This is a genomic window from Burkholderia sp. Bp8986 (assembly GCF_003854225.1).
Classification (GTDB): domain Bacteria; phylum Pseudomonadota; class Gammaproteobacteria; order Burkholderiales; family Burkholderiaceae; genus Burkholderia.
In genome coordinates this window covers 1-43,115 of sequence record NZ_QTQM01000055.1, presented here as the reverse complement: position 1 = coordinate 43,115, position 43,115 = coordinate 1, and the positions used below count along the sequence as shown (strand labels likewise).

Genomic DNA, 43,115 nt, shown 5'->3' with positions numbered 1-43,115 from the left:
GAAAAGTTTGAGCGGACCAAGCCGCACGTCAACGTTGGTACGATTGGTCACGTTGACCACGGCAAGACGACGCTGACGGCAGCGATCACGACGGTGCTGACGAAGAAGTTCGGCGGCGAAGCGAAGGCTTACGACCAGATCGACGCGGCACCGGAAGAAAAGGCGCGCGGTATCACGATCAATACTGCACACGTCGAGTACGAAACGGCTAACCGCCACTACGCACACGTCGACTGCCCGGGCCACGCTGACTATGTGAAGAACATGATCACGGGCGCGGCACAGATGGACGGCGCGATCCTGGTTTGCTCGGCAGCAGACGGCCCGATGCCGCAGACGCGTGAGCACATCCTGCTGGCACGTCAGGTTGGCGTTCCGTACATCATCGTGTTCCTGAACAAGTGCGACATGGTGGACGACGCCGAACTGCTCGAGCTGGTCGAGATGGAAGTTCGCGAACTCCTGTCGAAGTACGACTTCCCGGGCGACGACACGCCGATCGTGAAGGGTTCGGCCAAGCTGGCGCTGGAAGGCGACACGGGCGAGCTGGGCGAAGTGGCGATCATGAGCCTGGCCGACGCGCTGGACACGTACATCCCGACGCCGGAGCGTGCAGTTGACGGCGCGTTCCTGATGCCGGTGGAAGACGTGTTCTCGATCTCGGGCCGTGGTACGGTGGTGACGGGTCGTGTCGAGCGCGGCATCGTGAAGGTCGGCGAAGAAATCGAAATCGTCGGTATCAAGCCGACGGTGAAGACGACCTGCACGGGCGTTGAAATGTTCCGCAAGCTGCTGGACCAAGGTCAGGCAGGCGACAACGTCGGTATCCTGCTGCGCGGCACGAAGCGTGAAGACGTGGAGCGTGGCCAGGTTCTGGCGAAGCCGGGTTCGATCACGCCGCACACGCACTTCACGGCTGAAGTGTACGTGCTGAGCAAGGACGAAGGCGGCCGCCACACGCCGTTCTTCAACAACTACCGTCCGCAGTTCTACTTCCGTACGACGGACGTGACGGGCTCGATCGAGCTGCCGAAGGACAAGGAAATGGTGATGCCGGGCGACAACGTGTCGATCACGGTGAAGCTGATCGCTCCGATCGCGATGGAAGAAGGTCTGCGCTTCGCAATCCGCGAAGGTGGCCGTACCGTCGGCGCCGGCGTCGTCGCCAAGATCATCGAGTAAGCCAGTTATTCGTTGATCGACAGTTTTGGGGCTGGCAACAGCCAGCCCCAGCATGGTTTAGGGGTATAGCTCAACTGGCAGAGCGTCGGTCTCCAAAACCGAAGGTTGGGGGTTCGATTCCCTCTGCCCCTGCCAAAAATCGCCACGTGTCCCACGTGGCATTTGTTTTAAGGTGTTATGGCGAATCCATCCGTCGAAACTGTAAATACCTCCGGCGATAAGCTGATGCTGGCCCTGGGCGTATTGCTGGTCTTGGCCGGATTCGTGGGCTTCTTCTGGCTGGCCAACCAGCAGTGGTATGTCCGCGGTGCCGCATTGGCGGTAGGTATCATCGCCGGCGTGGCCGTCGGCCTGATGTCCGCACCTGGCAAGAGCCTCATCGCGTTTGCCAAGGATTCGTACAAGGAAGTCCGCAAGGTCGTTTGGCCCACCCGCAAGGAAGCAACGCAAACCACACTCGTCGTGTTCGGTTTCGTGCTCGTGATGGCGATTTTCCTCTGGTTGAGTGACAAATCGATCGAATGGGTGATTTTCTCGGCGATTCTGGGTTGGAAATGATATGAGCGATACTCCGGCATCCCCGAGCGGAAAGCGTTGGTACGTCGTGCACGCCTACTCCGGTATGGAGAAGAGCGTGCAGCGTGCGCTTCAAGAGCGCATCGAACGTGCTGGCATGCAGGATAAATTCGGTCAGATCTTGGTTCCGACCGAAGAAGTGGTCGAAGTCAAAGGTGGCCACAAGGCAGTAACCGAGCGTCGTTTCTTCCCCGGCTACGTGCTGGTGGAAATGGAAATGACGGACGAAACGTGGCACCTCGTGAAGAACACGGCGAAGGTCACGGGTTTCGTCGGCGGTGCGCGTAACCGCCCGACTCCGATTTCCCCGAAGGAAGTCGAAAAGATCATGTCGCAGATGCAGGAAGGCGTCGAGAAGCCGCGCCCGAAGACCCTGTTCGAAGTTGGCGAGATGGTGCGTGTCAAGGAAGGCCCGTTCACGGACTTCAACGGCACGGTCGAAGAAGTCAACTACGAAAAATCGCGCGTGCGTGTGTCGGTCACGATCTTTGGCCGATCCACTCCAGTCGAACTCGAGTTCGGCCAGGTCGAAAAAGTTTGATCCCGATTCGGTGGGCAGCCTCGGCTGCCCACCTTCGCGCTTACGGTCCGCGTTATGGCCGTTGAGGAGCGTCAGTAGCCAGCGGCGAACGCGCGTTATCACTCACCGAACGCCGTCTGGCGTTCTAACGAGGTTTACAAATGGCAAAGAAGATTGTCGGCTTTATCAAGCTGCAGATTCCTGCAGGTAAAGCCAACCCGTCGCCGCCGGTCGGTCCGGCACTGGGCCAGCGCGGCCTGAACATCATGGAGTTCTGCAAGGCGTTCAACGCGCAGACTCAAGGCATGGAGCCGGGTCTGCCGGTGCCGGTGGTCATCACGGCATACGCTGACAAGAGCTTCACGTTCGTGATGAAGACGCCGCCGGCAACCGTCCTGATCAAGAAGGCGGCGAAGGTGGACAAGGGCTCGAGCAAGCCGCACACCGACAAGGTCGGTTCGATCACGCGCGCTCAAGCCGAAGAAATCGCGAAGACCAAGATGCCGGACCTTACGGCAGCTGATCTGGACGCAGCCGTTCGCACCATCGCTGGTAGCGCACGCTCGATGGGCATCACTGTGGAGGGCGTGTAAATGGCTAAGATCTCCAAGCGCCGTCAGGCATTTGCCGCCAAGGTCGACCGTCAGAAGCTGTACGCGATCGAAGATGCACTGGCACTCGTGAAGGAATGCGCGAGCGCGAAGTTCAACGAATCGATCGACGTCGCAGTCCAGCTCGGCATCGATGCGAAGAAGTCGGACCAGGTCGTTCGTGGTTCGGTCGTTCTGCCGGCAGGTACGGGCAAGTCGGTTCGCGTTGCCGTGTTCGCGCAAGGCGAGAAGGCCGAGCAGGCTCGTGCAGCAGGCGCGGAAATCGTCGGTATGGAAGACCTGGCTGAGCAGATCAAGGCTGGCCAGATGGACTTCGACATCGTGATCGCTTCGCCGGACACGATGCGTATCGTCGGTACGCTCGGTCAGATCCTCGGCCCGCGCGGCCTGATGCCGAACCCGAAGGTTGGTACGGTCACGCCGGACGTCGCAACCGCCGTCAAGAACGCGAAGGCTGGTCAGGTGCAATTCCGTGTCGACAAGGCCGGTATCATCCACGCGACCATCGGCCGTGCATCGTTCGAATCGACTGCACTGCGTTCGAACCTGTCGGCGCTGATCGAAGCGCTGCAGAAGGCGAAGCCGGCAACGAGCAAGGGCGTCTACCTGCGCAAGATCGCACTGTCGAGCACGATGGGCGTCGGCGTGCGTGTCGACCAGGCTACGCTGGCAGCGTAAGAAAGTATTCGGGCCGCTTCGTTCGCGAAGCGGTCTACATGGGCTTTGGGCGGTTGTTCGTGCAGTTGGGCGGGCAACCGGTTATCAAAGACCGTTGGTGGGACGCAGCAGGCAGGCGTTCCCTTAATTCAAGCCAACGCAGATGGCGAACCCGAAAAAGTTTTGAAGTGGTGAAGCCGCAGGTCGTGAAGCGATTCACGGCGTGAGGTGGAAATACTCCTAACGAGGTCGGACGCCGTTGTTGAACGAGGTACGTGAGGTTTCGGCCATGCCGGCCGCGCCGAACGTATCGTTTCTGGAGGCTAACCGTGCCGCTTAATAGAGAAGACAAGCAAGCCGTCGTCGCTGAGGTTTCCGCGCAAGTCGCGAAGGCCCAGACCGTTGTGCTGGCTGAGTATCGTGGAATTGCGGTTGGCGATCTGACCAAGCTGCGCGCGAAAGCGCGTGAGCAACAGGTTTACCTGCGCGTGTTGAAGAACACGCTGGCGCGTCGCGCTGTTGAAGGTACCCCTTTTGCTCCGCTGGCAGAGCAGATGACTGGTCCGCTGATCTACGGCATCTCGGAAGATGCAATTGCCGCTGCTAAGGTCGTCAACGACTTCAGCAAGAGCAATGACAAGTTGGTCATCAAGGCTGGTTCGTTCGATGGCAAGGTGATGGACAAGGCTGGCGTGCAAGCGCTGGCAAGCATCCCGAGCCGTGAAGAACTGCTCTCGAAGCTGCTGTTCGTTATGCAATCGCCTGTTTCGGGCTTCGCGCGTGCTCTGGCCGCGCTCGCCGAGAAGAAGCAAGCGGAAGCTGCGTAAGCGAACGTGCATCAGCGTTACTGATCGCTGGCTGTATCCGAATTCAATTTAGGAGTATTTCAAATGGCAATCGCAAAAGAAGACATCCTGGCAGCAGTCGAAGGGATGACCGTTCTGGAACTGAACGAACTGGTCAAGGCGTTCGAAGAGAAGTTTGGCGTGTCGGCAGCTGCAGTGGCAGTCGCTGGCCCGGCAGGCGGCGGCGCTGCTGCTGCTGCAGAAGAAAAGACCGAATTCACGGTCGTTCTGGCTGAAGCAGGCAGCAACAAGGTTGCAGTCATCAAGGCAGTTCGCGAACTGACGGGCCTGGGCCTGAAGGAAGCGAAGGACGTCGTTGACGGCGCACCGAAGGCTGTCAAGGAAGGCGTCGACAAGGCTGCTGCTGAAGAAGCCAAGAAGAAGCTGGAAGAAGCTGGCGCGAAGGTCGAAGTCAAGTAAGTTTCGACGCGCTGTGCGAAGGCTGGCGGTATTTTCACCGCCGGCCTTTTTGTGCTTTGTGGGGACGTTATTCTGGCACTCATTCGGGAGCCCGAATAATCGGCCCCAGAAGCCAAAGAAAACCGCCGAATCGTTGTCAATGCATCGATTGGCGTTTCTCTTTGTCTTCTGAAGCGACTGCAGAAGGCAAGTTTGGTCGGGTAGCGGGCAACACAGGCATCCGCTGCCGTCAGCCAGCGGTTGGTAGCGGCCAACCACCAAGCTTCTCGGCTCGTTCAAGCCATCGGGCGGCCATCGGGTCTCAGTCGGTGAACACTCGGGTTTGAAACGTCCAGGTATCCCGCCTCGACAGCACCCGCCGTGATTCGGAGATCGTATGCAATATTCCTTCACCGAGAAGAAGCGCATTCGCAAGAGTTTCGCGAAGCGCCCCATCGTTCACCAAGTTCCGTTCTTGCTGGCCACCCAGCTTGAATCATTCAGCACGTTTCTGCAAGCCGATGTGCCTGGCGCGCAACGCAAGCCTGAAGGTTTGCAGGCCGCCTTCACATCGGTATTTCCCATTGTTTCGCACAACGGCTTCGCGCGCCTCGAGTTCGTGAGCTATGCGTTGTCCGCGCCGGCATTCAACATCAAGGAATGCCAGCAGCGTGGCCTGACGTACTGCTCCGCGCTGCGCGCGAAGGTCCGCCTCGTCATCCTCGACAAGGAATCGCCGAACAAGCCGGTCGTCAAGGAAGTGAAGGAGCAGGAAGTGTACATGGGCGAAATTCCGCTCATGACGCCGACGGGCTCGTTCGTCATCAACGGCACCGAGCGTGTCATCGTCTCGCAGCTGCACCGTTCGCCGGGCGTGTTCTTCGAACACGACAAGGGCAAGACGCACAGCTCGGGCAAGCTGCTGTTCTCGGCACGGATCATTCCGTACCGCGGCTCGTGGCTCGACTTCGAATTCGATCCGAAGGACATCCTGTACTTCCGCGTCGACCGTCGCCGCAAGATGCCGGTCACGATCCTGCTGAAGGCCATCGGCCTGACGCCGGAACAGATCCTCGCGAACTTCTTCGTGTTCGACAACTTCACGCTGATGGGCGAAGGCGCGCAACTCGAGTTCGTGCCCGAGCGCCTGCGTGGTGAAGTCGCGCGCTTCGACATCACGGATCGTGATGGCAAGGTCATCGTCCAGAAGGACAAGCGGATCAACGCGAAGCACATTCGCGATCTCGAAGCCGCGAAGACCAAGTTCATCTCGGTGCCGGAAGACTATCTGCTCGGCCGCGTGCTGGCGAAGAACGTCGTCGACGGCGACACCGGCGAAGTGATCGCGAGCGCGAACGACGAAGTCACGGAAAGCGTGCTCGAGAAGCTGCGCGAAGCGGACATCAAGGACATCCAGACGCTCTACACGAACGATCTGGACCAGGGTCCGTACATCTCGTCGACGCTGCGTGTCGACGAAACGACCGACAAGACGGCCGCGCGCATCGCGATCTACCGCATGATGCGTCCGGGCGAGCCGCCGACCGAAGAAGCGGTCGAGGCGCTGTTCAACCGTCTGTTCTACAGCGAAGAAGCGTACGACCTGTCGAAGGTCGGCCGCATGAAGTTCAACCGCCGCGTCGGCCGTGACGAGATCGTCGGCCCGATGACGCTGCAGGACGACGACATCCTCGCGACGATCAAGATCCTCGTCGAGCTGCGCAACGGCAAGGGCGAAGTGGACGACATCGACCACCTCGGCAACCGTCGCGTGCGTTGCGTCGGCGAACTGGCGGAGAACCAGTTCCGCGCGGGTCTCGTGCGTGTCGAGCGCGCGGTCAAGGAACGCCTCGGCCAGGCCGAAAGCGAAAACCTGATGCCGCACGACCTGATCAACTCGAAGCCGATTTCGTCGGCGATCCGCGAGTTCTTCGGTTCGTCGCAGCTGTCGCAGTTCATGGACCAGACCAACCCGCTGTCGGAAATCACGCACAAGCGCCGTGTTTCCGCACTGGGCCCGGGCGGTCTGACGCGCGAACGCGCAGGCTTCGAAGTGCGTGACGTGCACCCGACCCACTATGGCCGCGTGTGCCCGATCGAAACGCCGGAAGGTCCGAACATCGGTCTGATCAACTCGCTCGCACTGTACGCGCACCTGAACGAGTACGGCTTCCTCGAGACGCCGTACCGCAAGGTCGTGGACAGCAAGGTGACCGACCAGATCGACTACCTGTCGGCGATCGAGGAAGGCCGCTACATGATCGCGCAGGCGAACGCCGCGATCGACGAAAACGGCACGCTGATCGACGAACTCGTGTCGTCGCGTGAAGCCGGCGAAACGATGATGGTCACGCCGGACCGTATCCAGTACATGGACGTCGCGCCGTCGCAGATCGTGTCGGTTGCAGCTTCGCTGATCCCGTTCCTCGAGCACGACGATGCGAACCGTGCACTGATGGGTTCGAACATGCAGCGTCAGGCCGTGCCGTGTCTGCGTCCGGAAAAGCCGGTCGTCGGTACGGGCATCGAGCGCACCTGCGCGGTCGACTCGGGCACGACGGTCCAGGCGTTCCGCGGCGGCGTGGTCGACTACGTCGACGCAGGCCGTATCGTGATTCGCGTGAACGACGACGAAGCGGTCGCGGGTGAAGTCGGTGTCGACATCTACAACCTGATCAAGTACACGCGTTCGAACCAGAACACGAACATCAACCAGCGTCCGATCGTGAAGATGGGCGACAAGGTCTCGCGCGGCGACGTGCTGGCCGACGGCGCCTCGACGGACCTGGGCGAGCTCGCGCTCGGCCAGAACATGCTGATCGCGTTCATGCCGTGGAACGGCTACAACTTCGAAGACTCGATCCTGATCTCGGAGAAGGTCGTTGCGGACGATCGCTACACGTCGATCCACATCGAAGAGCTGAACGTCGTTGCACGCGACACGAAGCTCGGGCCGGAAGAAATCACGCGCGACATCTCGAACCTGGCGGAAGTCCAGCTCGGCCGTCTCGACGAATCGGGCATCGTGTACATCGGTGCTGAAGTCGAAGCCGGCGACGTGCTGGTCGGCAAGGTCACGCCGAAGGGCGAGACCCAGCTGACGCCGGAAGAGAAGCTGCTGCGCGCGATCTTCGGCGAGAAGGCTTCGGACGTGAAGGACACGTCGCTGCGCGTGCCGTCGGGCATGAGCGGCACCGTGATCGACGTCCAGGTGTTCACGCGTGAAGGCATCCAGCGCGACAAGCGCGCCCAACAGATCATCGACGACGAACTGAAGCGCTACCGTCTCGACCTGAACGACCAGCTGCGCATCGTGGAAGGCGACGCGTTCCAGCGTCTCGCACGCATGCTGGTGGGCAAGGTCGCGAACGGCGGTCCGAAGAAGCTCGCGAAGGGCACGAAGATCGACCAGGCTTACCTGGAAGACCTCGACCACTACCACTGGTTCGACATCCGCCTCGCGGACGACGAAGCAGCGGCATCGCTCGAAGCGATCAAGAACTCGATCGAAGAGAAGCGTCACCAGTTCGACCTCGCGTTCGAAGAGAAGCGCAAGAAGCTCACGCAAGGCGACGAACTGCCGCCGGGCGTGCTGAAGATGGTCAAGGTGTACCTCGCGGTCAAGCGTCGCCTGCAGCCTGGCGACAAGATGGCGGGCCGTCACGGTAACAAGGGTGTCGTGTCGAAGATCGTCCCGATCGAAGACATGCCGTACATGGCCGACGGCCGTCCGGCAGACGTCGTGCTGAACCCGCTGGGCGTTCCGTCGCGGATGAACGTGGGTCAGGTTCTGGAAGTGCACCTCGGCTGGGCCGCGAAGGGCCTCGGCTGGCGTATCGGCGAAATGCTGCAGCGTCAGGCGAAGATCGAGGAACTGCGCGTGTTCCTGACGAAGATCTACAACGAGTCGGGCCGCCAGGAAGACCTGGAAAGCTTCACCGACGACGAGATCCTCGAACTCGCGAAGAACCTGCGCGAAGGCGTGCCGTTTGCAACGCCGGTGTTCGACGGTGCGACCGAGGAAGAAATGGGCAAGATGCTCGACCTCGCGTTCCCGGACGACATCGCGGAACAGCTCGGCATGAACCCGTCGAAGAACCAGGTCCGCCTGTACGACGGCCGCACGGGTGAAATGTTCGAACGTCGCGTGACGCTCGGCTACATGCACTACCTGAAGCTGCACCACTTGGTCGACGACAAGATGCACGCACGTTCGACCGGCCCGTACTCGCTCGTCACGCAGCAGCCGCTGGGTGGTAAGGCGCAGTTCGGTGGCCAGCGTTTCGGTGAAATGGAAGTGTGGGCACTCGAAGCGTACGGCGCGTCCTACGTGCTGCAGGAAATGCTGACGGTGAAGTCGGACGACGTGACCGGCCGGACGAAGGTTTACGAGAACCTCGTCAAGGGCGATCACGTGATCGATGCAGGCATGCCGGAATCCTTCAACGTGCTCGTGAAGGAAATCCGCTCGCTCGGTATCGACATCGATCTCGACCGCAATTAATCGGACTACGGAGAGAAGGCAATGAAAGCTCTGCTCGATCTATTCAAGCAAGTCCAACAGGAAGAAGTTTTCGACGCGATCAAGATCGGTCTGGCCTCGCCGGACAAGATCCGTTCGTGGTCGTTCGGCGAAGTGAAGAAGCCGGAGACCATCAACTACCGTACGTTCAAGCCGGAACGCGATGGTCTGTTCTGCGCGAAGATCTTCGGGCCGATCAAGGACTACGAGTGCCTGTGCGGCAAGTACAAGCGCCTGAAGCACCGCGGCGTGATCTGCGAGAAGTGCGGCGTCGAAGTGACGCTGGCGAAGGTGCGTCGCGAACGGATGGGCCACATCGAGCTGGCCTCGCCGGTCGCGCACATCTGGTTCCTGAAGTCGCTGCCGTCGCGTCTGGGCATGGTGCTCGACATGACGCTGCGCGACATCGAACGCGTGCTGTACTTCGAAGCATACGTGGTGATCGAACCGGGCATGACGCCGCTGAAGGCGCGGCAGATCATGACCGAAGAGGATTACTACAACAAGGTCGAGGAATACGGCGACGAATTCCGTGCCGAGATGGGCGCGGAAGGCGTGCGTGAACTGCTGCGTGCGATCAACATCGACGAGCAGGTCGAGACGCTGCGCACCGAGCTGAAGAACACCGGCTCGGAAGCGAAGATCAAGAAGTACGCGAAGCGCCTGAAGGTCCTCGAGGCATTCCAGCGCTCGGGCATCAAGCCTGAGTGGATGATCCTCGAAGTGCTGCCGGTGCTGCCGCCGGAACTGCGTCCGCTCGTGCCGCTGGACGGCGGCCGTTTCGCGACGTCGGACCTGAACGACCTGTATCGCCGCGTGATCAACCGTAACAACCGGTTGAAGCGTCTGCTCGAGCTGAAGGCACCTGAAATCATCGTCCGCAACGAAAAGCGGATGCTGCAGGAAGCCGTCGACTCGCTGCTCGACAACGGTCGTCGCGGCAAGGCGATGACGGGCGCGAACAAGCGTCCGCTGAAGTCGCTCGCCGACATGATCAAGGGCAAGGGCGGTCGTTTCCGTCAGAACCTGCTGGGCAAGCGCGTCGACTACTCGGGCCGTTCGGTCATCGTGGTCGGCCCGACGCTGAAGCTGCACCAGTGCGGTCTGCCGAAGCTGATGGCGCTCGAGCTGTTCAAGCCGTTCATCTTCAACAAGCTGGAAGTGATGGGCGTCGCGACGACCATCAAGGCTGCGAAGAAGGAAGTCGAGAACCAGACGCCGGTGGTGTGGGACATCCTCGAAGAGGTGATCCGCGAGCACCCGGTGATGCTGAACCGTGCGCCGACGCTGCACCGTCTCGGTATCCAGGCGTTCGAGCCGGTGCTGATCGAAGGCAAGGCGATTCAGCTGCACCCGCTCGTCTGCGCGGCGTTCAACGCCGACTTCGACGGTGACCAGATGGCCGTTCACGTGCCGCTGTCGCTCGAAGCGCAGATGGAAGCGCGTACGCTGATGCTGGCGTCGAACAACGTGCTGTTCCCGGCCAACGGCGATCCGTCGATCGTGCCGTCGCAGGATATCGTGCTGGGTCTGTACTACGCGACCCGCGAAGCGATCAACGGCAAGGGCGAAGGCCTGTCGTTCACCGGCGTGTCGGAAGTGATCCGCGCGTACGAGAACAAGGAAGTCGAGCTGGCCTCGCGCGTCAACGTGCGGATCACCGAAATGGTCCGCAACGAGGACACGTCGGAAGGCGCGCCGGAATTCGTGCCGAAGATCTCGCTGTACGCGACGACCGTCGGTCGCGCGATCCTGTCGGAGATCCTGCCGCACGGCCTGCCGTTCTCGGTGCTGAACAAGCCGCTGAAGAAGAAGGAAATCTCGCGCCTGATCAACACTGCATTCCGCAAGTGCGGTCTGCGTGCGACGGTCGTGTTCGCCGACCAGCTGATGCAGTCGGGTTTCCGCCTCGCGACGCGTGCCGGCATTTCGATCTGCGTGGACGACATGCTCGTGCCGCCGCAGAAGGAAACGATCGTCGGCGACGCTGCGAAGAAGGTGAAGGAGTACGACCGCCAGTACATGTCGGGTCTCGTCACCGCGCAGGAACGCTACAACAACGTGGTCGACATCTGGTCGGCAACGTCGGAAGCGGTCGGCAAGGCGATGATGGAGCAGCTGTCGACGGAGCCGGTGACGGACCGCGACGGCAACGAGACGCGCCAGGAGTCGTTCAACTCGATCTACATGATGGCCGACTCGGGCGCCCGGGGTTCGGCGGTGCAGATTCGTCAGCTGGCCGGTATGCGAGGCCTGATGGCGAAGCCGGACGGCTCGATTATCGAGACGCCGATTACCGCGAACTTCCGCGAAGGCCTGAACGTGTTGCAGTACTTCATCTCGACCCACGGCGCACGTAAGGGTCTGGCTGATACGGCACTGAAGACCGCGAACTCGGGTTACCTGACGCGTCGTCTCGTCGACGTCACGCAGGATCTGGTGGTGGTCGAGGACGATTGCGGCACGTCGAACGGCGTCGCGATGAAGGCGCTGGTCGAAGGCGGTGAAGTCGTCGAGGCGCTGCGCGACCGTATCCTCGGCCGCGTCGCGGTCGCGGACGTCGTGAACCCGGAAACGCAGGAAACGCTGTACGAATCGGGCACGCTGCTCGACGAAACGGCGGTCGAGGAAATCGAACGCCTCGGCATCGACGAAGTGCGCGTGCGCACGCCGCTGACCTGCGAAACGCGTTACGGTCTGTGCGCGGCCTGCTACGGCCGTGACCTCGGCCGCGGCTCGCTCGTGAACGTCGGCGAAGCAGTCGGCGTGATCGCGGCACAGTCGATCGGTGAGCCGGGCACGCAGCTGACGATGCGTACGTTCCACATCGGTGGTGCGGCATCGCGTGCGGCAGTGGCGTCGTCGGTCGAAGCGAAGAGCAACGGTATCGTGCGTTTCACGGCGACGATGCGTTACGTCACCAACGCGAAGGGCGAGCAGATCGTCATTTCGCGTTCGGGCGAGGCGCTGATCACCGACGATTTCGGTCGCGAGCGCGAGCGTCACAAAGTGCCGTACGGCGCGACGCTGCTGCAACTCGACGGCGCGACGATCAAGGCCGGCACGCAGCTGGCGACGTGGGACCCGATGACGCGTCCGATCATCACCGAGTACGGTGGTACGGTGAAGTTCGAGAACGTCGAGGAAGGCGTGACCGTCGCGAAGCAGATCGACGACGTGACCGGCCTGTCGACGCTGGTCGTGATCGACGTGAAGCGTCGTGGTTCGCAAGCTTCGAAGAGCGTGCGTCCGCAGGTGAAACTGCTCGACGCGAACGGCGACGAAGTGAAGATCCCGGGCACGGAGCACGCAGTGCAGATCGGCTTCCAGGTCGGCGCACTGATCACCGTGAAGGACGGCCAGCAAGTGCAGGTGGGTGAAGTGCTTGCACGTATCCCGACCGAAGCGCAGAAGACGCGTGACATTACCGGCGGTCTGCCGCGGGTGGCGGAACTGTTCGAAGCGCGTTCGCCGAAGGACGCCGGCATTCTCGCGGAAGTCACCGGTACGACGTCGTTCGGCAAGGACACGAAGGGCAAGCAGCGTCTCGTCATCACGGACCTCGAAGGCAATCAGCACGAGTTCCTGATCGCGAAGGAAAAGCAGGTCCTGGTCCACGATGCTCAGGTCGTCAACAAGGGCGAAATGATCGTGGACGGCCCGGCCGATCCGCACGACATCCTGCGTCTGCAGGGTATCGAGGCGCTGTCGCGCTACATCGTCGACGAAGTGCAGGACGTGTATCGTCTGCAGGGCGTGAAGATCAACGACAAGCACATCGAGGTGATCGTTCGCCAGATGCTGCGTCGTGTGCAGATCACCGACAACGGTGATACGCGCTTCATTCCGGGCGAACAGGTCGAGCGTTCCGACATGCTGGACGAGAACGATCGCATGATCGCCGAGGGCAAGCGCCCGGCTTCGTACGACAACGTGCTCCTCGGTATCACGAAGGCGTCGCTGTCGACCGACTCGTTCATCTCCGCGGCATCGTTCCAGGAAACGACCCGCGTGCTGACCGAAGCGGCGATCATGGGCAAGCGCGACGATCTGCGCGGCCTGAAGGAAAACGTGATCGTCGGCCGTCTGATCCCGGCCGGTACGGGTCTCGCGTTCCACAAGGCACGCAAGGCGAAGGAGATGTCCGACCGCGAGCGTTTCGACCAGATCGCAGCGGAAGAGGCATTCGACTTCGGTACGCCGAGCGCGCCGGCGGAAGAGCCGCAACACCCGGCAGCCGAATAAGCGCGGGCGGCGCGAGCCGCCTCACGCTGCCGTATTCGCTGTCATCGAAACCGCCCGGTCCGCCGGGCGGTTTTTTTTATCCGTCGTTCACGTGCATGACGGGCTTGCCGCACGGTCGCGCAGGCCCGTCATGCGCGCGCTCGAACCCTGTCCGATCGGCCAACGTTGCACGATTCGCCGCGCGCTGCGCGAGCGGGTTGTTAAAATTGCGGTCATCCTTCCGCCGTCCTCGTTCTCACTCATGTCCCGCGCCCTCGAAATCCTCGACGAAGTTTTTGGTTATTCCGCCTTTCGCGGCCAGCAGGGCGAGATCGTCGAACACGTCGCCGGCGGCGGTGATTGCCTCGTGCTGATGCCGACGGGCGGCGGCAAGTCGCTGTGCTACCAGATCCCGGCGCTGCTGCGCCGCGAGGCCGGGCAGGGCGCGGGCATCGTGGTGTCGCCGCTGATCGCGCTGATGCAGGACCAGGTCGCCGCGCTGAGCGAAGTCGGCGTGCGCGCGGCCTACCTGAACTCGACACTGTCGGGCGCCGAGGCCGCGGCGACCGAGCGCGCGCTGCGCGAGGGCGAGATCGACCTGCTGTACGTCGCGCCCGAGCGGCTGATGACGGGCCGCTTCCTCGACCTGCTCGAGCGCGCGAAGATCGGCCTGTTCGCGATCGACGAGGCGCACTGCGTGTCGCAGTGGGGGCATGACTTCCGTCCCGAATACATCCAGCTGTCGGTGCTGCACGAACGCTTCCCGTCGGTGCCGCGCATCGCGCTGACCGCCACTGCCGACGCGATCACGCGCGACGAGATCATCCATCGCCTCGCGCTCGACGACGCGCGCGTGTTCGTGTCGAGCTTCGATCGTCCGAACATCCGTTACCGTATCGTCGAGAAGGACAACGCGCGTTCGCAGCTGCTCGACTTCATCCGCGCGGAACACACGAACGCGGACGGCACGACCGACGCGGGCGTCGTCTACTGCCTGTCGCGCCGCAAGGTCGAGGAAACGGCCGAATGGCTGAAGGCTCAGGGTGTGCGCGCGCTGCCGTATCACGCGGGGATGGAGTTCGAGGTACGGCAGAAGCACCAGGAAATGTTCCAGCGCGAGGAAGGCATCGTGATGTGCGCGACGATCGCGTTCGGCATGGGCATCGACAAGCCGGATGTGCGCTTTGTCGCGCACCTCGATTTGCCGAAGAGCGTCGAGGGCTACTACCAGGAAACCGGCCGTGCGGGCCGCGACGGGATGCCGGCGAATGCGTGGATGGCGTACGGGCTCGGCGACGTCGTCCAGCAGCGCAAGATGATCGACGAGTCCGATGCGGACGACGCGCACAAGCGCGTGCAGACGTCGAAGCTCGACGCGTTGCTCGGGTTGTGCGAGACGATCTCGTGCCGGCGCGTGCGGCTCCTGAACTACTTCGGCGAGGCGAGCCAGCCGTGCGGCAACTGCGACACGTGCCTCGAACCGCCCGATTCATGGGACGCGACGCGCGAGGCGCAGATGGCGCTGTCATGCGTATTCCGCGCGCAGCGCGCGAGCGGCTTCAATTTCGGCTCGAGCCATCTGATCGAGATCCTGCGCGGCGGCCGCACGGAGAAAGTGTTGCAGCGCGGCCACGATCAGCTCAGCACGTTCGGGATCGGCGCATCGCTGTCCGAACCCGAGTGGCGCGCGATTTTCCGGCAACTCGTCGCGTACGGCTATCTCGCGGTCGACCATGGCGGCTTCGGCGCGCTGATGCTGACCGAGGCCGCGAAGCCGGTGCTGAAGAACGAGGAGAAGGTCACGCTGCGCCGCTACGTGAAGCCGCAGCGCACGCGCCAGTCGTCGAGCCGCAGCGGCACGCGCGTCGACCCGACGGCCGGCATGGGCACGCGCGAGCGCGCACGCTGGGACGCGCTGCGCGCGTGGCGCGCGGAAACCGCGAAGTCGGACGGCGTGCCGGCCTACGTGATCTTCCACGATGCGACGCTGGCCGAAATCGCGCGCAACGCGCCAGAGACGATCGACGACCTGCGCCATATCCCCGGCATGGGCGTGCGCAAGCTCGAACGCTTCGGCGACGAGATCATCGACGTCGTCGAATCGGCGTGACACAGGTGTTCCGACCCTTCCGGTAAACCGCCCGCGCGGCTGGCAAATCACGCAAGCCGTTGACTTAGTTGGCATTTCCGGAATATCATGCTGGGTTCCGGTATTCGGTGGGCCGTGTCGCGTTCGAAAGCTCGCACCCGATTCGCCGGTTCGGAAGTCAACTGTGCGTCGATTCTCGCTTTGCCCGAAATCGATGTGCAGATTTTGTTCAATTTCAGGAATAAACAATGCCAACCATCAACCAACTGGTTCGCAAAGGCCGTCAGTCGGAAACGACGAAGAGCAAGAGCCCGGCCCTGCAGGACTGCCCCCAGCGTCGCGGCGTGTGCACCCGTGTGTACACGACGACGCCGAAGAAGCCGAACTCGGCACTCCGTAAGGTCGCCAAGGTTCGTCTGACGAACGGCTTCGAAGTGATTTCGTACATCGGCGGTGAAGGCCACAACCTGCAGGAACACTCGGTTGTGCTGATCCGCGGCGGCCGTGTGAAGGACTTGCCGGGTGTGCGTTACCACATGGTTCGCGGCTCGCTGGATACCCAGGGCGTCAAGGACCGTAAGCAAGCGCGCTCGAAGTACGGCGCGAAGCGTGCAAAGGCTGCCAAGTAAGCAGTTTTTGATCAGGGATCGCCGCAGGGCGGTCAAGGCGGGAGTGCCGGATTGCCGGTGCTGTCGAGTAAGTGGTCACCCGGCCAAGCTGGTTAGTCGTGAAGATGTGATCGGGTTTGTTGGTGGCCGCGGAGCTGGAACCAGCTCCAACTGAACAAGTAAAGGAAGAATCATGCCGCGTCGTCGCGAAGTCCCCAAGCGGGAAGTGTTGCCGGATCCGAAGTTCGGCAACGTTGATGTTGCCAAGTTCATGAACATGCTGATGCTGTCCGGCAAGAAGTCGGTTGCAGAGCGCATCGTTTATGGCGCATTCGAACAAATCCAGACCAAGGGTGGCAAGGACCCGCTGGAAGTGTTCACGGTTGCGCTCAACAACGTGAAGCCGGTGGTCGAAGTGAAGAGCCGCCGCGTTGGTGGTGCCAACTATCAAGTTCCGGTCGAAGTGCGCCCGTCGCGTCGTATGGCATTGGCGATGCGCTGGCTGCGTGAGGCTGCGAAGAAGCGCAGCGAGAAGTCGATGGCTCTGCGCCTGGCAGGTGAACTCTCCGAAGCGGCCGAAGGCCGTGGCGGCGCGATGAAGAAGCGCGATGAAGTTCACCGCATGGCAGAAGCCAACCGCGCGTTCTCGCATTTCCGTTTCTAAGCGCCTGGCTGGGCTGTTTGCGGAAATAAATTCCGGGCGGGTGCGCTTTTCAGGCGCCTCGCCCGTTTGTGTTGAAGCATGATGCAGCTGGGCTGCATCATGTCATCCCAGTAGAGGATCAAAGTGGCTCGCAAGACTCCTATCGAGCGCTACCGCAATATCGGTATTAGCGCTCACATCGACGCCGGCAAAACGACGACGACCGAGCGCATTCTGTTTTACACCGGTGTGAACCACAAGATCGGTGAAGTCCACGACGGCGCAGCAACGATGGACTGGATGGAGCAGGAACAAGAGCGTGGCATCACGATCACGTCCGCTGCTACCACGGCCTTCTGGAAGGGCATGGGCGGCAACTATCCGGAACACCGCATCAACATCATCGACACCCCGGGCCACGTCGACTTCACGATCGAAGTGGAGCGTTCGATGCGCGTGCTCGACGGCGCGTGCATGGTGTACTGCGCAGTGGGCGGCGTGCAGCCGCAGTCGGAAACGGTGTGGCGCCAGGCTAACAAGTACAAGGTGCCCCGTCTCGCGTTCGTCAACAAGATGGACCGTACCGGCGCGAACTTCTTCAAGGTCTACGACCAGCTCCGTCTGCGCCTGAAGGCGAACCCGGTTCCGGTCGTGGTGCCGATCGGCTCGGAAGAAAACTTCAAGGGCGTGGTCGACCTGATCAAGATGAAGGCGATCATTTGGGACGAAGCGTCGCAAGGCACGAAGTTCGACTACGTCGACATCCCGGCCGAGCTCGCCGAGACCTGCAAGGAATGGCGCGAAAAGATGGTCGAAGTGGCTGCTGAAGCCAGCGAAGACCTGATGAACAAGTACCTGGAAGAAGGCGATCTGCCGGAAGCCGACATCGTCAAGGCGCTGCGCGACCGTACGATCGCGTGCGAAATCCAGCCGATGCTGTGCGGTACCGCGTTCAAGAACAAGGGCGTGCAGCGTATGCTCGACGCCGTGATCGACTTCCTGCCGTCGCCGGTCGACATCCCGCCGGTCAAGGGCGAACTCGAAAACGGTGAAGAAGCAGAGCGCAAGGCGTCGGACGAAGAGAAGTTCTCGTCGCTCGCGTTCAAGATCATGACCGACCCGTTCGTCGGCCAGCTGATCTTCTTCCGTGTGTACTCGGGCGTCGTCAATTCGGGCGACACGCTGCTGAACTCGACCAAGGGCAAGAAGGAACGCCTCGGCCGGATTCTGCAGATGCACGCGAACCAGCGTGAAGAAATCAAGGAAGTCCGTGCGGGCGACATCGCTGCTGCGGTCGGCCTGAAGGAAGCGACCACGGGCGACACGCTGTGCGACCCGGCGAACCCGATCGTTCTCGAACGCATGGTGTTCCCGGAGCCGGTGATTTCGCAGGCTGTCGAGCCGAAGACCAAGGCTGACCAGGAAAAGATGGGCCTCGCGCTGAACCGTCTGGCGCAGGAAGATCCGTCGTTCCGCGTGCAGACCGACGAAGAGTCGGGTCAGACCATCATTTCGGGCATGGGCGAGCTCCACCTCGAAATTCTGGTCGACCGGATGAAGCGTGAATTCGGCGTGGAAGCGACCGTCGGCAAGCCGCAGGTTGCATACCGCGAAACGATCCGTTCGACGGCGAAGGATGTCGACGGCAAGTTCGTCAAGCAGTCGGGTGGTCGCGGCCAGTACGGTCACGCGGTCATCACGCTCGAGCCGAACGAACAAGGCAAGGGCTACGAGTTCTTCGACGAGATCAAGGGTGGTGTGATTCCGCGTGAATACATCCCGGCGGTCGACAAGGGTATCCAGGACACGCTGAAGTCGGGCGTGCTGGCTGGCTTCCCGGTCGTCGACGTCAAGGTTCACCTGACGTTCGGTTCGTACCACGACGTTGACTCGAACGAAAACGCGTTCCGCATGGCCGGTTCGATGGCGTTCAAGGAAGCGATGCGCAAGGCGAACCCGGTCGTCCTCGAGCCGATGATGGCTGTCGAAGTCGAGACGCCGGAAGACTACATGGGCAACGTGATGGGCGACCTGTCGGGCCGTCGCGGCATCGTCCAGGGCATGGAAGACATGGTTGGCGGCGGCAAGATCGTTCGCGCCGAAGTGCCGCTGTCGGAAATGTTCGGTTACTCGACGTCGCTGCGTTCGCTGACGCAAGGTCGTGCAACGTACACGATGGAGTTCAAGCACTACGCTGAAGCTCCGCGCAACGTTGCTGAAGCGATCATCAGCGCGAAGTCGAAGTAAATCTGCAGCTACCAACCGATATTTTTTGAAAGAAGAGAATCATGGCAAAAGAAAAGTTTGAGCGGACCAAGCCGCACGTCAACGTTGGTACGATTGGTCACGTTGACCACGGCAAGACGACGCTGACGGCAGCGATCACGACGGTGCTGACGAAGAAGTTCGGCGGCGAAGCGAAGGCTTACGACCAGATCGACGCGGCACCGGAAGAAAAGGCGCGCGGTATCACGATCAACACGGCACACGTCGAGTACGAAACGGCTAACCGCCACTACGCACACGTCGACTGCCCGGGCCACGCTGACTATGTGAAGAACATGATCACGGGCGCGGCACAGATGGACGGCGCGATCCTGGTTTGCTCGGCAGCAGACGGCCCGATGCCGCAGACGCGTGAGCACATCCTGCTGGCACGTCAGGTTGGCGTTCCGTACATCATCGTGTTCCTGAACAAGTGCGACATGGTGGACGACGCCGAACTGCTCGAGCTGGTCGAGATGGAAGTTCGCGAACTCCTGTCGAAGTACGACTTCCCGGGCGACGACACGCCGATCGTGAAGGGTTCGGCCAAGCTGGCGCTGGAAGGCGACACGGGCGAGCTGGGCGAAGTGGCGATCATGAGCCTGGCCGACGCGCTGGACACGTACATCCCGACGCCGGAGCGTGCAGTTGACGGCGCGTTCCTGATGCCGGTGGAAGACGTGTTCTCGATCTCGGGCCGTGGTACGGTGGTGACGGGTCGTGTCGAGCGCGGCATCGTGAAGGTCGGCGAAGAAATCGAAATCGTCGGTATCAAGCCGACGGTGAAGACGACCTGCACGGGCGTTGAAATGTTCCGCAAGCTGCTGGACCAAGGTCAGGCAGGCGACAACGTCGGTATCCTGCTGCGCGGCACGAAGCGTGAAGACGTGGAGCGTGGCCAGGTTCTGGCGAAGCCGGGTTCGATCACGCCGCACACGCACTTCACGGCTGAAGTGTACGTGCTGAGCAAGGACGAAGGCGGCCGCCACACGCCGTTCTTCAACAACTACCGTCCGCAGTTCTACTTCCGTACGACGGACGTGACGGGCTCGATCGAGCTGCCGAAGGACAAGGAAATGGTGATGCCGGGCGACAACGTGTCGATCACGGTGAAGCTGATCGCTCCGATCGCGATGGAAGAAGGTCTGCGCTTCGCAATCCGCGAAGGCGGCCGTACCGTCGGCGCCGGCGTCGTCGCCAAGATCATCGAGTAATATCGACGATCCGCGGATCCCTCCGGGGTCCGCGATTCCACGGTAGGCAGTCGTACCGTCGAAACCGGGTGTCCAGTTCGATCTGGCACCCGGTTTTTCTTTGTGGCGTGCGCGTTGCCATATTGACAAACGCACACCACCGCTTCGATTTTTCGTGTAGAATCGCGGGCTTAGCAGTGGAAGTACCGTTCGGGACCGGGCGCCTCGCTCCCCGCAGGCAACAGGTTTCGCGTTCTTTTAGTGTCCGGCGATGCAACATCGCCTCGCTCTTTTCAAGGAATCGTCATGCAGCAACAGAAAATCCGCATTCGCCTGAAGGCTTTCGACTATCGTCTGATCGATCAATCGGCTGCCGAGATCGTCGATACCGCGAAGCGGACTGGCGCAATCGTCCGTGGCCCGGTGCCGCTGCCGACGCGCATCCAGCGTTTTGACATCCTGCGTTCGCCGCACGTCAACAAGACGTCGCGCGATCAGCTCGAAATCCGTACCCACCAGCGCCTGATGGACATCGTCGATCCGACCGACAAGACGGTTGACGCGCTGATGAAGCTCGACCTGCCGGCTGGCGTCGACGTGGAAATCAAGCTGCAGTAAGGCTTTCGGCGCCTCCCGGCGTGTCGGGTGGTGCTAAGTCTTTGTATTGCTTGCGGAAATCGAGAAGTCGGGCTATACTGCTTGGCTTTTCGCGTATTCGCGTAAAAAAGTTGGGCCTTGCGTGCCCGGCATTTTGTAAATCAGCCCCGACCAATCGCAGTCGGGAATGGAGAAAATGATGAGCCTTGGACTCGTAGGTCGCAAGGTTGGCATGACCCGTATCTTCACGGCTGAAGGGGATTCGATTCCCGTCACCGTGCTGGACGTGTCGGACAACCGCGTGACGCAGATCAAGACTGTTGAAACCGACGGCTACACGGCCGTGCAGGTTGCATTCGGCTCCCGCCGCGCATCGCGCGTGACGAAGCCGCTGGCAGGTCATCTCGCCAAAGCCGGTGTCGAAGCCGGTGAAATCCTCAAGGAATTCCGCATTGACGCGGCCAAGGCAGCTGAGCTGTCGAATGGCGCCGTGGTCGGTGCTGATCTTTTCGAAGTAGGCCAGAAGGTCGACGTGCAAGGCGTGTCGATCGGTAAGGGCTACGCCGGTACGATCAAGCGTTACAACTTCTCCTCCGGCCGTGCTACCCACGGTAACTCGCGCTCGCACAACGTGCCGGGCTCGATCGGTATGGCGCAGGATCCGGGTCGCGTTTTCCCGGGTAAGCGCATGACGGGTCACCTCGGTGACGTTACGGTGACGGTGCAGAACCTCGAAATCGCTCGTATCGACGCAGAGCGCAAGCTGCTGCTCGTCAAGGGCGCGATTCCGGGCGCGAAGGGCGGCAAGGTTTTCGTGACGCCGGCCGTCAAGACCAAGGGGGCGAAATAATGGAACTCAAGCTCCTGAACGAAAATGGTCAGGAAGGTGCAGTGGTCAACGCGTCGGACGTCGTGTTCGGTCGTGACTACAACGAAGCGCTGATCCACCAGGTCGTCGTCGCGTACCAGGCGAATGCTCGCCAGGGTAACCGCGCACAGAAGGACCGCGAGCAAGTCAAGCACACCACCAAGAAGCCGTGGCGTCAGAAGGGTACGGGCCGCGCTCGTGCCGGTATGTCGTCGAGCCCGTTGTGGCGTGGCGGTGGTCGCATCTTCCCGAACTCGCCGGAAGAAAACTTCTCGCACAAGGTCAACAAGAAGATGCATCGCGCAGGTCTCTGCTCGATCTTCTCGCAGCTGGCCCGCGAAGGCCGTCTGTCGGTCGTCGAGGACATCATCCTCGAAGCGCCGAAGACCAAGCTGCTGGCTGACAAATTCAAGACCATGGGTCTCGACTCCGTTCTGATCATCACGGACACGGTCGACGAGAACCTGTACCTGGCTTCGCGCAACCTGCCGCACGTGGCGATTGTCGAGCCGCGCTACGCTGACCCGCTGTCGCTGATCTACTTCAAGAAAGTGCTGGTCACGAAGGCTGCGGTCGCCCAGATCGAGGAGTTGCTGTCATGAGCGAGATTCGCAAGAACGATCATCGTTTGATGCAGGTCCTGCTCGCACCGGTGATCTCGGAAAAGGCGACGCTGGTTGCCGACAAGAACGAGCAAGTCGTGTTCGAAGTCGCACCGGATGCCACGAAGCAGGAAGTGAAGGCGGCTGTCGAGCTGCTGTTCAAGGTTGAAGTTGATTCGGTCAACGTGCTGGTTCAGAAGGGCAAGCAAAAGCGCTTCGGCCGTTCGATGGGCCGCCGCAAGGACGTGAAGAAGGCGTACGTTTGCCTGAAGCCCGGCCAGGAAATCAACTTTGAAGCGGAGGCCAAGTAATCATGGCAATCGTGAAAGTTAAGCCGACATCGCCGGGTCGCCGCGCGATGGTCAAGGTGGTCAACAAGAACCTGCACCAGGGCAAGCCGTTCGCGGCACTGCTCGACTCGCAGAGCTCGACCGCCGGCCGTAACAACAACGGCCGTATCACCACGCGTCACAAGGGTGGTGGTCACAAGCAGCACTATCGTATCGTCGATTTCCGTCGCACGAAGGATGGCATTCCGGCAAAGGTCGAGCGTCTCGAGTACGACCCGAACCGTAGCGCGAACATCGCGCTGGTGCTCTACGCAGACGGCGAGCGTCGCTACATCATCGCCCCGAAGGGCCTGACCGTCGGCCAACAGCTGATGTCGGGTTCGGAAGCGCCGATCCGTGCAGGCAACACGCTGCCGATCCGCAACATTCCGGTCGGTACGACGATCCACTGCATCGAGATGCTGCCGGGCAAGGGCGCGCAAATGGCGCGTTCGGCTGGCACGTCGGCCATGCTGCTGGCACGTGAAGGCGTCTACGCGCAGGTTCGTCTGCGTTCGGGCGAAATCCGCCGCGTGCACATCGAGTGCCGTGCAACGATCGGTGAAGTCGGTAACGAAGAGCATAGCCTGCGCCAGATCGGCAAGGCTGGCGCGAACCGCTGGCGCGGTATCCGCCCGACGGTGCGTGGCGTTGCGATGAACCCGGTTGATCACCCGCACGGTGGTGGTGAGGGCAAGACGGCTGCAGGTCGCGACCCGGTGAGCCCGTGGGGTACGCCGGCTAAGGGTTACCGCACCCGCAGCAACAAGCGCACGACGACGATGATCGTCCAGCGCCGTCACAAGCGTTAAGGAGTAGGCAATGGCACGTTCTGTAAAAAAAGGTCCGTTCTGCGACGCCCATTTGCTGAAGAAAGTTGAGGCGGCTGCAGCTTCGCGCGACAAAAAGCCGATCAAGACCTGGTCGCGTCGCTCGACGATTCTGCCGGATTTCATCGGCCTGACGATCGCTGTTCACAACGGCCGTCAACACGTTCCGGTGTACATCTCGGAAAACATGGTCGGCCACAAGCTTGGCGAGTTCGCACTGACCCGTACGTTCAAGGGTCACGCGGCCGACAAGAAGGCCAAGAAATAAGGGGCAATCAAGATGGAAGTGAAAGCAATTCATCGCGGTGCCCGCATCTCGGCGCAAAAAACGCGCCTTGTGGCTGACCAGATCCGCGGTTTGCCGGTCGACAAGGCGCTGAACGTTCTGACGTTCTCGCCGAAGAAGGCGGCTGGCATCGTGAAGAAGGTTGTGCTGTCGGCAATCGCGAATGCGGAGCACAACGAAGGCGCTGATATCGACGAGCTCAAGATCAAGAGCATCTACGTCGACAAGGCGGCATCGCTCAAGCGTTTCACCGCGCGCGCCAAGGGCCGCGGTAACCGCATCGAGAAGCAATCCTGTCACATCACTGTGACGGTCGGGAATTAAGGAGCCATACGATGGGACAGAAAATTCATCCGACTGGCTTCCGCCTGGCTGTCAGCCGCAATTGGGCTTCGCGTTGGTACGCGAACAACAACAATTTCGCGGCGATGCTGCAGGAAGACATCGGTGTTCGTGAATACCTGAAGAAGAAGCTGAAGAACGCTTCGGTCGGTCGGGTGGTCATCGAGCGTCCGGCGAAGAACGCGCGCATCACGATTTACAGCTCGCGTCCGGGCGTCGTCATCGGCAAGAAGGGCGAGGATATCGAACAGCTGAAGACGGAACTGCAACGCCGCATGGGCGTGCCGGTTCACGTCAACATCGAAGAAATCCGCAAGCCGGAAACCGATGCGCAACTGATCGCTGACTCGATCACGCAACAGCTCGAGCGCCGGATCATGTTCCGTCGCGCGATGAAGCGTGCGATGCAGAACGCGATGCGTCTGGGTGCCCAAGGCATCAAGATCATGAGCGCAGGCCGTCTGAACGGTATCGAAATCGCTCGTACGGAGTGGTATCGCGAAGGTCGCGTGCCCCTTCACACGCTGCGTGCCGACATCGACTACGCGACCTCGGAAGCGAAGACGACCTACGGGATCATCGGCGTCAAGGTGTGGGTGTACAAGGGCGACACGCTCGGCCGTAATGACGCGCCGGTGGTCGAAGAAGTAGCCGAAGACAAGCGTCCGCGTCGCAATGCGCGTCCGGGCGACCGTCGTCCGCGCCGTGACGGCGAAGGCGGCGCTCCGGGTGCTCGTCGTGGCGCACCGCGCCGTGGCGCCGGCAAGCCCGAAGACGGCAAGACTGGAGAATAACGATGCTGCAACCGAAACGCAGAAAGTATCGTAAAGAGCAGAAGGGTCGTAACACCGGCAAGGCGACGCGCGGCAACGCAGTGTCGTTCGGTGAATTCGGTCTGAAGGCGATCGGTCGCGGTCGTTTGACCGCACGTCAGATTGAAGCGGCGCGTCGTGCAATGACGCGTCACATCAAGCGTGGCGGCCGCATCTGGATCCGGATCTTCCCGGACAAGCCGATTTCGCAAAAGCCGGCAGAAGTGCGTATGGGTAACGGTAAGGGTAACCCGGAGTACTACGTCGCCGAGATCCAGCCGGGCAAGATGCTCTATGAAATGGACGGCGTAACCGAAGAACTGGCACGCGAAGCGTTCCGTCTGGCTGCAGCCAAGCTGCCGCTGAAGACGGCATTCATCGTGCGCCAGCTCGGCGCCTAAGGAGAAAACATGAAGGCTTCCGAACTTCTCCAGAAAGACCAGGCCGCGCTCAACAAGGAGCTGGCGGACCTGCTGAAGGCGCAATTCGGCCTGCGCATGCAACTCGCGACCCAGCAGCTCACGAACACGAGCCAGCTGAAGAAGGTTCGTCGCGACATCGCACGTGTGCGGACCGTCATGACTCAGAAGGCGAACCAGAAATGAACGATAGCGTGAAAACCTCGCTGAAGCGGACGCTGGTCGGTCGGGTCGTCAGCAACAAGATGGACAAGACCGTCACCGTGCTGATCGAGCACCGCGTCAAGCACCCGATCTACGGCAAGTATGTCGTGCGCTCGAAGAAGTACCACGCGCATGATGAAGCGAACACCTGCAACGAAGGCGATCTCGTCGAAATCCAGGAAACTCGTCCTGTTTCGAAGACGAAGGCCTGGACGGTGTCGCGCCTCGTCGAAGCAGCTCGCGTCATCTAAGCGGGCAGAGCAGTAGGCAGTAACAAGCACTTCGCCACGAAGTGCTTGAAATCGCAAAGTTTTTGCTTGCGTGACCAGGGTTATTTGTTATAATCCTGGTCTTCCCTCTTTATGGGAGCCCCGTCGCGGGCGAAGTTGGTGGGGGAAGCGGACTGGCGCCAGCCTGTCCGAAAGATTCACCGAATTGCGATGGCGGGTTTCGTTTGCCGTCGCTGCTGTTCCAACCCAAGCAGCCGATTGGCTGACGGGACCAAGACTGACCGAATGCATCATGGTGGTGCAATCGGATTAAGTTGGGAAAGACAAACCATGATCCAGACCGAATCTCGGCTCGAAGTAGCCGACAACACGGGTGCACGTGAAGTCATGTGCATCAAGGTGCTCGGCGGCTCGAAGCGTCGTTATGCCGGCATTGGCGACATCATCAAGGTGACCGTCAAAGAAGCAACGCCGCGCGGGCGCGTGAAGAAAGGCGAAATCTACAACGCCGTGGTGGTCCGCACCGCCAAGGGTGTTCGCCGTCAAGACGGCTCGCTGATCAAGTTCGACGGCAACGCCGCTGTGCTTTTGAATAACAAGCTTGAGCCGATCGGCACCCGTATCTTCGGGCCGGTGACGCGTGAGCTGCGTAGCGAACGATTCATGAAGATCGTTTCGCTGGCGCCGGAAGTGCTGTAAGGAGTCGCGATGAACAAGATTCGCAAAGGTGACGAAGTCATCGTCGTCACTGGCAAAGACAAGGGCAAGCGCGGCGTCGTGCTGGCTGTCGGTGCAGAACATGTGACGGTTGAAGGTATCAACCTCGTCAAGAAGCATGTGAAGCCGAACCCGATGAAGGGTACGACGGGCGGCGTGGAAGCGAAGACGATGCCCCTGCATATTTCGAACGTCGCACTGGTCGACGCGAATGGCAAGGCGTCGCGTGTTGGCATCAAGGTCGAGGAAGGCAAGAAGGTTCGCTTCCTGAAGACGACCGGTGCCGTACTGAGCGCCTGACGCAGCGGAGTAAAAAATGGCTCGTTTTCAAGAGTTTTACAAAGAAAAGGTTGTGCCCGGCCTGATCGAGAAGTTCGGTTACAAGTCGGTCATGGAAGTGCCGCGCATCACCAAGATCACGCTGAACATGGGTCTTGGCGAAGCGATCGCTGACAAGAAGATCATCGAGAACGCCGTCGGCGACCTCACGAAGATCGCTGGTCAGAAGCCGGTCGTCACGAAGGCACGCAAGGCAATCGCAGGCTTCAAGATCCGCCAGGGTTACCCGATCGGCGCGATGGTGACGCTGCGTGGCCAAGCGATGTACGAATTCCTCGACCGTTTCGTGACCGTTGCCCTGCCCCGCGTGCGTGACTTCCGCGGTGTGTCGGGTCGTGCCTTCGATGGCCGCGGCAACTACAACATCGGTGTGAAAGAGCAGATCATTTTCCCCGAAATCGACTACGACAAGATCGACGCACTGCGTGGGCTGAACATCAGCATCACGACGACTGCGAAGACCGACGACGAAGCAAAGGCTCTGCTCGCCAGCTTCAAGTTCCCGTTCAGAAACTGAGGTTACCGTGGCTAAACTGGCACTGATCGAACGTGAAAAGAAGCGCGCCCGCCTGGTCGCGAAGTTCGCAGCAAAGCGCGAAGCGCTGAAGGCGATCGTCGAAGACCAAAGCAAGTCGGAAGAAGAGCGCTACGAAGCACGCCTTGAGCTGCAGCAACTGCCCCGCAACGCAAACCCGACCCGCCAGCGTAACCGCTGCGCGATCACGGGCCGTCCGCGTGGCACGTTCCGTAAATTCGGCCTCGCGCGTAACAAGATTCGTGAAATCGCATTCCGTGGCGAGATTCCTGGCCTGACCAAGGCGAGCTGGTAATAGGAGAAACGTAAATGAGCATGAGTGATCCTATCGCCGATATGCTGACTCGCATCCGCAACGCGCAGATGGTCGAGAAGGTATCGGTCGCGATGCCCTCGTCGAAGGTCAAGGTTGCAATCGCGCAAGTCCTGAAGGACGAAGGTTATATCGACGATTTCGCCGTCAAGGCGGAAGGTGCGAAGTCCGAACTGAATATCGCGCTGAAGTACTACGCAGGTCGCCCGGTCATCGAACGCCTCGAGCGCGTGTCGAAGCCTGGTCTGCGCGTGTACCGCGGCCGTAACGACATTCCGCAGGTCATGAACGGCCTGGGTGTGGCAATCGTGTCGACGCCGAAGGGCGTGATGACCGACCGCAAGGCGCGCGCTACCGGCGTCGGCGGCGAAGTCATCTGCTACGTTGCTTAAAGCCGAGGAGAGAGAAACATGTCTCGAGTAGGTAAGAGCCCGATCGCGCTGCAAGGCGCGGAAGTCAAGCTGGCCGACGGTGCGATCACCGTCAAGGGCCCGCTGGGCACCATCACGCAAGCGATCAATCCGCTCGTGAACGTGGCGAACAACGACGGCACGCTGAATCTGTCGCCGGTCGACGAAAGCCGCGAAGCAAACGCACTGTCGGGCACGATGCGCGCGATCATCGCGAATGCCGTGCACGGCGTGACCAAGGGTTTCGAGCGCAAGCTGACGCTGGTTGGCGTCGGTTATCGTGCGCAAGCGCAAGGCGACAAGCTGAATCTGTCGCTGGGTTTCTCGCACCCGGTGGTGCACCAGATGCCGGAAGGCGTCAAGGCTGAAACCCCGACGCAAACCGAAATCGTGATCAAGGGGATCAACAAGCAACAAGTCGGTCAAGTGGCTGCGGAAGTCCGCGGTTACCGTCCGCCGGAGCCGTACAAGGGCAAGGGCGTGCGCTATTCCGACGAGGTTGTGATCCTCAAAGAAACGAAGAAGAAGTAAGGGTGCGCAATCATGGATAAGACTCAATCTCGCCTGCGCCGCGCTCGCCAGACGCGTATCAAGATCGCTGAGCTGCAGGTCGCGCGTCTCGCCGTGCATCGCACGAACACGCACATCTACGCTCAAGTGTTCTCGCCCTGCGGCACCAAGGTGCTCGCCAGCGCGTCGACGCTCGAAGCAGAAGTGCGCGCTGAACTGGCCGACAAGTCGGGCAAGGGCGGCAACGTTAATGCCGCGACGCTGATCGGCAAGCGTATTGCCGAGAAGGCAAAGGCTGCCGGCATCGAATCCGTCGCCTTCGACCGCTCGGGCTTCCGCTACCACGGCCGCGTCAAGGCGCTGGCTGAGGCAGCTCGCGAAGCTGGGCTCAAGTTCTAAGGAAGGAATTCGTCATGGCAAAGATGCAAGCGAAAGTTCAGGCTGACGAGCGCGACGACGGCCTTCGCGAAAAGATGATTTCGGTCAATCGCGTGACCAAGGTCGTGAAGGGTGGCCGTATTCTCGGCTTCGCCGCACTGACCGTGGTTGGCGACGGTGATGGCCGCATCGGTATGGGCAAGGGCAAGGCGAAGGAAGTGCCGGTCGCTGTCCAGAAGGCAATGGAACAAGCTCGCCGCAACATGTTCAAGGTGCCGCTCAAGAACGGCACGCTGCAGCACGAAGTGCACGGCAAGCATGGCGCATCCGCTGTCCTCCTCGCTCCGGCGAAGGCAGGTACGGGCGTGATCGCCGGCGGCCCGATGCGCGCAGTGTTCGACGTGATGGGCGTTCAGAACGTCGTGGCGAAGAGCCACGGTTCGACGAACCCGTACAACCTCGTTCGCGCCACGCTGGACGGTCTGCGCAAGCAGTCGACCCCGGCAGACATCGCGGCGAAGCGCGGCAAGTCCGTCGAAGATATTTTGGGCTAAGCCCGGGTGGTCACCATGTCTGAAAAAACTGTCAAGGTTCAGCTCGTCAAGAGCCTGATCGGGACCCGCGAATCGCACCGTGCGACCGTGCGTGGCCTGGGCCTGCGCCGACTCAACTCGGTTAGCGAGCTGCAGGATACGCCGGCGGTCCGCGGCATGATCAACAAGGTCTCGTACCTCGTTAAGGTCATCGCGTAAGCGGCCCTACGGATCAAGGAGTTGATATGGAATTGAATAACCTGAAGCCGGCCGCTGGTGCAAAGCATGCCAAGCGTCGTGTCGGCCGCGGCATCGGTTCGGGCCTCGGCAAGACGGCTGGCCGTGGTCACAAGGGTCAGAAATCGCGTTCGGGCGGCTTCCACAAAGTCGGTTTCGAAGGCGGTCAGATGCCGCTGCAACGTCGTCTGCCGAAGCGCGGCTTCACGTCGCTGACGAAGGAATTCGTCGGTGAAGTGCGCCTGGGCGACCTCGAGAAGCTGCCGGTCGATGAAATCGATCTGCTCGCACTGAAGCAAGCCGGCCTGGTCGGCGAGCTGACGAAGAGCGCAAAGATCATCGCGACGGGCGAACTGAAGCGCAAGATCGTCGTGAAGGGTCTCGGCGCCACCAAGGGTGCGCGCGCTGCGATCGAAGCGGCTGGCGGTTCGTTCGCCGAGTGACACGCGTAGCGCGTCGTTACTTGCATTCATCGGAGAAGGTACTTGGCTAACAGCCCGAGTCTTGCAAAACCCGGTCGAAGCACGGCGAAATTCGGCGATCTGCGTCGGCGAGCGATGTTCCTGCTCCTGGCGCTGATCGTCTATCGCATCGGCGCGCACATCCCCGTGCCGGGCATCGATCCGGATCAACTGGCGAAGCTGTTCCAGAGCCAGGCGGGCGGCATCCTTGGCATGTTCAACATGTTCTCGGGTGGCGCGCTTTCCCGCTTCACGATCTTTGCGCTGGGGATCATGCCGTACATCTCGGCGTCGATCATCATGCAGTTGCTGGCGATCGTCTCGCCGCAACTCGAGGCGCTGAAGAAGGAAGGGCAGGCAGGGCAACGGAAGATCACGCAGTACACGCGGTATTTCACCGTGGTGCTCGCGACCTTCCAGGCGTTCGGTATCGCGGCTGCGCTGGAAAACCAGCCGGGCCTCGTGATCGACCCCGGCATGCTGTTCCGGCTGACGACGGTCGTGACGCTGGTTACCGGCACGATGTTCCTGATGTGGCTGGGTGAGCAGATCACCGAGCGTGGTCTGGGCAACGGCATCTCGATCATCATCTTCGGCGGGATCGCAGCAGGGTTCCCGAATGCCGTCGGTGGGCTGTTCGAGCTGGTGCGTACGGGTTCGATGAGCATCATTTCGGCGATCATCATCGTCGTTCTGATCGCTGCGGTGACTTACCTGGTCGTGTTCATCGAACGCGGTCAGCGCAAGATCCTCGTGAACTACGCGAAGCGCCAGGTCGGCAACAAGATCTACGGTGGCCAGTCATCGCACTTGCCGCTGAAGCTGAACATGTCGGGCGTGATTCCGCCGATCTTCGCATCGTCGATCATCCTGTTCCCGGCCACGATTCTCGGCTGGTTCAGCACGGGTCAGCCGTCGGGAAGCTGGATCTCCAACACGTTGCATAACGTCGCGGAGGCGCTGAAGCCGGGCCAGCCGGTCTATGTGCTGCTGTACACGCTGGCGATCGTGTTTTTCTGCTTCTTCTACACCGCACTGGTGTTCAACAGCAGGGAAACCGCGGACAACCTGAAGAAGAGCGGCGCGTTTGTTCCGGGCATTCGTCCGGGCGACCAGACCGCGCGATATATCGACCGCATCCTCACGCGTCTGACGCTGGCCGGTGCGATCTACATCGTCTTCGTGTGTCTGCTGCCGGAATTCCTGGTGCTGCGCTGGAACGTGCCGTTTTATTTTGGTGGAACGTCGCTGCTGATCATTGTCGTCGTCACGATGGACTTCATGGCGCAGGTGCAGTCGTACGTTATGTCGCAACAGTATGAGTCGCTGCTCAAGAAGGCAAACTTCAAGGGCGGCAACATCCCAATGCGTTAATCAAGGACTATGGCCAAAGACGATGTAATCCAGATGCAAGGTGAGGTGATCGAAAACCTCCCGAATGCGACCTTCCGCGTGAAGCTGGAAAACGGCCATGTCGTGTTGGGGCATATCTCCGGGAAGATGCGGATGCACTACATCCGCATCCTGCCGGGCGACAAGGTGACGGTTGAATTGACGCCTTACGATCTGTCTCGTGCGCGGATCGTGTTCCGGGCGAAGTGATTTGAAAAAAGGGTATTATCATGAAAGTGATGGCATCGGTTAAGCGCATTTGCCGCAATTGCAAGATCATCAAGCGCAAAGGCGTCGTTCGCGTGATCTGCAGCTCGGATCCGCGCCACAAGCAGCGCCAAGGCTGACCGCGCGTTTGTTTGCGCTTTTTGTTTGAGGAAAAACAATGGCTCGTATCGCAGGGGTTAACATCCCGAATCACCAGCATACCGAGATCGGCCTGACGGCAATCTTCGGTATCGGCCGCACGCGCTCGCGCAGCATCTGCACGGCAGCTGGCGTGGAATTCTCGAAGAAGGTCAAGGACCTGACCGACGCAGACCTCGAAAAGCTGCGTGAAGAAGTGGGCAAGTTCATCGTCGAAGGCGATCTGCGCCGTGAAGTGACGATGAACATCAAGCGCCTGATGGACCTCGGTTGCTACCGTGGCGTTCGTCATCGCAAGGGCCTGCCGATGCGCGGTCAGCGTACGCGTACGAACGCACGTACCCGCAAGGGTCCGCGTCGTGCAGCGCAAGCGCTGAAGAAGTAAGCGGAACTGACAGTTACAGGAAAACGTAATGGCTAAGGCTTCGAACACCGCGGCGCAACGCGTTCGCAAGAAGGTTAAGAAGAACGTCGCTGAAGGCGTGGTTCACGTTCACGCGTCGTTCAACAACACGATCATCACGATCACCGATCGCCAGGGCAATGCACTGGCATGGGCGACGTCGGGCGGCCAGGGCTTCAAGGGCTCGCGCAAGTCGACGCCGTTCGCTGCTCAGGTTGCTGCTGAGTCGGCCGGTCGCGTGGCGATGGAATATGGCGTGAAGAATCTGGAAGTGCGGATCAAGGGCCCGGGCCCGGGTCGTGAGTCGGCAGTGCGTGCACTGCATGGCCTCGGCATCAAGATCACCGCGATTTCGGACGTCACCCCGATTCCGCACAACGGCTGCCGTCCGCCGAAGCGCCGTCGTATCTAAGAATGCTGCTGGCACGTTCGTGCTGGCGCATTTGCCTGTCGCCGCGTAGCGTCGACGGGCGTTGCTTTTTTGATTGACTAAGCCCACCGTTCGCCCCAAAGGGCGCGAACTAGCGCGGATTCCGGTCCGCGTGACTGATTGATAAAGGAATGCAAAGTGGCACGTTATATCGGCCCCAAGGCCAAGCTGTCCCGCCGTGAAGGCACCGACCTGTTCCTGAAGAGCGCGCGCCGCTCGCTCGCCGACAAGTGCAAGCTCGACAGCAAGCCGGGTCAGCACGGCCGTACCTCGGGCGCACGTACGTCCGACTATGGTACGCAGCTGCGCGAAAAGCAGAAGGTCAAGCGTATTTACGGCGTCCTGGAGCGTCAGTTCCGCCGCTACTTCGCTGAAGCCGACCGCCGCAAGGGCAACACGGGTGAAAACCTGCTGCAACTGCTCGAGTCGCGTCTCGACAACGTCGTGTATCGCATGGGCTTCGGCTCGACCCGCGCTGAAGCGCGTCAGCTGGTGAGCCACAAGTCGATCACGGTGAACGGCGTCGTCGCGAACGTGCCGTCGCAGCAAGTGAAGGCGGGTGACGTCGTCGCGATCCGCGAAAAGGCGAAGAAGCAGGCGCGTATCGTCGAAGCGCTGTCGCTGGCCGAGCAAGGCGGCATGCCGAGCTGGGTTGCAGTCGATGCGAAGAAGTTCGAAGGCACGTTCAAGCAAATGCCGGAACGCGCTGAAATCGCAGGCGACATCAACGAAAGCCTGATCGTCGAATTGTATTCGCGTTAATCCGATTGACGGCCGAGGTACCCCGATTGCGTTATGCAAGGAGGGGCCTCGGCTGTTTATTTTCTGGTTGTTACCGGTCAGCCTTATCGGTGTAACGAGCCGAGGGTATTGAAAAGGAAAGCCCATGCAAACCAGTTTGCTGAAACCCAAGATCATCGCCGTGGAATCGCTGGGCGAGAACCACGCGAGGGTGGTCATGGAACCGTTCGAACGCGGTTACGGCCACACCTTGGGCAATGCGCTTCGCCGCGTGCTGCTGTCGTCGATGGTTGGCTACGCGCCGACCGAAGTCACGATCGCTGGCGTGGTGCACGAGTATTCGACGCTTGACGGCGTGCAAGAGGACGTCGTCAACCTGCTGCTGAACCTGAAGGGTGTGGTGTTCAAGCTGCACAACCGTGACGAAGTGACGGTGACCCTGCGCAAGGAAGGCGAAGGCGTCGTCACGGCCGGCGATATCGAGCTGGCGCACGATTGCGAAGTCATCAACCCGAATCACGTGATCGCACACCTGTCGAAGGGCGGCAAGCTCGACGTTCAGATCAAGATCGAAAAGGGTCGCGGCTATGTGCCCGGCAACGTCCGTCGCTACGGCGAAGACACGGCCAAGATCATCGGCCGCATCGTCCTCGACGCATCGTTCTCGCCGGTTCGCCGCGTGAGCTACGCCGTTGAAAGCGCACGTGTCGAGCAGCGTACCGACCTCGACAAGCTCGTGATGAACATCGAGACGAGCGGCGTGATCACCCCGGAAGAGGCGATCCGTCAATCGGCCCGCATCCTGGTCGACCAGCTGTCCGTGTTCGCGGCACTGGAAGGCACGGAAACGGCTGCCGAAGCACCGTCGCGCGCACCGCAGATCGATCCGATCCTGCTGCGTCCGGTGGACGATCTCGAGCTGACGGTTCGTTCGGCGAACTGCCTGAAGGCCGAGAACATCTACTACATCGGCGACCTGATCCAGCGCACGGAAAACGAGCTGCTGAAGACGCCGAACCTCGGTCGCAAGTCGCTCAACGAGATCAAGGAAGTGCTCGCTTCGCGCGGTCTCACGCTGGGCATGAAGCTCGAAAACTGGCCGCCGGCTGGTCTCGACAAGTAAGCCCGGTTGTAGCCCGGCTGTAGCAGTAGTTGGCAAAGATGCGGATTTTCCTTTAAAATCCGCATCTTGCTTTTTTCTCTACCGGCCCGTGCACCCCAGAGGTGCGATAGAAGAGCTGGATCAAAACTTTGAATCAAGGAAACTGAAATGCGCCATCGTCATGGTCTGCGGAAACTGAACCGCACGAGCAGCCACCGTCTGGCTATGCTCCGTAACATGTCCAACTCGCTGATCGAGCACGAAGTCATCAAGACGACGCTGCCGAAGGCGAAGGAACTCCGTAAAGTCGTCGAGCCGCTGATCACGCTCGGCAAGAAGCCGTCGCTGGCAAACCGTCGCCTGGCGTTCAACCGCCTGCGCGATCGTGACTCGGTGGCGAAGCTGTTCGACGTGCTCGGTCCGCGTTTCGCGAACCGTCCGGGCGGCTACCTGCGCGTGCTGAAGTTCGGCTTCCGCGTCGGCGACAACGCACCGATGGCACTGGTCGAGCTGCTCGATCGTCCGGAAGTCGACGAAACGGAAAACGTGCAAGAAGCCGAGTAAGCTTCCGGTACGCAGCAGGATCCGAAAGGGCCGAGCAATTGCTTGGCCCTTTTTGTTTTTGGCGGCGCCTCGGCTGCGATCGATTGTCGCAGGCCGGTGCCGGCAGTGCCGCGCGGGCTGCGCTACGATATGCAGTTATTGGCGCAGGCCCCTCGATGGGGCGATTCGTGGCGGCGGAAGCCGGTAAAGGCCAGTCAGGAGGGCGCGTATGGTGGTGGTATTGATGCTGACGACGGTGCCGGATGCGGTGACGGCCGCGGCGCTCGCCGACGGCGCGCTCGACGCGCGGCTTGCCGCGTGCGTGTCGGAGCTCGGTGCGATCAAGTCGCGCTATCACTGGCAGGGCAAGGTCGAGACGGCCGACGAGATCCAGTTGCTGTTCAAGACGAGCCCCGTCCGCTCGCTCGAACTGGAGCGATTTATTCTCGCGCATCATCCGTACGAGACGCCGGAAATCGTCTCGTGGCAGGGGACGGCCACGGCCGCGTACGGCCAGTGGGTGACCAGCGAAACTCAACGTCTATTTCATGTTTAACGGTATGGCGCTTTCCGTGCGCGTGCGCGCGCTGCGGTTCCTCGCAGTCCTGATGTCGTTCATGTTCGTGCTGGGCGGCCTGTCGGTCGCGCGCGCGGCCGACGATTTTCTCGATCCGTCGGTCGCATTCAAGTTCAGCGCGAGCGAATCGCCGGGGCAGGTGGACGTCCGTTTCAAGGTTGCCAGCGGCTATTACCTGTACCGCGAGCGGTTCGCGTTCGCGGTGAAGGGCGGGCAGGCGACGCTCGGCGATCCGCAATTCCCGGCCGGCCATGTGAAGTTCGACCAGACGTTCCAGAAGGAAGTCGAGACCTATCGCGACGAGGTCGTGATTCATGTTCCGGTCAAGCAGGCGGCGGGGCCGTTCGAGCTCGCTGTGACGTCGCAAGGATGCGCCGACGAAGGAATCTGCTATCCGCCTGCGGAGCACGTCGTGAAGGTCGACGGCGCTGCGCTGGGCGCGGCCGCGCCGGTCGATCGCACGGCGGCTTCGGGCAGCTGGTTCGACAAGGTCACGAGCGCGGATTTCGCGCAGTCGCTGCTCGAGGGGCACGGTTTCTTCACCATCGTCGCACTGTATTTCGTCGCCGGCGTCGTGCTGAGTCTCCTGCCCTGCTCGTATCCGATGATTCCGATCGTGTCCGCGATCATCATCGGCCAGGGCACGCGCGCGACGCACGCACGCGGTTTCGCGCTGTCGCTGACGTACGTGGTCGGCATGGCGCTCGTCTATACGGTGCTGGGCATCGCGGCGGCGCTGGTCGGCCAGAGCCTGGGCGCATGGCTGCAGAACCCGTGGGTGCTCGGTGCATTCGGCGTGCTGCTCACCGCATTCGCCGTATCGCTGATTTCCGGCAAGGACATCGCGCTGCCCGAGCGCTGGCAGAACGGCGCGGCGGAAGCCTCGAGCGCGCGCCGGGGCGGCCACTTCGTCGCGGTCGCCGCGATGGGGGCGTTGTCGGCGCTGGTCGTCGGCGCATGCATGACGGCGCCGCTGTTTGCGGTGCTCGCGTTCATCGCGCACACCGGCAATGCGCTGCTCGGCGGCGCTGCGCTGTTCGCTATGGGGTTGGGGCTCGGCGTGCCGCTGCTCGTCGTCGGCATCGGTGCAGGTACGGTGCTGCCGCGCGCGGGCGCATGGATGGACGGCGTGAAGGTGTTCTTCGGCATCGTGCTGCTTGCCGCCGCGCTGTGGATCGTGTGGCCGGTGCTCGCGGGCGCTCTGAAGATGGTGCTCGCCGCATTGTGGCTGCTCGTCGCGGCTGCGGCGCTTGGCCTGTTTACGCCGCATGCCGGCGCCGCATCGATCTGGCGCCGTCTCGGTCGCGGCCTCGGTGCTGCGCTTGCGATCTGGGCTGCAACGCTGCTCGTCGGTCTTGCGGCGGGCTCCAACGACCCCGTGAAGCCGCTGGCCGTGCTCGCGGCGCGCACGGTTGCGTCGGGCGATGCGTCGGCAGCCGGTGCGGCGACCGGAGGGCAGGGGCCCGCGTTCGCGTCGGTGCGCTCCAGTCGCGAGCTCGACGCGCTGCTGAAGACGTCGGGCCAGCCCGTGATGCTCGACTTCTACGCCGACTGGTGCGTGAGCTGCAAGGAGATGGAGCATCTGACGTTCACCGATTCGCGCGTGCAGGCGCGGCTCGCGCAGCTTCACCTGGTGCGTGCCGACGTCACCGCGAACAATCCGGACGACCAGGCGCTGCTCAAGCGCTTCAACCTGTTTGGGCCGCCGGGCATCATCTTCTTCGATCGCAACGGCAACGAAATCGGCCGTGTGGTCGGTTATCAGGCGGCCGAGACGTTCCTGCGCAGCCTCGATCGAGCGGCGGTACCGACGGTGTGACGCGCGCTCGTCGGCGCACGGGCGGCCCGCTGCGCCGACCGGACGGTGCAAAAAAAACGGCGGGACACCGAAGTGTCCCGCCGTTTTTCCTTGTGCCGGCCGGCGCGCGGCTCAGCGCTGCGCTTTCAGCAGACGCGCGGCATCGAGCGCGAAGTACGTGAGCACGCCGTCGGCGCCAGCGCGCTTGAATGCGAGCAGCGATTCGAGCACGACCTTGTCGTGATCGAGCCAGCCGTTCATCGCGGCGGCCTTCAGCATCGCGTATTCGCCGCTCACCTGGTACACGTAGGTCGGGAAGCGGAACTCGTCCTTCACGCGGCGCACGATGTCGAGATACGGCATGCCGGGCTTGACCATCACCATGTCGGCGCCTTCGTCGATGTCGAGGCGCACTTCGCGCAGCGCTTCGTCGCTGTTCGCCGGATCCATCTGGTAGGTCATCTTGTTGCCCTTGCCCAGATTGGACGCCGAGCCGACCGCATCGCGGAACGGGCCGTAGAACGCCGACGCGAACTTGGCCGAATAGGCCATGATGCGCGTATGGATGTGACCGTCGCTTTCCAGCATTTCACGGACCGCGCCGATGCGGCCGTCCATCATGTCCGACGGCGCGACGATGTCGACGCCGGCTTCGGCCTGCGCACGCGCCTGGTCGACCAGGATCTCGATCGTGTCGTCGTTGATCACGTAGCCGTTCTCGTCGAGCACGCCGTCCTGGCCGTGGCTCGTGTACGGGTCGAGCGCGACGTCGGTCAGCACGCCGAGTTCGGGGAAGCGCTTCTTCAGTTCGCGCACCGCGCGCGGGATCAGGCCTTCCGGATTTGCCGCTTCGCGGCCGTCAGGCGTCTTCAGCGACGGCTCGATGGCCGGGAACAGCGACAGCACGGGCACGCCGAGTTCGACGCACTGCTCGGCGACATGCATCAGCAGATCGACCGACACGCGCTCGACGCCGGGCATCGACGGGACGCTCTGGCGTTCGTTGGTGCCGTCCACGACGAACACCGGATAGATCAGGTCGTCGGTGGTCAGGCGGTTTTCGCGCATCAGGCGCCGGGAGAAGTCGTCGCGGCGCATCCGGCGCGGACGGTGAAGCGGATGGAAGCTCATGGCGATTGGGCAGAAATCAGGGTAGTAAGAACCTTACGGAACCCTTAGGTCATTTTCGAGAGCGTTGGTATATGATAGCGATCGAGCGGCACGCGTCGCGTGCCGCTCCCCGCTTCTCCTCCCTGAGCGGGTGCCTGTCGTTATTCGATTAGGCTGTTTGACCCGCCGTTCAACGGCGGGTTTTTTTATGAGCCGGCCGAATCCGCAGGTGCCGTCAGGTGCGCACGGCCGGTCCCGGCCGCGCGTTGCCCGCTCATTGTGCTACAGGCTCGCTTTTTTCGTCGGCAACGGACGGCCGCACCCAGCTCTCGATCAGTTCATGGGCCTCGTCGAGCCCCGTGCGCTTCAGCGCCGAGAACAGCTGGACCGTCAGCTTGCCCTTCACGCCCTGGTCACGGTACGCGTCGAGTCCCTTCTGCGTGTTGCGCAGCGCGTTGATGCTTTCTTGCCGCGTCAATTTGTCGCACTTCGTCAGCAGCGTGTGGATCGGCTTGCCGGTCGGCGCGAACCACTCGATCATCCGGCGATCGAGGTCGGTCAACGGGCGGCGCGAATCCATCATCAGGATCAGGCCGCACAGCTGCGAACGCGTCGCGAGGTAGGACGACAGCAGCATTTCCCAGTGGGCCTTCGCGGCCCCCGGCACTTCCGCGTAGCCGTAGCCGGGCAGGTCGACGAGGTTCGCGACGGGCTCGGCGGCCGGGCCGACGGAGAAGTAGTTGATGTGCTGGGTGCGGCCGGGCGTCTTCGACGCGAAGGCAAGCCGCTTCTGGTTGCACAGCACGTTGATCGCCGTCGATTTGCCGGCATTCGAGCGGCCCGCGAACGCGATTTCCGGTTGTACCGTCGGCGGCAGGTCGCGCAGATGGTTGACGGTCGTGTAGAAGCGGGCTTGGTGGAGCAAAAAGGCCATGGGGGAAACCGGTGGGACGGGGCGGCGCGAGCCGCTTGGTGGAGGCGGGGTAGCCCCGATAGGCGCGGGAGCTTTCAGCGCGATATTGTACAATACGGCGGTTTTGCCGAAGGGCTGCGGGCGCCTGCCTCGCGCTTTTATGCAGCTTCTGCGGTAGACTGGTCGACGTCGTTTTTTGCAGAACCTCAAATTCCCACAAGACGAAACAGGGTGTGCGAATGAATCGACTGTGCAAGTCTCTGATGGTGCTTCAGGTTGCAGCAGGGTTCGTAGGTTTCGTAGCGGAGGCAAATGCGGCGGATGCGGCAAAGCCGGATCTGGACCGCGGCAAGGCGATTGCCGGGCAAGTTTGCGCGTCGTGTCACGGCGCGGACGGCAACAGCGCGTCGGGCAGTTTCCCGAAGCTGGCCGGCCAGCATCCCGACTATCTGGTCAAGCAGTTGAACGACTTCAAGGCCCAGCCGGGCGCGAAGGGGCCGGCGCGGACCAATCCGGTGATGGTCGGGTTCGCGAGCGCGTTGAGCGCGGACGACATGCGCAACGTCGCTGCGTATTACGGATCGCAGACGACGAAGCTCGGCACCGCACGCGATGCGGCGACCGTGCCGATCGGCCAGAAGATCTATCGCGGCGGCATCGCGGAAAAGGGTGTACCCGCCTGCGCGAGCTGCCACGGGCCGACGGGGCAGGGCATTCCGGTCCAGTACCCGCGTCTGTCGGGGCAATGGGCCGATTACACGGTTGCCCAGTTGACCGCGTTCCAGCAGGGTGTCGGCGCGCGCAACAACAACGAGGCGATGCATCAGATCGCAGCGCGTCTGTCGGACAACGAGATCAAGGCCGTCGCGGATTACATCGCGGGCCTGCGTTGACCGGACGGTCGCGAATGGAATGACCGGGCGCCCGAAGGGCGGCCGGCGTCAGAACAAGAAAAAGGGTGGGGCGCCGCGTGATTGCGGTTGCCTCGCCCTTTTTTGTCAGCACTCGCCGGGTCGTCCCCAGCGTGCTGACCGCCCCCTTGGGGCAGCGAACATAGTGAGCGTAGGGGCTGTTTCCCCTTAGTCGGAGTTTGAATGAGCGTTACCACGTCGGGGTTGCAGTCGAAGTCGGGTCAAAGTGCGTCCAGGCGCGCGATCGAGCTGCTGAGCTCGATGCGCTTCGCGATCGCGCTGCTGGTAGTGCTGTCGATCGCGAGCATCGTCGGCACGGTCCTGACGCAGGACGACCCGTATCCGAACTACGTGAACCAGTTCGGGCCGTTCTGGGCGGACATCTTCCGCTCGCTGGGCCTGTACAACGTGTACAGCGCCTGGTGGTTCATGCTGATCCTGATCTTCCTCGTCGTGTCGATCTCGCTGTGCGTGATCCGCAATGCGCCGAAGATGCTTGCCGATGCGAAGAGCTGGAAGGACAAGGTCCGCGAAGGCAGCCTGCGCGCGTTCCACCACAAGGCCGAATACTCGGCGTCCGGCACGCGCGCGACCGTCGCGGCCACGCTCGCCACGTTCGTCACCAAGGCCGGCTACAAGCACGTCGTGCGTGAAACCGACGGCGCGACGCTCATTTCCGCGAAGCGCGGCGCGCTGACGAAGTGGGGCTACATCTCCGCGCACCTTGCGATCGTCGTGATCTGTATCGGCGGCCTGCTGGACAGCAACCTGCCGATCAAATTCCAGATGTGGATGTTCGGCAAGAGCCCGGTCAACACGAGCGCGACGATCAGCGAAATCTCGCCCGACCACCGGCTGTCCGTGTCGAACCCGACGTTCCGCGGCTACGCGTGGGTGCCGGAAGGCCAGTTCGTGTCGACCGCGATCCTGAACCAGCCGAGCGGCTCGCTGATCCAGGACCTGCCGTTCTCGATCCAGCTCAACAAGTTCATCGTCGACTACTACACGACCGGGATGCCGAAGCTGTTCGCGAGCGACATCGTCGTGATCGATCGCGAGACGGGCCAGAAGATCCCGGCGCGCGTCGAGGTCAACAAGCCGTTCACGTACAAGGGCGTGTCGATCTACCAGTCGAGCTTCCAGGACGGCGGCTCGCAGATGGAGATGACGGCCTACCCGATGACGGGCGGCAACGCGAAGACCTTCGCAGTGAAGGGCACGATCGGCAGCACGGCGCCGCTGCAGATGCCGGGCAGCGACGGCGACACGATCGAGTTCTCCGACTTCCGCGCGATCAACGTCGAGAACATGGCCGACGCGAACGGCAAGCCGGACGTGCGCGGCGTCGCGAAGACGGCGTCGCTGAAGGAAGCGTTCGACGAGCGGCTCGGTTCGGGCGCGAAGACGTCGAAGCCGGTGCAGCTCCACAACATCGGCCCGTCGGTGCAGTACAAGATTCGCGGCAAGGACGGCCAGGCGCGCGAATTCAACAACTACATGCTGCCCGTCGACATGGGCGGCACGCGCGTGTTCCTCGCCGGCGTGCGCGCGAGCCCGAACGATCCGTTCCGCTACATGCGGATTCCGGCCGACAGCCAGGATTCGATCGGCGAATGGATGCGCCTGCGCGCCGCGCTCGAGGATCCAGCCGTGCGTGCCGACGCCGCCGCGCGCTTCGCGCAGCGTTCGCTGCCGACGACCGAAGCGTCGCTGCGTGGCCGCCTGCAGGACAGCGCGTTCAAAGTGCTGACCCTTTTTGCGGCGAGCGACGACAGCATCGGCCGCGGCGCCGACGGCCAGCCGGTCGGCGGCTTCCAGGCGGTGGCGACCTTCATCGATCGTTCGGTGCCGAAGGCCGAGCAGGAGAAGGCGGCGAGCCTGCTGCTGCGCATGCTCGAGGGTTCGATGTGGGAGGTCTGGCAGATCGCGCGCGAGCGCGCCGGCGAGCCGGCTGCCCAACAGGGCGCCGACACGATCCGCTTCGTGCAGAACGCGATCAATGCGCTATCGGACAGCTTCTTGTATGGATCGCCGGTCTATTTGCAGCTTGACTCCTTCAAGCAGGTGCAAGCTTCGGTATTTCAGTTGACGCGCGCACCCGGCAAGAATCTGGTGTATCTTGGCAGCCTGCTGCTGGTCGCCGGCATCTTCTCGATGTTCTACGTGCGCGAGCGGCGCCTCTGGTTCTGGCTCAAGGATGCCGGTTCGGGCGTCGATGTGGTGATGGCGATGTCCACGGCCCGCAAGACCTTCGATTTCGAAAAAGAATTCGTGCAGACGCGCGACGCGGCCGGCGCCGCCTTGCGCGCCGCACCGCGCGACGCCGCGCCCGCCGGTGCGGCAGCGACTGCCCGTCCGCCTGCCGGCGGCGATTCCGAGAATTCCACCCGGTAACATCATGGATCTCACGCAAGTTTCCTCTTCCCGTTCGGGGCCGGTTCAGGCCCCGAATCCGGCGCCGTTGTTCGACGACCGTCCGTTCCTCGCGCGCCTGTCGGTCATCGACTGGCTGTTCGCACTGGCACTCGTGGTCGGCGCGGGCT

49 protein-coding genes, 1 tRNA gene and 1 pseudogene are annotated in these 43,115 nt (G+C 61.7%); 49 read left to right on the top strand and 2 right to left on the bottom strand.

The window, feature by feature from the left end; genetic code table 11:
* The 46 genes from tuf (DID99_RS32620) to dsbD form a co-directional block, all read left to right on the top strand.
* Window positions 1–1,182, top strand: a 1,182-nt coding sequence (tuf, locus tag DID99_RS32620; RefSeq protein WP_034191706.1) for an elongation factor Tu, incomplete at its 5' end; no start/stop codon positions are given.
* Window positions 1,183–1,241: 59 nt separating this feature from the next.
* Window positions 1,242–1,317 (top strand) — tRNA-Trp (locus tag DID99_RS32615).
* A gap of 42 nt (window positions 1,318–1,359) precedes the next feature.
* The gene (secE, locus tag DID99_RS32610) at window positions 1,360–1,740 is read left to right on the top strand and encodes a preprotein translocase subunit SecE (protein ID WP_006482892.1); all 381 of its coding nucleotides are present in this window, start codon (window positions 1,360–1,362) and stop codon (window positions 1,738–1,740) included.
* A gap of 1 nt (window position 1,741) precedes the next feature.
* Window positions 1,742–2,299: a transcription termination/antitermination protein NusG gene (gene nusG / locus DID99_RS32605; protein WP_006400672.1), complete on the top strand. Its 558-nt coding sequence runs from the start codon at window positions 1,742–1,744 to the stop codon at window positions 2,297–2,299.
* A gap of 140 nt (window positions 2,300–2,439) precedes the next feature.
* On the top strand, window positions 2,440–2,871 hold the full coding sequence (gene rplK, locus DID99_RS32600) for a 50S ribosomal protein L11 (protein WP_006400671.1): 432 nt from the start codon (window positions 2,440–2,442) through the stop codon (window positions 2,869–2,871).
* Window positions 2,872–3,567 (top strand): 50S ribosomal protein L1, encoded by a 696-nt coding sequence (gene rplA / locus DID99_RS32595; protein WP_044849038.1) that lies wholly within the window; start codon window positions 2,872–2,874, stop codon window positions 3,565–3,567. It begins immediately after the preceding gene.
* Window positions 3,568–3,875: 308 nt separating this feature from the next.
* Complete coding sequence (gene rplJ / locus DID99_RS32590; protein ID WP_021161756.1) at window positions 3,876–4,373, top strand: 50S ribosomal protein L10; 498 nt, start codon at window positions 3,876–3,878, stop codon at window positions 4,371–4,373.
* Window positions 4,374–4,436: 63 nt separating this feature from the next.
* Complete coding sequence (rplL, locus tag DID99_RS32585; RefSeq protein ID WP_021161757.1) at window positions 4,437–4,811, top strand: 50S ribosomal protein L7/L12; 375 nt, start codon at window positions 4,437–4,439, stop codon at window positions 4,809–4,811.
* Window positions 4,812–5,187: 376 nt separating this feature from the next.
* A complete protein-coding gene (gene rpoB / locus DID99_RS32580; RefSeq protein WP_044849037.1) occupies window positions 5,188–9,294 on the top strand; it encodes a DNA-directed RNA polymerase subunit beta in 4,107 nt (1,368 codons plus the stop codon).
* A 21-nt stretch (window positions 9,295–9,315) separates the two neighbouring features.
* Window positions 9,316–13,557 (top strand): DNA-directed RNA polymerase subunit beta', encoded by a 4,242-nt coding sequence (gene rpoC / locus DID99_RS32575; protein WP_044849036.1) that lies wholly within the window; start codon window positions 9,316–9,318, stop codon window positions 13,555–13,557.
* Window positions 13,558–13,798: 241 nt separating this feature from the next.
* Window positions 13,799–15,646 carry a DNA helicase RecQ gene (gene recQ, locus DID99_RS32570; RefSeq protein ID WP_044849035.1) on the top strand — a complete coding sequence of 616 codons (1,848 nt, stop codon included), beginning with the start codon at window positions 13,799–13,801 and terminating at the stop codon, window positions 15,644–15,646.
* Window positions 15,647–15,873: 227 nt separating this feature from the next.
* Complete coding sequence (gene rpsL / locus DID99_RS32560; protein WP_006400662.1) at window positions 15,874–16,254, top strand: 30S ribosomal protein S12; 381 nt, start codon at window positions 15,874–15,876, stop codon at window positions 16,252–16,254.
* Between the two features lie 172 nt (window positions 16,255–16,426).
* A complete protein-coding gene (gene rpsG / locus DID99_RS32555; protein WP_006477195.1) occupies window positions 16,427–16,897 on the top strand; it encodes a 30S ribosomal protein S7 in 471 nt (156 codons plus the stop codon).
* A 123-nt stretch (window positions 16,898–17,020) separates the two neighbouring features.
* Window positions 17,021–19,123, top strand: a complete 2,103-nt coding sequence (gene fusA / locus DID99_RS32550; protein ID WP_044849034.1) for an elongation factor G — start codon at window positions 17,021–17,023, stop codon at window positions 19,121–19,123.
* Between the two features lie 41 nt (window positions 19,124–19,164).
* Entirely contained in the window at window positions 19,165–20,355 is a 1,191-nt protein-coding gene (gene tuf, locus DID99_RS32545; RefSeq protein WP_006482910.1) for an elongation factor Tu, read from the top strand.
* 285 nt (window positions 20,356–20,640) lie between these two features.
* Entirely contained in the window at window positions 20,641–20,952 is a 312-nt protein-coding gene (rpsJ, locus tag DID99_RS32540) for a 30S ribosomal protein S10 (RefSeq protein ID WP_004199280.1), read from the top strand.
* Window positions 20,953–21,130: 178 nt separating this feature from the next.
* Window positions 21,131–21,781 carry a 50S ribosomal protein L3 gene (gene rplC, locus DID99_RS32535; RefSeq protein WP_006752926.1) on the top strand — a complete coding sequence of 217 codons (651 nt, stop codon included), beginning with the start codon at window positions 21,131–21,133 and terminating at the stop codon, window positions 21,779–21,781.
* The gene (gene rplD, locus DID99_RS32530) at window positions 21,781–22,401 is read left to right on the top strand and encodes a 50S ribosomal protein L4 (protein ID WP_006477192.1); all 621 of its coding nucleotides are present in this window, start codon (window positions 21,781–21,783) and stop codon (window positions 22,399–22,401) included. The genes rplC and rplD overlap by 1 nt, the downstream gene beginning before the upstream one ends.
* Window positions 22,398–22,712 (top strand): 50S ribosomal protein L23, encoded by a 315-nt coding sequence (gene rplW / locus DID99_RS32525; RefSeq protein ID WP_004199275.1) that lies wholly within the window; start codon window positions 22,398–22,400, stop codon window positions 22,710–22,712. The genes rplD and rplW overlap by 4 nt, the downstream gene beginning before the upstream one ends.
* 2 nt (window positions 22,713–22,714) lie before the next feature.
* Window positions 22,715–23,542, top strand: a complete 828-nt coding sequence (gene rplB, locus DID99_RS32520) for a 50S ribosomal protein L2 (RefSeq protein WP_006482900.1) — start codon at window positions 22,715–22,717, stop codon at window positions 23,540–23,542.
* Between the two features lie 10 nt (window positions 23,543–23,552).
* Complete coding sequence (gene rpsS / locus DID99_RS32515) at window positions 23,553–23,828, top strand: 30S ribosomal protein S19 (RefSeq protein ID WP_004199273.1); 276 nt, start codon at window positions 23,553–23,555, stop codon at window positions 23,826–23,828.
* A 12-nt stretch (window positions 23,829–23,840) separates the two neighbouring features.
* Window positions 23,841–24,170, top strand: coding sequence for a 50S ribosomal protein L22 (gene rplV, locus DID99_RS32510; RefSeq protein ID WP_004199272.1), 330 nt, complete (start codon window positions 23,841–23,843; stop codon window positions 24,168–24,170).
* 11 nt (window positions 24,171–24,181) lie between these two features.
* Window positions 24,182–24,982, top strand: a complete 801-nt coding sequence (rpsC, locus tag DID99_RS32505) for a 30S ribosomal protein S3 (RefSeq protein ID WP_006482899.1) — start codon at window positions 24,182–24,184, stop codon at window positions 24,980–24,982.
* 2 nt (window positions 24,983–24,984) lie between these two features.
* Complete coding sequence (gene rplP / locus DID99_RS32500; protein WP_006482873.1) at window positions 24,985–25,401, top strand: 50S ribosomal protein L16; 417 nt, start codon at window positions 24,985–24,987, stop codon at window positions 25,399–25,401.
* Between the two features lie 9 nt (window positions 25,402–25,410).
* Entirely contained in the window at window positions 25,411–25,605 is a 195-nt protein-coding gene (rpmC, locus tag DID99_RS32495; RefSeq protein ID WP_006400652.1) for a 50S ribosomal protein L29, read from the top strand.
* A complete protein-coding gene (rpsQ, locus tag DID99_RS32490) occupies window positions 25,602–25,874 on the top strand; it encodes a 30S ribosomal protein S17 (RefSeq protein WP_006752928.1) in 273 nt (90 codons plus the stop codon). Before rpmC ends, rpsQ begins: the two co-directional genes overlap by 4 nt.
* A 309-nt stretch (window positions 25,875–26,183) precedes the next feature.
* The gene (rplN, locus tag DID99_RS32485) at window positions 26,184–26,552 is read left to right on the top strand and encodes a 50S ribosomal protein L14 (protein WP_006752929.1); all 369 of its coding nucleotides are present in this window, start codon (window positions 26,184–26,186) and stop codon (window positions 26,550–26,552) included.
* Window positions 26,553–26,561: 9 nt separating this feature from the next.
* Complete coding sequence (rplX, locus tag DID99_RS32480; protein ID WP_006477187.1) at window positions 26,562–26,870, top strand: 50S ribosomal protein L24; 309 nt, start codon at window positions 26,562–26,564, stop codon at window positions 26,868–26,870.
* Between the two features lie 16 nt (window positions 26,871–26,886).
* Entirely contained in the window at window positions 26,887–27,426 is a 540-nt protein-coding gene (rplE, locus tag DID99_RS32475) for a 50S ribosomal protein L5 (protein WP_006477186.1), read from the top strand.
* A gap of 7 nt (window positions 27,427–27,433) precedes the next feature.
* Entirely contained in the window at window positions 27,434–27,739 is a 306-nt protein-coding gene (gene rpsN, locus DID99_RS32470; protein WP_006482884.1) for a 30S ribosomal protein S14, read from the top strand.
* A 14-nt stretch (window positions 27,740–27,753) separates the two neighbouring features.
* Window positions 27,754–28,149 carry a 30S ribosomal protein S8 gene (gene rpsH, locus DID99_RS32465; protein WP_006477185.1) on the top strand — a complete coding sequence of 132 codons (396 nt, stop codon included), beginning with the start codon at window positions 27,754–27,756 and terminating at the stop codon, window positions 28,147–28,149.
* An 18-nt stretch (window positions 28,150–28,167) separates the two neighbouring features.
* The gene (gene rplF, locus DID99_RS32460) at window positions 28,168–28,698 is read left to right on the top strand and encodes a 50S ribosomal protein L6 (RefSeq protein WP_006758786.1); all 531 of its coding nucleotides are present in this window, start codon (window positions 28,168–28,170) and stop codon (window positions 28,696–28,698) included.
* 12 nt (window positions 28,699–28,710) lie between these two features.
* Window positions 28,711–29,076 (top strand): 50S ribosomal protein L18, encoded by a 366-nt coding sequence (gene rplR, locus DID99_RS32455; RefSeq protein WP_006477183.1) that lies wholly within the window; start codon window positions 28,711–28,713, stop codon window positions 29,074–29,076.
* Window positions 29,077–29,090: 14 nt separating this feature from the next.
* A complete protein-coding gene (gene rpsE, locus DID99_RS32450; RefSeq protein ID WP_006752931.1) occupies window positions 29,091–29,609 on the top strand; it encodes a 30S ribosomal protein S5 in 519 nt (172 codons plus the stop codon).
* A 15-nt stretch (window positions 29,610–29,624) separates the two neighbouring features.
* A complete protein-coding gene (rpmD, locus tag DID99_RS32445) occupies window positions 29,625–29,807 on the top strand; it encodes a 50S ribosomal protein L30 (RefSeq protein WP_006400644.1) in 183 nt (60 codons plus the stop codon).
* 26 nt (window positions 29,808–29,833) lie between these two features.
* Window positions 29,834–30,268: a 50S ribosomal protein L15 gene (rplO, locus tag DID99_RS32440; protein WP_006482880.1), complete on the top strand. Its 435-nt coding sequence runs from the start codon at window positions 29,834–29,836 to the stop codon at window positions 30,266–30,268.
* A 42-nt stretch (window positions 30,269–30,310) separates the two neighbouring features.
* Complete coding sequence (gene secY, locus DID99_RS32435; protein WP_006400642.1) at window positions 30,311–31,660, top strand: preprotein translocase subunit SecY; 1,350 nt, start codon at window positions 30,311–30,313, stop codon at window positions 31,658–31,660.
* A 9-nt stretch (window positions 31,661–31,669) separates the two neighbouring features.
* Entirely contained in the window at window positions 31,670–31,888 is a 219-nt protein-coding gene (infA, locus tag DID99_RS32430; RefSeq protein ID WP_004521905.1) for a translation initiation factor IF-1, read from the top strand.
* A gap of 20 nt (window positions 31,889–31,908) precedes the next feature.
* Window positions 31,909–32,025, top strand: coding sequence for a 50S ribosomal protein L36 (rpmJ, locus tag DID99_RS32425; RefSeq protein ID WP_004199844.1), 117 nt, complete (start codon window positions 31,909–31,911; stop codon window positions 32,023–32,025).
* Between the two features lie 38 nt (window positions 32,026–32,063).
* Window positions 32,064–32,429 (top strand): 30S ribosomal protein S13, encoded by a 366-nt coding sequence (gene rpsM / locus DID99_RS32420; RefSeq protein ID WP_039323572.1) that lies wholly within the window; start codon window positions 32,064–32,066, stop codon window positions 32,427–32,429.
* 28 nt (window positions 32,430–32,457) lie between these two features.
* Complete coding sequence (gene rpsK / locus DID99_RS32415; RefSeq protein WP_004197937.1) at window positions 32,458–32,859, top strand: 30S ribosomal protein S11; 402 nt, start codon at window positions 32,458–32,460, stop codon at window positions 32,857–32,859.
* A gap of 156 nt (window positions 32,860–33,015) precedes the next feature.
* Window positions 33,016–33,639, top strand: coding sequence for a 30S ribosomal protein S4 (gene rpsD, locus DID99_RS32410; protein WP_006477177.1), 624 nt, complete (start codon window positions 33,016–33,018; stop codon window positions 33,637–33,639).
* A 124-nt stretch (window positions 33,640–33,763) separates the two neighbouring features.
* Entirely contained in the window at window positions 33,764–34,741 is a 978-nt protein-coding gene (locus DID99_RS32405; protein WP_006477176.1) for a DNA-directed RNA polymerase subunit alpha, read from the top strand.
* Between the two features lie 147 nt (window positions 34,742–34,888).
* Window positions 34,889–35,284 (top strand): 50S ribosomal protein L17, encoded by a 396-nt coding sequence (gene rplQ / locus DID99_RS32400; RefSeq protein ID WP_006477175.1) that lies wholly within the window; start codon window positions 34,889–34,891, stop codon window positions 35,282–35,284.
* A gap of 208 nt (window positions 35,285–35,492) precedes the next feature.
* Window positions 35,493–35,819, top strand: a complete 327-nt coding sequence (gene cutA / locus DID99_RS32395) for a divalent-cation tolerance protein CutA (protein WP_124489450.1) — start codon at window positions 35,493–35,495, stop codon at window positions 35,817–35,819.
* Entirely contained in the window at window positions 35,812–37,659 is a 1,848-nt protein-coding gene (gene dsbD, locus DID99_RS32390) for a protein-disulfide reductase DsbD (protein ID WP_124523861.1), read from the top strand. The genes cutA and dsbD overlap by 8 nt, the downstream gene beginning before the upstream one ends.
* A gap of 111 nt (window positions 37,660–37,770) precedes the next feature.
* Here the strand turns inward: dsbD and hemB are convergent, their stop codons facing one another.
* Together hemB and yihA are read right to left on the bottom strand one after the other, a co-directional pair.
* Window positions 37,771–38,769 (bottom strand): porphobilinogen synthase, encoded by a 999-nt coding sequence (gene hemB, locus DID99_RS32385; protein WP_121860787.1) that lies wholly within the window; start codon window positions 38,767–38,769, stop codon window positions 37,771–37,773.
* A gap of 253 nt (window positions 38,770–39,022) precedes the next feature.
* The gene (gene yihA, locus DID99_RS32380) at window positions 39,023–39,682 is read right to left on the bottom strand and encodes a ribosome biogenesis GTP-binding protein YihA/YsxC (protein WP_044848923.1); all 660 of its coding nucleotides are present in this window, start codon (window positions 39,680–39,682) and stop codon (window positions 39,023–39,025) included.
* Between the two features lie 218 nt (window positions 39,683–39,900).
* Between yihA and DID99_RS32375 the strand changes: the two genes are divergently transcribed.
* The 3 genes and pseudogenes from DID99_RS32375 to DID99_RS32365 form a co-directional block, all read left to right on the top strand.
* On the top strand, window positions 39,901–40,554 hold the full coding sequence (locus DID99_RS32375) for a cytochrome c (protein ID WP_044848922.1): 654 nt from the start codon (window positions 39,901–39,903) through the stop codon (window positions 40,552–40,554).
* Window positions 40,555–40,755: 201 nt separating this feature from the next.
* The gene (locus DID99_RS32370) at window positions 40,756–42,966 is read left to right on the top strand and encodes a cytochrome c biogenesis protein ResB (protein WP_044848921.1); all 2,211 of its coding nucleotides are present in this window, start codon (window positions 40,756–40,758) and stop codon (window positions 42,964–42,966) included.
* Between the two features lie 4 nt (window positions 42,967–42,970).
* Window positions 42,971–43,115 (top strand): annotated as a pseudogene (locus tag DID99_RS32365) (c-type cytochrome biogenesis protein CcsB); the annotation flags it as partial.

Excerpts from the sequence above, each read along its gene's own strand:
- rpsS (WP_004199273.1), top strand. The coding sequence starts at position 23,553 with ATGGCACGTTCTGTAAAAAAAGGTCCGTTCTGCGACGCCCATTTGCTG.
- rpsK (WP_004197937.1), top strand. The coding sequence starts at position 32,458 with ATGGCTAAGGCTTCGAACACCGCGGCGCAACGCGTTCGCAAGAAGGTT.
- rplP (WP_006482873.1), top strand. The coding sequence starts at position 24,985 with ATGCTGCAACCGAAACGCAGAAAGTATCGTAAAGAGCAGAAGGGTCGT.
- nusG (WP_006400672.1), top strand. The coding sequence starts at position 1,742 with ATGAGCGATACTCCGGCATCCCCGAGCGGAAAGCGTTGGTACGTCGTG.
- rplB (WP_006482900.1), top strand. The coding sequence starts at position 22,715 with ATGGCAATCGTGAAAGTTAAGCCGACATCGCCGGGTCGCCGCGCGATG.
- DID99_RS32405 (WP_006477176.1), top strand. The coding sequence starts at position 33,764 with ATGCAAACCAGTTTGCTGAAACCCAAGATCATCGCCGTGGAATCGCTG.
- rplN (WP_006752929.1), top strand. The coding sequence starts at position 26,184 with ATGATCCAGACCGAATCTCGGCTCGAAGTAGCCGACAACACGGGTGCA.
- rplW (WP_004199275.1), top strand. The coding sequence starts at position 22,398 with ATGAGCGAGATTCGCAAGAACGATCATCGTTTGATGCAGGTCCTGCTC.
- rpsJ (WP_004199280.1), top strand. The coding sequence starts at position 20,641 with ATGCAGCAACAGAAAATCCGCATTCGCCTGAAGGCTTTCGACTATCGT.
- secE (WP_006482892.1), top strand. The coding sequence starts at position 1,360 with ATGGCGAATCCATCCGTCGAAACTGTAAATACCTCCGGCGATAAGCTG.
- cutA (WP_124489450.1), top strand. The coding sequence starts at position 35,493 with ATGGTGGTGGTATTGATGCTGACGACGGTGCCGGATGCGGTGACGGCC.
- rplD (WP_006477192.1), top strand. The coding sequence starts at position 21,781 with ATGGAACTCAAGCTCCTGAACGAAAATGGTCAGGAAGGTGCAGTGGTC.
- rplO (WP_006482880.1), top strand. The coding sequence starts at position 29,834 with ATGGAATTGAATAACCTGAAGCCGGCCGCTGGTGCAAAGCATGCCAAG.
- yihA (WP_044848923.1), bottom strand. The coding sequence starts at position 39,682 with ATGGCCTTTTTGCTCCACCAAGCCCGCTTCTACACGACCGTCAACCAT.
- rpsQ (WP_006752928.1), top strand. The coding sequence starts at position 25,602 with ATGAACGATAGCGTGAAAACCTCGCTGAAGCGGACGCTGGTCGGTCGG.
- rplX (WP_006477187.1), top strand. The coding sequence starts at position 26,562 with ATGAACAAGATTCGCAAAGGTGACGAAGTCATCGTCGTCACTGGCAAA.
- rplR (WP_006477183.1), top strand. The coding sequence starts at position 28,711 with ATGGATAAGACTCAATCTCGCCTGCGCCGCGCTCGCCAGACGCGTATC.
- tuf (WP_006482910.1), top strand. The coding sequence starts at position 19,165 with ATGGCAAAAGAAAAGTTTGAGCGGACCAAGCCGCACGTCAACGTTGGT.
- rpmJ (WP_004199844.1), top strand. The coding sequence starts at position 31,909 with ATGAAAGTGATGGCATCGGTTAAGCGCATTTGCCGCAATTGCAAGATC.
- rpsG (WP_006477195.1), top strand. The coding sequence starts at position 16,427 with ATGCCGCGTCGTCGCGAAGTCCCCAAGCGGGAAGTGTTGCCGGATCCG.
- rplV (WP_004199272.1), top strand. The coding sequence starts at position 23,841 with ATGGAAGTGAAAGCAATTCATCGCGGTGCCCGCATCTCGGCGCAAAAA.
- rpoC (WP_044849036.1), top strand. The coding sequence starts at position 9,316 with ATGAAAGCTCTGCTCGATCTATTCAAGCAAGTCCAACAGGAAGAAGTT.
- DID99_RS32370 (WP_044848921.1), top strand. The coding sequence starts at position 40,756 with ATGAGCGTTACCACGTCGGGGTTGCAGTCGAAGTCGGGTCAAAGTGCG.
- rpsC (WP_006482899.1), top strand. The coding sequence starts at position 24,182 with ATGGGACAGAAAATTCATCCGACTGGCTTCCGCCTGGCTGTCAGCCGC.
- recQ (WP_044849035.1), top strand. The coding sequence starts at position 13,799 with ATGTCCCGCGCCCTCGAAATCCTCGACGAAGTTTTTGGTTATTCCGCC.
- rplF (WP_006758786.1), top strand. The coding sequence starts at position 28,168 with ATGTCTCGAGTAGGTAAGAGCCCGATCGCGCTGCAAGGCGCGGAAGTC.
- rpmC (WP_006400652.1), top strand. The coding sequence starts at position 25,411 with ATGAAGGCTTCCGAACTTCTCCAGAAAGACCAGGCCGCGCTCAACAAG.
- DID99_RS32375 (WP_044848922.1), top strand. The coding sequence starts at position 39,901 with ATGAATCGACTGTGCAAGTCTCTGATGGTGCTTCAGGTTGCAGCAGGG.
- rpsE (WP_006752931.1), top strand. The coding sequence starts at position 29,091 with ATGGCAAAGATGCAAGCGAAAGTTCAGGCTGACGAGCGCGACGACGGC.
- rplQ (WP_006477175.1), top strand. The coding sequence starts at position 34,889 with ATGCGCCATCGTCATGGTCTGCGGAAACTGAACCGCACGAGCAGCCAC.
- rpsH (WP_006477185.1), top strand. The coding sequence starts at position 27,754 with ATGAGCATGAGTGATCCTATCGCCGATATGCTGACTCGCATCCGCAAC.
- rpoB (WP_044849037.1), top strand. The coding sequence starts at position 5,188 with ATGCAATATTCCTTCACCGAGAAGAAGCGCATTCGCAAGAGTTTCGCG.
- rplC (WP_006752926.1), top strand. The coding sequence starts at position 21,131 with ATGAGCCTTGGACTCGTAGGTCGCAAGGTTGGCATGACCCGTATCTTC.
- rpmD (WP_006400644.1), top strand. The coding sequence starts at position 29,625 with ATGTCTGAAAAAACTGTCAAGGTTCAGCTCGTCAAGAGCCTGATCGGG.
- rplK (WP_006400671.1), top strand. The coding sequence starts at position 2,440 with ATGGCAAAGAAGATTGTCGGCTTTATCAAGCTGCAGATTCCTGCAGGT.
- dsbD (WP_124523861.1), top strand. The coding sequence starts at position 35,812 with ATGTTTAACGGTATGGCGCTTTCCGTGCGCGTGCGCGCGCTGCGGTTC.
- rpsM (WP_039323572.1), top strand. The coding sequence starts at position 32,064 with ATGGCTCGTATCGCAGGGGTTAACATCCCGAATCACCAGCATACCGAG.
- rplA (WP_044849038.1), top strand. The coding sequence starts at position 2,872 with ATGGCTAAGATCTCCAAGCGCCGTCAGGCATTTGCCGCCAAGGTCGAC.
- hemB (WP_121860787.1), bottom strand. The coding sequence starts at position 38,769 with ATGAGCTTCCATCCGCTTCACCGTCCGCGCCGGATGCGCCGCGACGAC.
- rpsL (WP_006400662.1), top strand. The coding sequence starts at position 15,874 with ATGCCAACCATCAACCAACTGGTTCGCAAAGGCCGTCAGTCGGAAACG.
- rplE (WP_006477186.1), top strand. The coding sequence starts at position 26,887 with ATGGCTCGTTTTCAAGAGTTTTACAAAGAAAAGGTTGTGCCCGGCCTG.
- infA (WP_004521905.1), top strand. The coding sequence starts at position 31,670 with ATGGCCAAAGACGATGTAATCCAGATGCAAGGTGAGGTGATCGAAAAC.
- rplL (WP_021161757.1), top strand. The coding sequence starts at position 4,437 with ATGGCAATCGCAAAAGAAGACATCCTGGCAGCAGTCGAAGGGATGACC.